We start from the raw sequence: 57671 nt of genomic DNA, 5'->3' as shown, positions 1-57671 counted from the left end.
CGCAGACTACCGGTCCTGTTCCGAAGAAATACGTGACACAACGTGCCATATCGGCCTACTGTGCCATCAGATCCACAACACGACTCTAGATGACTCAGGAGAGACCATGAAGCGTTTCGAAGGACGTCGAGTACTCATCACCGGTGCCGGGTCCGGCATCGGGCAGGCCACGGTCGCCCGCATCCTCGAGGAGGGCGGCATCGTCGCCGCCGCCGACGTGTCCGAGGCCGGGCTCGAGGTGACCCGTGAGCGGGCCAGCGCGGCCGGCACCGCAGATCGGCTGACCACCGCCGTCGTGGACATCTCGAACGAGGACTCGGTCCGGGAGAACATCGGTGGCGCGATCAATGGTCTCGGTGGACTCGACGTGCTGGTCAACGCGGCCGGCATCCTCCGGTCGTCGCACACCGACAAGACCACCCTGGAATTCTGGAACACCGTGGTCGGGGTCAACCTGACCGGCACGTTCCTGGTCACCCGCGAGGCGCTGCCCGCGCTGCTCGAGGCGGGCAAGGGCGTCGTGGTGAACTTCAGCTCCACGTCGGCGCACTTCGCGCACCCCTACATGGCCGCGTACGCCGCCACCAAGGGCGGCATCCGCTCGTTCACCCACGCGATCGCGCTCGAGTACGCCAAGCAGGGCCTGCGCGCCGTCGCCGTCGAGCCGGGCAGCATCGCCTCCGGCATGACCAGCGCCCCGGGGTTCCCGGAGGACGTCGACCCGAGCCTGATCGGCAAGCTGTACCCGTGGATCGGCGAGGGCTTCGCACCGCCGGAGGACGTGGCCGGTGTGATCGCGATGCTCGCCTCCGACGACGGCAAGTTCGTCACCGGCACCGAGATCCGGATCGACGGCGGCACCCACATGTGAGTGCGCTTGCCGCGCACTAGGTGTCGTCCGGGACGGCCGCGGCGTGGCGGGAGTCGTACAGTGATGCTCGGTTCCGCCGAAGACGCTGTCGGCCCGTCACGAAAGGGGCGTCCATGACGCTTCAGCACCCCGCCTACGCCCAGCTGCGCCAGGTCACGCCGATTGCCGCGGTCATGCTCGAGAACAACCCGAGCATGTACTCGCTCGACGGCACCAACACCTGGATCCTGCGCAGCCCGGGCGGCGACGAGTGCATCGTGGTCGATCCGGGCGACGACGACCCCGAGCACCTCGCGCGGGTCGCGGGCATCGGCACCGTGGTTCTGACGTTGGTCTCGCACCGACACCACGACCACACCGGCGGCCTCGATCGGTTCTACGAACTGACCGGGGCTCCGGTGCGGGCCGTGCGCGAGGAGTTTCGTCGCGGCGGTGGTGGCGGCCTCGAGCACGGGGACCTGATCGAGGCTGCCGGACTCACGCTCCGTGTGCTCCGCACCCCCGGGCACACCGCCGACTCGGTGTCCTTCGTGATCGAGGGGGAGGGGTCGGTCCTCACCGCCGACACCATCCTCGGTCGCGGGACCACGGTCCTCGACGCCTCCGACGGGAATCTGCGCGACTACCTGGAGTCGATGCGGCTCCTCATCGAACTCGGCCCCGGCCGGACCGTCCTGCCCGGGCACGGACCCGAACTGCCCGACCTCGAAGCAGTCGCGAAGTACTACCTCGCTCACCGCGAGGAGCGGCTCGCGCAGGTGCGGGGCGCTCTCGACGCCCTGGGCGCCGACGCCGACGTCCGTGCGGTGGTCGAACACGTCTACACCGACGTCGACGAGACCCTGTGGCCGGCGGCCGAGCAGTCGGTGCGGGTGCAGTTGGAGTACCTGCGCGGCTGAGTCTCGCCGGGGCTCAGCCCGATGCCCTCTCGAAGAATGCCGCCGGATCGAGCGCGCTGACGGGTGTCCAGCGCGTGGTCGGCATCGCTCCGTCCGAATCATGCAGTGCCGCAGTGGTGTAGCCCTGGATCTCCAGGGCGAGTTGGGGATTCTCGTCGACTCGGCGCGCGATTTCGTAGAGGACGGCGAGCAGGTGCAGGCACGGCGCGGAGCGCGCCGAACACGAGCAGTCGGTGTCCGCGAGAACGGGCGCCAGTGCGATCCCGGCCGAGACGATGGCCTGGTGGACATCGTCGGTCAGCACGGTGGTGTCCGGGGCGATCGCCGCGATACCGGTGATCGATGCTCGGGTCAGCGGTGCGACCTCCAGTTGGGTCACCGATGCCTGCCCCCCGCGGTGGATGGCGGCGCGCACGATACGTCCCTCGATCGTGGCCTTCACGAGGTTGTTGCGTGCGAGGCTGCGTGCACGAGGCAACAGCAGGCGTGCAGGTCCGCTCTGGCGCAGCGGCTGGGCCAGGCGCACCCAGTCCATGCCCCACGCGGTGTATCCGAATTCGTTGTCCACCATCAGTTCTCCCTCTTGCGGCGAAGGATCTCGATCAGCTGGTCGTCGTCGAGCCCCGCGAGAGCGGCGATACCCGCCGTGTCACTGAGATCGGTGAGTGCAGCCTTGCGATCGTGCATGCCCGCGATGTGTTCCTCCACGGTGGTGGTCGAGGTGAGCGTGGTGACGGTGACCGTGCGGGTCTGGCCGATCCGGTGTGCCCGGTCGGAGGCCTGTGCCTCGACCGCGGGATTCCACCAACGGTCGAAGTGGATGACGTCGGCGGCGCGGGTGAGTGTCAGGCCGGTGCCGGCGGCACGCAGGCTCAGGATCACTACCGGCGGTCCGTCGTCGGACTGGAACCGGGACACGATCTCGGCGCGTTCGGCCTGGGGCAGCCCGCCGTGCAGGAACGGCGCGGTAACGCCGAACCGATCGACGAGATGGCGCACCAGTAGTTCACCGGTTCGGCGGTACTGGGTGAAGACCAGTGTCGGGCTGCCGGTTTCCAGGTTGGTAGCCAGGATGTCGGTGCACAGGTCGAGCTTCCCGGACCGGCCGGCCAGGACACCCAGCTCGCCGGTGACCAGCCCGGGATGGTTGCAGACCTGCTTCAGCGAGGTCAGTACCGCCAGTACGCGGCCGTGGCGTTCGATGCCGGAGCCGAACCCGTCGTCGATGGCTTCCGCGAGCAAGAGGTCGTAGATCTCCTCCTGTTCGGCGGTGAGATCGCAGAGCACGTCGTTGTGGATCTTCGGTGGTAGCGTCGCGGCTACTTGGATTTTCTTGCGCGCCAGCACGATCGGCTCGATGGTATCGCGCAACCGTGTCGCGGCGGCGACCGAGCCCTCCTGGATCGGTTGGATGAACCGCCGCCGGAACTGTGCCCGGTGCCCGAGCAGCCGCGGCGCTACCAGGCGCACCAGTGCCCACAGCTCGTCGAGGTGGTTCTCCACCGGTGTGCCGGTCAGCGCGATCTTCGCCGCACTGTCCAGCGCCCGCGCGGCCTTCGAGATCTGGGTGCGCGGATTCTTCAGCGCCTGTGCCTCGTCGAAGACCACCGTGCGCCAGGGCTGTCCGGCAAGCAGTTCGCCGTGGATGCGCAAGGTCGGGTATCCCACGATGACGACGGTTCCCGGTCCGGTGGGGACCTCTCCGCCGCGCCACACCGTCGCGTTCAGTCCTGGCGCGAATCGCCCGATCTCGTGTGCCCAGTTCCCGGCGAGCGACGTCGGGCAGACCACGAGCTGCGGCTCGGCCTCCGCGCGACCGAGGAGGAAGCCGATGGTCTGCACGGTCTTGCCGAGTCCCATCTCGTCGGCGAGCACCGCGCCGCCGTGAGCGTCGACGGTCTCCCGTAGCCAACCGATGCCGCGTGCCTGATAGGGCCGGAGTTGCGCGTGCAGCGTCGAACGTAGTTCCGCCGTCACGGCCTCGGATTCGTGCAGGACGCGAACGGCGTGTTCCGCCGACACGATCGCGGTGCCCGAAGCGTTGGGCACCGCGTGGGCCGCGACGGGTAGGGACGGTTTCTCGGCGGCCGGCGCGGTGCGCGGGGCGCGGTCGGTGGCGCGCACCGCGCCCTGCCACAGCGCCACCGACTCTCCCGCCGGTTCGAGCGTCAGTGCGGCGAGGGTCGTGGTGTCCACGAGCCTGGTGTCCACGTCGGCAACCTCGATCGCTCCGCCCACGCCGACCGGGAGCGCGAGCGCGATGGTTTCGCGGTCACCCCGGACGCCCGGGGCCGGACCGGTGCCGCGGCCCGTCCACGTCCAGAGCGCGAACATGTGCCGATCCGGTAGGTAGGTGGCGTGTGTGCTGGGCAGAGTAGACCCCCGAAAGTGGCGTATGGTGTACGGAGTATCCTTGACAACGTACACCGTACTGGATTTGTTCCGAAGGGGCTCCGTGGCCGAGGAGATCAGCGCCGAGCAGGCGAAACAGGTGGTGAACCTGTTGTGGCGGCACGAGCTTCCGCCGCAGCCCGCCAGGCGTGGCCCGAAGCAGACGGTCAGTGTCGATGCGGTGGTCGCCGCGGCGATCGCGCTCGCCGACCGGGAGGGCTACGCCAGCGTCTCCATCCGCTCGGTCGCCACCGAGCTGGACCTGCGGCCGATGAGCCTGTACACCTACGTCCCCAGCAAGGATGCGCTCACGATCCTCATGGTCGATGCGGTCGCCGACGAGGACACCACCCCGATCTCCGGGGAGCTCTCACCGCGCGAGCGGATGGCGGCCATCGCCCGCCAGGTCCGCGCCGAGCTGATCGCGCACCCCTGGCTCCTGGAGGTGCCGCCCTGGCGGCTCGTTCTCGGTCCGGGGCGCATGCGCCGCTACGAACTGCAGCTCGCCGCGATCGAGGGGATCGGCCTGTCGGACGTCGCGATGGACCAGGTGATCGCGGTGCTGTCGGAGTTCGCCACCGGGAACGCCCGAGTGGCGGTCGCAGCGATCGCCGCCACGTGGCAACTGAGCGACGCCGAGTGGTGGGAGGTGCACGGCCCGTTGTTCGCTGCGGCCATGCCGCCGAGTCTGTTCCCGCTGTCGTCGCGGGTGGGCTCGACAGTTGGTGAGCTGTACCAGGCGCCCGCAGATCCGGACGGTGCGTTCGAGTACGGGCTTGCCAAGCTACTGGACGGGATCGAGCGCGAGGTCTCTGCAGACTGAACGGGCGCTGCGCGGGACGTATGCCCGTGAGGGCATGGGGTGAAGCTGTTTTAGTATTTGTTCGGCATGGATCGGGGCTCGACCATTGATCCATGACTTCAACCCTCGACGGCTGGATCCGTAACTTCGTCGACGGCGCATTCGTCGATCCCGACCCGCAGCGCGGCTTCGACCAGGTCGACCCCGCGACCGGACGGGTCCTCGCCCAGGTGCACGAGGCCGATCAGGTGCTGGTCGACCGTGCCGTGACCGCCGCCCGTCGCGCGCTCGACAACGGGTGGGCCGACACCCCGGTCCGGGAGCGCACGGCACTGCTGCGCCGGGCCGCGGACCGCATCGAGGAGCGATTCGAGGAGTTCGTGGCCGCCGAGATGGCCGATACCGGCAAGCCGATCACGCAGGCCCGCGAGCTGGACGTCGCCCGCGCGCTCACCAACTTCCGGACCTTCGCCGACGTCGCGGCCGCCGCCGGTCAGGAATCGTTCATGACCGACCTCGCGGGTGGCAGGCAGGCGCTCAACTACGCGGTGCGCAAGCCGCTCGGTGTGGTGGCGGTGATCGTGCCGTGGAATCTGCCGCTGCTGCTGCTCACCTGGAAGGTGGCGCCCGCGCTCGCGTGCGGCAACGCGGTGGTGGTCAAGCCGAGCGAGGAGACGCCCGCGACGGCGACGCTGCTGGCCGACGTGCTCGCCGAGGTGGGGCTTCCGGCCGGCGTGTACAACGTGGTGCACGGCTTCGGCGGTAATTCGGCCGGCGAGTACCTCACCACCCACCCCGGCATCGACGGTGTCACCTTCACCGGCTCGTCCGCGACCGGCTCGCACGTCATGAAAACCGTTGCGCCGCGAGTGCGTCCGGTCTCGTTCGAACTCGGTGGCAAGAACGCCGCGATCGTGTTCGACGACGTCGACCTGGACGAGGCGCTCACCGGACTGACCAAGTCGGTGTTCACTAACACCGGTCAAGTGTGCCTGTGCACCGAACGGGTATACGTGCAGCGATCGATCTTCGACGACATCGCGTCCGGGCTGGTCGAACGGGCGCAGGCCCTGCGGCTCGGTGACCCGAACGATGCGAGCACCACCACCGGGCCACTGATCTCGCAGGCACACCGCGACAAGGTCATGAGCTTCTTCAAGATGGCCGAACAGTCCGGAGCGAAGGTGCTCACCGGCGGCGGAATCCCGGACCTGGGTGCGAAGTTCGCGTTCGGATCGTGGGTGGAACCCACGCTGTGGACCGGGCTGACCAACGAGGACCCCGTGCTCCGCGAGGAGATCTTCGGGCCGGTCGCCGCGCTGGTGCCCTTCGACACCGAGGATGAGGCGGTCGCGCTGGCCAACGACACCAAGTACGGTCTGGCCGCATCGGTGTGGACCAACGACCTGCGTCGCGGTCATCGTGTCGCGCAGAAGATGAACGTCGGAATCTCCTGGGTGAACACGTGGTTCACCCGGGAACTGCGATCGCCGTTCGGCGGTGTCGGACTGTCCGGTATCGGTCGGGAGGGCGGCGAGTCGTCGCTGCACTTCTACACCGAGCCGACGAACGTGTGCGTGGCGCTGTGACTTCCGAGAGAAGAGGATCGATGGTAGCGAAGACATTGGACAGCAACGAGATCGACGCTCTTGCCGGGCGACTGGACGAGGCGCAGACCGGGGTGCACGACACCCTCAGTCTCGCCGACGACATCGAAGTGGACGTCGACGACGCGTACCGCATCCAGGAGGCGCTGGTCGGACGTCGTCTGGACCGCGGGGAGACGCTGGTGGGAGTCAAGCTCGGTTTCACGAGCAAGGCGAAGATGGCCCAGATGGGTGTCTCCGACGTGATCGTCGGCCGACTGACCGGCGCGATGTGCGTCGAGGACGGGGGAGATGTGGACCTGCGCAGGTTCATCCACCCCAAGATCGAGCCCGAGATCGCGTACCGCCTCGCGCGCGACGTGGACCTCGACGATCCGACGGTCGACATCGAATCCTGCGTCGACGCTGTCGCCCCCGCGATGGAGATCATCGACTCCCGGTACCGGGACTTCCGCTTCACCTACACCGACGTCGTCGCGGACAACACGTCCGCGGCCGCGTACGTGATCGGGCCGTGGCAGCCCCTGCGGGGCGTCGGCGACCTCGCGGTGCGACTCGAGGCGGGCGGTCGGTCCGTCGACGGCTCGACCGCGGCGATCCTCGACGATCCCGTCAACGCACTGCACGCACTGCTCGACATGAGCCGGCGCCGGCGCATCCCGCTCCGCGCCGGGGACGTCGTCCTCGCGGGCGCGGCGACCGCGGCGATCCCGCTCACCGCGGGTGTCGCACGGTGCGACATCGACGGTCTGGGCAGTGTGACGGTGAAGGGAATCGCATGAGCGACAACGCAGCCAAGGTGATCGAACGCCTCGCCACCCCGCGCGGACGCTTCCCACACGTGAAGATCGCCGGTGACTTCGTGTACGTCTCGGGCACCAGTTCGCGGCGGCCGGACAACACGTTCGTCGGCGTCGAGGTGGACGAGATGGGCACCACCACGCTCGACATCCGGGCGCAGACTCGCGCGGTGATCGAGAACATCGCGGCAATCCTGGCCGAGGTCGGCGCCGAGCTGAGCGACCTCGTCCAGGTCACCTCGTTCCTGGTGTCGATGAACGACTTCGGCGGATACAACGAGGTGTACGCCGAGATGTTCGACGAGACCGGGCCCACCCGCACCACCGTTGCGGTGCACCAGCTTCCGCACCCGCACCTACTGATCGAAATCCAGGGCGTGGCGTACCTGCCCGCCGACCGACGCAAGAACACCACAGTCACTGCAGACTCGGAGGACCCCTCGTGACCAGTATCCCGCCCGTCATCGACTTCCAGAAGTGGATCGCCGAGAACCGCCACCTGCTCGCGCCGCCGGTGAACAACCAGACGATGGCGCTCGGCGACGACTTCATCGTCCAGGTCGTCGGCGGACCCAACCAGCGCACCGACTACCACCTCGACCCGTACGAGGAGTGGTTCTACCAGCTCGAGGGCGACATCCACGTCGATGTCATGACCGAGGACGGCCCCCAGCGGGTCCACATCCGTGAGGGCGAGACGTGGTTGCTCCCCGGCAATCTGCCGCACTCGCCGCAGCGTCCGACGGCGGGATCGATCGGTTTGGTCATCGAACGGGTCCGTCGCGAGGGCACGCTCGAGAAGTTCCAGTGGTACTGCCTCGACTGCAACCACCTCATTCACGAGATCGAACTGCAGGTGCGCGACATCGTCGCCGACCTGCCGCCGGTGTTCGTGCAGTTCTACGAGGACGAGCAGGCGCGCACGTGCGAAAACTGCGGCGCCCTGCACCCCGGAAAGGGCTGACGTGAGCGGCATCATCGACATCCACACCCACTACGTCCCCAAGGGCTGGCCCGATCTCACCGCGGACGCCGGCCCGGAGGCGCCGTGGCTGCGGGTCGAGAGCGAGTCCGAGGCCGTCATCATGATGGGCTCCAAGGAGTTCCGTCGCATCCAGGCCGACGCGTGGGATGCGGAGACCCGGCTGCGGGACATGGACGCCGACGGTGTTCGGACCCAGGTGGTCTCGCCGACGCCGGCATTCTTCAACTACGGCCGTACCGGCGAGCAGGCCGCCCGCATCTCACGGATCTTCAACGACCTCGCGCTCGAGATCGTCGCACCCGCCCCGGATCGGCTGATCCCGTTCTGTCAGGTGCCGTTGCAGGACGCGGACGCCGCCTGCCGTGAGGTGGAGCGGTGCGTCGCCAACGGGCATCGTGGTGTGGAGATCGGCAATCATGTCGGCGACCGCGACCTCGACAGCGAGGGAGTCGTGACGTTCCTGCAGCACTGCGCGTCGCTGGACGTCCCGGTGTTCGTCCACCCGTGGGACATGGACTCGTCGCCGCGGCTGAATCGATGGATGGCGCAGTGGCTCACCGCAATGCCGGCGGAGACCCACCTGTCGATCCTCGCGCTGATCCTCGGCGGCGTCTTCGATCGCATCGACGACCGTCTGAGGATCGGATTCGCGCACGGCGGAGGATCCTTCGCGTTCTGGCTGGGGCGGATGGAGAACGCGTGGCATCGGCGCAACGACATCATCGGTACCTCCGAGATGCCACCGTCGCACTACCTCGGCCGGTTCTACGTGGACTCGGTGGTGTTCGACGACCGAGCCCTGCGCCTGCTGGTCGACACCGTCGGCGTGGACCGCGTCATGGTCGGTAGCGACTACCCGTACCCGTTGGGGGAGCGGCCGGTGGGGGAGGTTGTGCGCAAGAGCGAGTTCCTGTCTGAACAGGAGCGACGGCTGGTCTTGCACGGAAACGCTCGAAGGTTCCTGAATTTGGAATGATTTCGAATCTGCCTTGTCCGGCACCATCTTCTTGGGGCGTCGTGGAGTTTCGCTGTTCGGGTCTGATCTGAAGGAGTCCGGTCGCGGTTGGATGCCTAGGGTGACGCTGGCACTGTGACTGACTAAGTCCGATGCAATCGGCAGCAGGGTGACCGTTGCGTCGTCCACCGGAAACGAACCGGGAAGGCGGCAACATGCCCGATCCGAAAGGGTCGCCTATCGGTAAGGAGTGTCGTTGGCTTCACCAGGTTCCTGGACATCGCGAAACCGCGCTCGGCGAAGAACTTCTCTAGCATGCGACGCAGACACTGTGCCTTTCCCAGGGAATATCCAAGGGTAGTCACCCAGGTAAGTCAACTGAGGGTTGGGCTGGCCCTATGGCGAACGCGTGCCGCGAAGTAGATCGATTCGTAGTATCGCTTGTCGAGCATGAATCGCCGGTCCGATTACGCGGTCACCCTCCCACGATGAGATCGAGGCGTCCCGCCTGAAGCTCCCCGGGTGGAGCGGCGGGAGGGCCCTCGGCGACCAAGATGTTCTCGAGATTGTCTCTCGATCTTGACGGCCGAGAAAGCCGGGGGAAATGCACGCTGCGAACCCGCGCAGTGCGTCCGAACGTGATGCCGCGCTGGCGTCTGCAAGCTCGGCCATAGATCGCCCCGCGTAAGCTGCAGAGAACGGCACGGCGAGCTCCGTTGGTGCGTCCCTGAAATAGGCCCAGTGGGGTTGTTCCGCGCGGACTCCGCGCGAGATGCGACACGCCGAGGATGCGGGCGAGCGCATAGACGCTGCGAATGGCAATGGGCGGGATCACTTTCAGGTCCTTCGCTACTCCGCAACGTTGCCTTTCTTGCGGAGCGCGTTGGCCGACAAGGTGCAGGTGAGGCAACTCGAGCCGGCGATCCAGAAGTCGGCTTCTTTTACCGCGCCGAGAGCATCAATATGTATTGAGGGAGTGAAGAATTCGTCCTGATTGCGAGTTCCATGCGTTCTCCTCCAATGCAGGCTATCGTCGGATGGCGAGGGTCGATCGACGGCGTGAGAACGCGCCAAAGGGGCGACGCAACTGACTGCGACCGCCATAGAGTTCGAGCCAGTTCCGCGATGACGGACGGACTGACGAGTCAGAGGCAATGTTCGTGGTCGCACTTGTCGTTCCTGTCAGGTTCTGCAGCAGTGTCGAGCGTTCATCGCGGAGAATCCCGAACAATGTGAAACCTGGGTTGGATTGACCGAATGTGACCGCAGAGGGGGCCACGACTGAACCCTCCCGCGGATGCCGGCGTGGACCGAGTCTGCTGTGTGAAGTTACGGCATACCTCCCCAAACCAAGAACAGTTGAGACGACACAATCTCCCTTTGCTCTTGTTCGGTGCTTCTGGGCCGAGGTATCGGTACAGGGTGGTGCGGCTGGCACCGAGGATTTGCGCGATCGCGACCTGCCTCGAGGCCTTCACGCATTCTGCGCCTGTTCGATTCGGCTGACATCATCTTTCGATGGCGGCCGCGGAGAGGCCTACCGTGGCCTTGCAAAACGAAAGAGGGCTCGAAATCGGCGAGCGCCTCCCAGCGGTGGTGGTGGTGTCGATCGATCAGTCACCGAACGGAACCCAACACCCCGTTCCATGAGCGCGGTGATCGCCAGCAGCAATTAGGTCATCGAGTTCCGGTCGCGTGATCCGCGTGAGTTTCGGAACGCGGCGGCGCCGGGATCGATCAGAGATGGTAGACAGGCGGACGCCTCCCGAACGACGTGCCAGATGCTGGGGGTGGTCGCCCGGGAGGGCCGCGTCATCCGCCCTATAGATACCACTCATCCCTCTCGGATTGCCCGAGGTCGATTCTTCCCACGTCATCGAACAACTTCAGCAAGATCATCTGAGTCGATCGAATCGCTACGGCGAGTCATCCCAAGACGACGACTGTTTCGGTGAGCATCCCCATCAGTAGGACGACGAGGGTGATGATGAGAGTGTCCATTCCCCCGCGTCCGCATTCGTTCTCGACGTCCGCGTGCGCCCGCCGATACCGAGAGCGGCTGAGTGCCATCATCGAACCGGCTAGGCCGAGTGCCAGGATGATCCCCATCACCGCCTGCCATCCGATGACTCTGTACGTCAGCCGCGCCACGATTGTGGCCGAAGCGAGAACCGCGAGTGCCGTGCGTTGCCATGCGAGTGCAGTCCGCTCGTTCTGGAGACCCGCGTCGTCCCCATTTCGTGGTGCACGGTCGGCGGTGCAGTCGTTGATCACAGTGTCGCCACGACGACGATGGTCAGGACCACGATGACTGTCGGTAGGACGAGAAACATGCGGGAGGTTGGCAGTGGATTCTTCTGGCGCATCGCTAGTTCAGCTGCGGCCCAACGTAACCAGGCCGCGGTGGCGCAGACCATCCCGAGCCCTACCAAGATGGATGCGAAGACCCGTTGGATGACGTCCGCCATCGAAAGCTCGATTGCGTGCAGGGCGACTCCACCGGCCACAAGCGCTACAGCTGTTCGGATCCACGCGAGGAAGGTGCGCTCGTTGGCGAACGAGAATCGATAGTCTGGCTCTTCTCCGACGGCAAAGACTTGTCGTGGCCAGCGCTTGTCACTCACTTTCGTTGGATCGCTGTGGCTTTGATGATTCGTCAACGTCGAAGAGTTGCCTGTGGTGAGGTTGCTGCGTCGGTCCGGGTGAGACTGACCACCGTGAGGTCGTCGCCGACCACGACTGGACCGTCGTAGTCGCGCTTCGCACCGAGTCTGAACTCGTCGTTGGTGATGCTCCCGTCTCCTGGGTAAAGGTGGTTGAGGACCAGAGCTCCAGCGCCGCACATGCGCGCGACCTCTCCGACGCCGGGGACGTATGTTCCGTCTGGCAGGTGACGGCCGCGAAGCGTCGTGTGTGCACTCGTGAACTGTCGAGTCATCGTGTCGTGGATCGGAGTGCCCTTGAACTTGTCGATACCTGCCTCGAGGTCCATCACCTCGTTGACGAGCACATCTGATCCCGTCGCCAGTTCGATGAGATTGTCACACGGCGAGGTGTCGCCACTGAACACTACGGAACCGTGTCGAGTCTCGAAGCGGAAGGCGAACGCAGGATAGACCGGAGGGTGATCAACGAGTATTGCGGTGACTGTGACCTTCTCGTCCTCGTACACCGGGAGTGGGTCCATTTGAGGGCACCAGTTCTCGACATTCGACTCCAGTGGAGTGGGAATGTCGTGTGGAACAAGCATCGGGCTCCCCACCTGACCGGTCAGGTCGAGCGGAGTCCCACCCTTTCGCCTGGTGGACCGAAGCCGCTCGTTGAGGTCGTAAGCGTTGGCTTTGATCGACAATTCTGTGATGTCGCAGATGCCGGGCGTCGACAGCTCTGGTGTCACGATCGGTGCAGGAAGTGCCGGAAGACCCGGCGCGTCCGACCCCGCCGGCCCGTTGTCGGCGGCCCGTCCGGGGCCGTAGACATGGACAGTCTGTCGCTCGTGGTCCCAATTGGTCCAGTTGAGGGAGAAGAAGTTGAAGTAGTCGGCGACGTGATCGGAATGAAGATGGGTAATGAACATTGCCCGCACCTTCTTGAAATCCAGTGCTGCTTCGGAGAACCGGATCGGGAGCCCACTTCCCGCGTCCACGATGTAGATGTCGCCATCGACGATCAGCGCGCTGGAGGTGGCGGCGCGCTTGCCGGGGATCGGGCCCCCTTGGGTGCCGAGTAGGACCACGTAGGTGCCTTCGTCACTCACCGGCATGTGGTTCGGTGAAGTCTCTGGCGCAACGAGGGAGCCGCTGGCGAATCGGGATGCAGCGAGCTCTGAGGTGCTGGTCATGATGACATCTCTCCTTGTTGAAATCGAACCGGTTCACGGATTCGGGGCTTTGGTCGGATGGTGCGGGTGCTGAGCGCCGGCACGGTCTCGGTGTCAGCCTTGATTGTGCGTTGCTGGCGAAAGTTAGAGTTTGATACCCGCATCCGCTTCCACCCCATTCCGGGCTGTTTTCTCCGGCCGAGTCACTCGTCTCGACAGAAGCAGCCAGCAGCCGGTAGTCACCAGAATCGGGAGGGCGAGCAGAAGAACGATGTCCTGTGCAGGCCAGGCGAATCCGAGGAGCACGCCGGCAATCGCAGGGCCGACGATCGATCCGATCCGCCCGAGCGCCGCAGACCAACCCACTCCCGTAGTGCGGGCCGCCTCTTCGTAGATCGCGACCGCTGTGGCCGTTTGTCCGATCGAGCAAGCCGTGATGCCCAGACCGGCAACCATGATGAGCAACATCAGGCCGGTGGTGCCCATCGGAACCGTGGCGACCGCGATGACGGCGAGCGCGGCGACCATAGACATCCCCACGAGCGAACGGACGGTGCCAACTTTCGCCGAGATCGCCATGAGAACCAGCCCACCGGCTACGCCGCCGAGGCTGAAGAAGGCGAGACCAAGCCCTGCCGTGGAACGGGAAAGTCCGTAGTCGCCGAAAAGCGTCGGAAGCCATGACTTGAGTGTGTAGCTCACAACGAAGGTCAAGAAGGTCGCGGCCCAGAGGATCAATGTCGAGTTGCGGATTTCGGTGCCAAGGATCTGCGCCGTGGTGGATTCCTTCTTGTCGGTGCCCGCGCCGACATCGCTCGTCGCCGGTACGAGATAGCCGAGCAGGCAAGCCAGAACCAGCGGGACTGCGCCCGTAACCCAGAGCACGCCGTGAGTACCGACGGCGGCGATGAGTGACGAGCCGGCGAAGCCTGCGACCGTCGCCCCGGTGATCAATCCCATCGTGACGAACACGGTGATCGTCTGTTTGCGTGCCGCGGGACCATTCTGAGTGCCGACAATCACCGCCACGGGCAGCACGATCCCGAGACCGAGGCCGGTCAACGCGCGAGTGCCTGCCAGGACGGGCATCGACTCCCAGTGCAACGTTGCCGCGCTTGCGAGTGTGGCGACGCCGAACAACGCGACTCCGGAGACTAGGAGTCGCTTGTGCCCGAAGTGTTTGGCCAGTACTCCGCAACACAGATATCCGACCACTACGCCGACGTTGGTCAGTACCAGGGGGTAGGTGAACGTGGCGGCTTTGACGCCCCACTCGTCGGCGAGATGGGGGACGAGCAGCGCAAGGATGGCGGTATCGAAACCGTCTGTGAGTACTGCTAGGAACACGAGTCCAATCGCGATCGTGCGTGCTGCAGGCGGGTCCGAGGACATGAGATTATACCTCCGTAAGACGACGAACGGACGTCGTGTGCTGAACATCTCTGAGAATGGTGGTTTTTCCCATAGGAAGCGAATGCGCTTCTTGCTTACGTGCATAGCGGAACAGGCATATCGCCTGGTAGGGCGCTTGTGGGTGCCCGGTGTTGGTTGTCTGTCAGCCCGGACGGAGGGTTTCTCCAGCCGACTGACGGATCTGCTGGAGCCATCGAGCGCAGCTGCGAGGTAGTGTGCGTACTCACGCATGGTCGATGTCCAATGGTCCCTGCTGCGCGTCCGGCATCGGCGGATCCACCTTCATGGACTTGTTCGCAGCCCGCGCGAAACGGTGAAAACTGTTGCACTGCAGGTGTATTGGGTGTCTTTTGAGTTAGTCGACCTAAAAGCCGCGTCGTGTCCGACAACGTCGGCGTCCATTCATCCCGAGATCGAGTGCCGCCTCACGTGCGACGTGGACCTCGACGTTCCGATGGCTCGACCGCGGCGATCCCGCTGATCGCGCACCGAGCGCGATACGGTTCCCTGGGCTGTAGGAAGCCTGAGTCCAGACCTGGATGCTCGGTCGCCAACTTGACCTTGTGCGTCACCGATCTGGATGCAAGAGTGTCGAAACCTGAGCGCCATCAGAATCGGTGGTTTCGGTCGCCGTTCGTGCGGAAGACCGCCCTTTGTTTCTCGATCGTCATGAGGATGTTGCCTTGACGTCCACCTGCTTCGATATTTGGACTACAGCATTCGCATCTGGGTCGCGCGGTATTGACGATTACTTGCGGATACCGACGATTTTCGTCGATGGCCGTGTAGATGATCACCGCTGCAGGATTGTCTTTTGACTCACGCGAATCCCGTGAGCGACACCAATAGTTCTATCAGCTTCGGTCCGGCGCGATCTCGGCCGCGAACTCGGCGAGAAAATCCACCAGCGCGGACGCGGACGGACTGAGGGTGCGGCCCGCCGAGAGGGTGATGCCGACGCTGTGTCCGATCGGATCCAGCGTGATCGGCAACGTGGTGAGTCGGGCGTCGTCCCGGGGGATCAGGCTGGGGAGCACCGCGACCATGTCAGTCTCGAGCAGCAACTGGCGTACCGTGAGGAACGACGTGGCCTCCACCCGGTTCTCGGGCAGGGCGAGACTGTTGCGGGCGAAGAACTCCTCGAGTTCGCGGCGCAGTGCCGTCTCGACACCGGGCAGGATCCACGGGTACTCCGTGAGATCGCCCAGCTGGATTCCGCTGCGGTCGGCGAGTGGGTGCCCGCGCCGTGTCACGAGTTCCACCGATTCTGCGTACAGCGTGCGCCGCACCGCCATGTCGTCGGTGGGGGAAGTGAGCCTGCCGACGATGAGATCGATTCGCCCGGACTGCAGTTCGGTGAGCAGCATCTCGGGCGTGCCCTCGCGGACCACGACGGTCAACAGTGGTCGCTCGGCCTTGAGTCGGGCGATGGCGCCTGGCAGAAGAACGTTCGAGCCGGCGAGATGTGTTCCCACGACGACGGTTCCGCGGTCCGCGTCGGCGAGTTCGACGACGTGCCGCCCGGCCTGGGTGAGCTGCGCGATAACCGCTCGGGCGTGCGCGGTGAACGCCTCGCCGAAGATCGTCGGAGTGATTCCACGCGGCCCCCTGTCGTACAGTGACACACCGAGAATCGACTCCAGGTCGTGGAGGCTGCGCGTCGCGACCGGCTGGGTGACGTGCAGTGCCGCGGCCGCCGCGACCACGCTGCCCTGGCTGGTAAGTGCGTCGACGAGGAGCAGGTGGCGGAGCTTGAGGCGCCCGTCCAGCAGTTTGGGCATGTCCATGGGGGAATCCTAGCGACGACCGTGACCCACGTATACCGTCAGCAGCTCGCCGATTGCGGTGGGCAACTGTATTGCGGTGAAGCAGATTTCGTGTGCCGCGGGCTCGGGTGTCAGGGCGTGGGGTCGAGACCGGCGAACAGACCGAGCAGTGCGGAACTCAGCGCCGAGTCCGGTTCGGCGAGATCGAGGAAGACGTCGTAGTGGTTGCGGTCGGGGACGACCAGCAGTTCGCTCTCGGACCGGCGGGTCCACGCTCTGTGGAACATCCGGCTCTGGGCGAGGAACCCGACGCCGTCGTGCTCGGCCACCGCGATCACCGCGCGCGGCCCCACCCGGTCGGTCTGCAGCATCGGACTCAGCGCACTCGCGCGCAGGTCATCGAGGCTCAGCCACTCGTTCGCGAACGAGTTCACGAGCGGCCGGATGTCGAACAGCCCGCTGATCGGCATCGCCGCACGGACCACGTCGTCGGGTAGCCCGAGATCGGCCTGCCAACCGGACACCATCGTGGTGGCGGTCAGATGGCCGCCCGCGGAGCTGCCGCCGACCACGATGCGGGTCGGGTCCAGCCCGTGCTCGGCGCCGTGGTGGTACACCCACGCGACCGCCGCCCGCACCTGCCGGACGATCTCCTCGAGCGGTGTCTCGGGGGCGAGGCCGTAGTCGACCGCGACGGTGGCGACGCCGGCGGCGTCGAGCGTGCGCGCCATGAACGCGGTGTGATGCCGCGACAGCGCCCGCCAGTACCCACCGTGGATTGCCACGAACACCGGCCGCAGTCCGGTCCCGGTTCCCCAGACGTCGAGGCGTTCGCAGCTGTCGGAGTCGTAGTGGAGATCCGGGAACCCGTCGAGACCGTTCACCGCCTCGCGCGAGCGCTGCCGGTACTCCTCGATCGTGGCGTCGAACAGTTCGGCGGAGACGGTGTTGCGGACGTTGTAGTGCGCGTCGATCTGCGGGTCGGTCATCCGCCCATCCTCTGGCGCGAAACGAATGCCTGTCGAATGCGAAATCCGGGCAGAGGTATGACCGTGAGGCTATGGCTGCCCGGGACTGCAGAAACGACGACGCCGCCCGGCCCCGGACGGGGCGGGCGGCGTCGATTCGGTGCTGTCGCTACTGCGATCAGCGGGCGCGACGCGCCAGACGCTCCGAGTCGGAGATCAGGACACTCTTGCCCTCGAGGCGCAGCCAGCCGCGGTGTGCGAAATCGGCCAGGGCCTTGTTCACGGTCTCGCGGGAGGCGCCGACGAGCTGTGCGATCTCTTCCTGCGTCAGGTCGTGCGTGACGCGGAGCGAGCCGGCCTCCTGGGTGCCGAAGCGCTGCGCGAGTTGCAGCAGCGCCTTCGCGACACGACCCGGGACGTCGGTGAAGATCAGGTCCGCGAGGTTGTTGTTGGTCCGGCGCAGGCGACGCGCGAGGACGCGCAGCAGCTGCTCCGCGATCTCGGGGCGCTGGTCGATCCACGACTTGAGAGCGTCGCGGTCCATGCTCACGGCGCGGACCTCGGTGACCGTGGTCGCGGTCGAGGTGCGCGGGCCCGGGTCGAAGATCGACAGCTCGCCGAACATGTCCGACGGGCCCATGATCGTCAGCAGGTTCTCGCGGCCGTCCGGCGAACGGCGTCCGAGCTTCACCTTGCCGGAGACGATGATGTACAGGCGATCGCCGGGCTCACCCTCGTTGAAGATGACGTGCCCGCGCGGGAAATCGACGGGCTGAAGCTGCTTGACCAGCGCAGCCACCGCCGAGGGCTCGACTCCTTGGAAGATGCCGGCTCTGGCCAGGACCTCGTCCACGTGCGCTCCTTTGGAAAAACTGTTCATCAATGCAAATTGCTGCACGTCGACTGGAGTCTCATGCAACGAGTACGAGTACAAAGTCTACTTGGCATCGCTGTGGGACGAGTCACGGACACCACGTAGAGTTCTACAACTTTGCGAAAATCCCTCCCCGGACTGTTCGTGGAAGGCTCTCGAGTAAGGATCGGAACCGGACGGCCGGCGTGCGGATCAGCTGGCGCGGCGGGTGCTCTCGGGGTTTTCCACGCCACCCGTGTTGTCGGGGCCGTCGGCGATCTCGGTCTGGCCGCCCCTCTTCCGGCGACGGTGGAACCGAGCCAGCGCGTGCGGGAATCCCTCGTTCGCGAGGGTCGCCACCTCGTCCTGGCTGGCCTGGTCGAGGAACTCCTCGACCTCCTGCTCGCGCACGGTGAGGCGCCGGAGTCGGAACTCGACGCGCTCCATCGCCAGCGCGAACAACATGAGCAGCACCGGGAACAGCACCACAGCCAGACCTTGCATACCGGGAAGTAAACACTGCGAAGGTCTCAGAATCGACACAGTCCGGAATCCGATCGAATGCCGGGGTACGTAGAGTTGTCGAGGTGCATGCGACCTCAGCTGACGGCCCGGATCAGGGCGTGGATGCCGCCGCGACAGGTGAGTCCCGGCTCGCGCTCGTCCGCCGGGCGCGGCGGATGAATCGCCGCCTGAAAGTGGCGTTTCCGCACGTCTACTGCGAACTCGACTTCACCACGCCGCTCGAGCTCACGGTCGCGACGATCCTGTCGGCCCAGTGCACGGATGTGCGGGTCAACCAGGTCACTCCCGCGTTGTTTGCGCGCTACCCGGACGCCCGCGCCTACGCGGAAGCCGACCGGACCGAGCTCGAGGAGTACATCCGGTCGACCGGCTTCTATCGCAACAAAGCGAACTCGGTCATCGGTCTCGGGCAGGCTCTGCTCGAGCGCTACGACGGTGAGGTTCCGAACAAGTTGAAGGACCTCGTGACGCTGCCCGGCATCGGCCGCAAGACCGCAAACGTCGTCCTCGGGAACGCGTTCGGCGTGCCCGGAATCACAGTCGATACGCACTTCGGGCGGCTCGTCCGGCGATGGAAGTGGACCGAGGAGACCGACCCGGTCAAGGTCGAGCACGCGGTGGGGGCCCTCATCGAACGCAAGGAGTGGACCGACCTGTCCCATCGGGTGATCTTCCACGGGCGCCGGGTCTGTCACTCGCGCAAGCCCGCGTGCGGTGTGTGCGTGCTCGCGAAGGACTGCCCGTCCTTCGGCGCCGGCCCCACGGACCCGGTCGCGGCGGCCGCGCTCGTGAAGGGGCCGGAAACCGAGCACCTACTCGAACTGGCAGGTATGTGAGCGGTATGCGGATCTCGAATTCGGCGCGGTGGAGTCTGGCCGCGCTCGTGGTGGTGGCGGCGCTCGTCGTGGCGATCTGGCCGCGCGGCGGCAGCGACGAACAGGAGATCGGGGACTACCCCGGTGCGGGCCGCTCGACCTCGCAGCAGGAGCGACGGGCGTCGGACACGCCCGAGGCCCTGGCGCCCCTGCGGGCCGAGGCCGCACTCGCGCCGTGCCCCGTGGCCACCGGCCCCGCACCCGACGGTTCCGTGCTGACGGGCATCACGCTCGAGTGCCTCGGCGACGGCAGCCGAGTCGACCTCGGTGCCGCGCTCGCGGGCAAGCCCGTCCTGCTGAACATCTGGGCCTACTGGTGCGGGCCGTGCCGGGAGGAACTGCCGTATCTCCAGCAATATGCGGACCGTGCGGGTGACGCGGTTACCGTTCTGACGGTGCACACCGATTCCAACGAGGCCAACGCGCTCGCCCGGCTCGCCGAGTACGACGTGCATCTGCCCGGCGTCCAGGACGGTGCGGTGCGGGTGCAGGCGGCCGTCGGGTCGCCCGCCGTGCTGCCGGTGTCCGTGCTGATCCGCCCGGACGGCACGGTCGCGAAGATCCTGCCGCAGCCGTTCCGGAGCGTCGACGAGATCGCCGACGTCGTCCAGCAGCATCTCGGCGTCGCCGCATGAGCCTGTATCCGCCGTCCGGCGAGGCACCCGAGTGGCTCCGCGCCGTGACGAGCACCCTCCCCGCCGACCCCAATCGCGTCAATCCGGTGTTGAACCGGCGCTCCCCGAAGGGCGCGCGCGTCCGGCCTGCGGCGGTGCTGGTGCTGTTCGGCGGCTCGCACGACTCGGATCCGCTCGCGGTCGGCGGGCTGCCCGCCGACGCCGACGTCCTGCTCACCCAGCGCGCATCGACGATGCGGCAGCACAGCGGGCAGGTCGCGTTCCCCGGGGGTGCCGCGGATCCGGAGGACGACGGTCCCGTCGACACCGCGCTCCGGGAGGCGGAGGAAGAGACCGGCCTCGTGCGCAGCGGGGTCCAACCGCTCGCGACGCTGCCGGAGATCTTCATCCCACCGTCCGGCTTCGACGTCACCCCCGTGCTCGCGTACTGGCGCGACCCCAGCCCGGTCGGCGTCGTGGACCCCGCCGAGGCAGAGCGGGTCGTACGGGTCCCGGTGCGCGAGCTGATCGACCCGGACAACCGGTTCCAGGTCCGGCACCGCGCCGGCTACCAGGGCCCCGCGTTCGAGGTGGACGGCATGCTCGTGTGGGGATTCACCGCGGGCGTGCTCGCCGGGCTCCTGGCCGTGTCCGGCTGGGAGCTCGACTGGGACCACCGCGACGTCCGAGACCTCGATGCCACGCTCACCCAGGTGGACAGCGGACTGGAGAACACCGATCCCGGACACCTTCGTCCGGGTCGAGGAATGGGGGAGCGTTGAGCGGGTCGGGATGGATCGATCTGGCCGTGATCCTGGTGGCGCTGCTCGCTGCGTCGTCGGGGTGGCGGCAGGGCGCGGTCGCGTCGGCGCTCGCGTTCCTCGGCGTCGTGCTCGGGGCCGTGGCCGGCATCCTCATCGCCCCGCACGTCCTGGTCCATGTGGACGAGGGCCGGATGCGGGTCCTGGCGGGCATCGCGCTGATCGTCGCGCTCGTCGTGATCGGTGAGGTCGCCGGTATGGTCCTGGGGCGGGCGGCCCGGAGCGGCATGCACAGCCCGGTGGCCCGGTCGGTGGACAGTGTCGTCGGCGCCGGCCTGCAGTTGACCGCGGTGCTGGTCGCGGCCTGGCTGCTCGCGATCCCGCTCACCAGCTCGAACCAGTCCAACGTGGCCGGCGCGGTTCGCGGATCCAAGGTGCTCACCGCTGTCGACGACGTCGCCCCGGACTGGCTGCGCCAGGTGCCCAGCGAGTTCTCGGCCCTGCTCGACACCTCCGGGCTGCCCGACGTGATCGGCCCGTTCGGCCGCACCCCCATCACGAACGTCGAACCGCCCGACGCGAGCGTGCTCGCGAGCCCGGTGGCGCAGCGGCTGCAGTCGAGTGTCCTCCGGATTCGTGGTGTCGCGCCGAGCTGCCAGAAGGCGCTCGAAGGCTCCGGATTCGTCGTCGGACCCGATCGTGTCATGACCAACGCGCACGTCGTCGCCGGGACGTCGGCGGTCACCGTCGACACCGCCGACGGGCCGCTCGACGCCCGCGTCGTGGTGTTCGATCCGGCCGTGGACGTCGCGGTCCTCGACGTGCCCGGGCTGCGCGCCGCACCACTCACCTTCGCCCCCGAGCAGGCCCGGACCGGTGACAGCGCCATCGTCCTCGGCTATCCGGGAGGTGGGCCGTACACCGCCAGCGCTGCACGTATCCGCGAGGTCCTGGACCTGCGCGGCCCCGATATCTACCGGTCCGGCACCGTCGAACGCGAGGTCTACACCGTGCGCGGGTCGATCCGTCAGGGCAACTCGGGTGGCCCGCTGGTCGACCAGCAGGGGCAGGTGCTGGGGGTGGTGTTCGGTGCCGCCGTCGACGACAGCGACACCGGGTTCGTGCTCACCGCAGACGAGGTCTCCCGTCAGCTCGAACTGGCCGACCGGTCGACGGACGCGGTCGCGACCGGAGTGTGCATCGTCTGAGCGACGGGCGACGGGCGGCGTGCGCCGTCCGCGCTCAGCGGGTCGCGAGCGCGAACCGCGTCAGTTCCGCGGTGACCTCGTCGGGGGATTCCTGGTGCGCGAAGTGGCCGGCGCCCGCGATCCGGTGCAACTGCTGTCCAGGTGCGTGCGCTGTGGAGCGCTCGACGGTCCTGGCGAGGACGTAACGGTCGAGCGCGCCGTGGAGTTGCAGGACCGGAATCTGCACCTGCTTGTCCATCGCCGCCATGAAGCGGTGGCCGTCCGGGCGGAACTGGCTGCGGAACGCCCACCGCTGGTACTCCAGTGCCGAGTGCGCGACCCCGGGAATCTGGATCGCGGACCGGAGCCGTCGGGCGACGTCGGTGAACTCGTCGGACTGCGGCCACGCCGGACCGGACCGGGCACGCAGGAGACGCTCGATCTCGGCGCCGTCGTCACGGACCAGTCGTCGCTCCGGACGCCACGGCACCTGGTAGTCGAGGAACGTCGGCAGCAACGCCGACCGCTGTCGCCGGTCCTTCAGGACGGACTGCTTGAGCGCGATCGGGTGAGGCGAGCTGATCAGCCCGATCGACCGTACGAGTCGCGGGTGCAGTAGAGCGGTCGCCCAGCAGACCAGGCCGCCGTCGGCGTGGCCGATGAGGGTGGCATCGGTGTGGCCCATGGCCCGGATCAGTCCCGCGATGTCCCCGGCGAGCGTCCAGCCGTCGTAGCCGCGGGGCGGAGTGTCGGTGTCGCCGTAGCCGCGCAGGTCGACCGCGACCGTGCGGAATCCGGTGTCGGCGAGCGCGGGCAGCTGGTGGCGCCACGTCCACCAGAAGTCGGCGAATCCGTGCAGGAGGACGACGAGCGGGGCGTCGGCGCGGGCGGGACCGGTCTCCGCGGTGTGGAGTCGGATGCCGTTCGCGTGGATGTCGCGATGCGTCCACGGTCCGTCGAAACGGACCGTGGACGGGTCGGGCTGTGTCACTGAGTCGACCACCGCCGGATCAGCCGGCGGCGCCCGTTCCGGTACCCAGCGGGGACGCACCGTCCGGGCGCTGGCCCGGCAGCACCGTGGCGGCCTGCTTGAGGGAGTCGATCGTCTTGTTCGGTGCGCGCAGCTTGCGGACCCGCATGTAGCCGAGGAGCGCGAGGATGCCGGTGACGACCAGCATCAGCACGAAGACGATGAGGAACGACGCCCAGCGATCGAGCCACACGCTGAGCAGCTCTGCGAGGAAGAAGAAGAAGAAGAATGCGCTGAACACCAGCACGGCCAGCGCGAGGATGAAGAACAGGCTGCCCTGCAGCCCCTTCTTGACCTCGCTGGTGACCTCGGACTTCGCGAGCTCGACCTCGGCGCGGAACAGCGTCGACACCTGGGCGGTCGCGTCGCGCACCAGGGTGCCGATCGACGCGGTCTCCGGGTTGTGGAGGTCGGTGAGGGGAATCGAGGAAACCGTGGTCGGGACCCCGTCGCCGGTGAACCGACTGCCGTCTCCCGTGACTCCGTTGCCGTTGGTGACGCTCACTTCTCGACCCCTCCAGGTTGTTCTGACGCGCTGGTAGCTGCGACCCGCGAGCGGTCACTCACGAGCCCTCGGCAGCGGCGCGGGCCTGATGGACCCGTCCGCGTCGCAACAGTAGCGCCGATCCGATCAGTGACGCAGCCAACGACGTGACGAGCACCGCGGCCTTCGCGATGTCCGCTTCGCTGCCGTCGCCGATACCCGCGAGTGCAAGATCGGCCACCAGAAGGCTAACCGTGAACCCGATCGCGCCGAGCACCGACAGGGCGAACATGTCGCGCAGGCCCAGCTGTCGGGGCTTGGTGGCGATGCCCAGACGGATCGCGAGCCACGAGATACCGAAGATTCCGACGGTCTTGCCGACGAGGAGGCCGAGGATGATCGCCAGGCCGATGCGGTCGGTGAACAGCTGGCCGAGGACCTCGCCGTTGATCGGGACGCCGGACGCGAACAGTGCGAACAGCGGCACACAGATCGCTGCGGAGTACGGCTGCAGCCGGTGTTCGAGCCGGGTCGCGGGGGCGTACTGCTCGCCCGGATCGGTCCGGACCCGGGTGAGCAGGCCCAGTGCGACGCCGGCGAGTGTCGCGTGGATGCCCGCCTCGTGGACGCTGTACCAGGTCAGTAGGGCTAGTGGGACGTACAGGAAGGGTGTCGTGACACGGCGCTTCTGGGCGTACCAGTAGGCGACGAGGCACCCGATAGCCGTCAGGATCCACAGGACCGCGACGGAACTGGTGAACAGCACCGCGATCAGGAGGATCGCCAGCAGATCGTCGACCACCGCGAGGCTGAGTAGGAACACGCGCGCGCTCGCCGGGATCCGCGAACCGGTCAGCGCGAGCACGCCGAGCGCGAACGCGATGTCGGTCGCGACCGGGATCGCCCAGCCGCGGTCCATGCCGGGTGCACCGGCGCCGACGACGGCCGCGATGATCGCCGGCACCAGAACACCGCCGCACGCGGCGATGATCGGAAGCAGAGCCTTCTTCCGGTCGGCCAGTTCGCCGACCACGAGTTCGCGTTTGAGCTCCAGCCCGGCGACGAAGAAGAAGATCGCGAGCAGGCCGTCCTGCGCCCAGGTGCCGAGACTGAGGTTCAGGTGGAGGGCGGCGGGGCCGATCTGCCAGTCCCGCAGTGACGTGTACGCGTCGGAGAAGGGAGAGTTTGCCCACAACACGGCCAGCGCGGCCGCGATCAACAGGATGGACCCGCCCACCGTCTCGGTGCGGAGGTAGCGGGCGAGTTCGGAGCGTGCGGCAGAAATCAAGGAAAGCCTCTCACCAGGGATTACGTCGGGTATGACAAAGCTGTCGCCGACCAGACTTCCCGGCACTCCTCCTAGATCTTAACGCGCTCTTTGCAACCGTTCAGTCGGTAATCATCGGTTGCGACGCTGCCCGCGCGGCGTGTTCAATTCCTAAGGTTTGGGATGGATTTCCATTCAGTGGAACTTTGGGAACCAGCTCATGGGCGGGGGAGTCATCGAGATGTCTGTGCAGGAGATTGTCACGTGAGCAAGGAAGTCGAGTCCGCCGAGCGCGGACAGGACGGGTTACCGGCGGTCGGCGCCCCGACGGATTCGTCGACGGTGGGTGGCGTCCCGCGCAGCCGCATCGTCGTCGCCAGCATGGTCGGCACCTCGATCGAGTTCTACGACTTCTACATCTATGCGACGGCCGCGGTGTCGGTCTTCCCGCACCTGTTCTTCCCGAAGGGCAACGACACCACGGCCCTGCTGGCATCGTTCGCGACGTTCGGTCTCGCCTTCGTCGCGCGTCCGCTCGGTTCGATCGTGTTCGGTCACTTCGGCGACCGCATCGGCCGGAAGGCCACGCTCGTCGGATCGCTGCTCACGATGGGCATCGCGACGTTCCTCATCGGACTGCTGCCCACCTATCACGCGGTCGGGCTGTGGGCGCCGGCGCTGTTGGCGCTGATGCGTTTCTGCCAGGGTCTCGGTCTCGGTGGTGAATGGTCCGGCGCCGCGCTGCTCGCGACGGAGACCGCGAAGAGCGGCAAGCGGGCGTGGGCGGCGATGTGGCCGCAGTTGGGCGCACCGATCGGCTTCTTCTTCGCGAACGGTCTGTTCCTGCTGATCACGCTGGCTCTCGGATACACCAGCAGCTCCGACCCCGACCTCGACAGCGCGTTCCTCACGTGGGGCTGGCGGATCCCGTTCCTGTTGAGCGCACTGATGGTGATGATCGGTCTGTACGTGCGCCTCAAGCTCGAGGAGACCCCGGTGTTCGCGCGGGCCGTCGCCAACGGCGAGAAGGTCAAGACGCCGCTCAAGGAGGTCTTCAAGACCAGCTGGCGGCAGCTGATCATCGGCACGTTCGTGATGCTCGCGACCTACACGCTCTTCTACATCATGACGACGTGGGTGCTGAGCTACGGCACCGGCAAGACCACCGCAAACGGTGGCTACGGCGCCGGCTTCCAGTACCGGGACTTCCTGGTGCTGCAGTTGGTGGCGGTGCTGTTCTTCGCGGCCACCATCCCGGTCGCCGGTTGGCTCGCCGACCGCTTCGGACGCCGCATCACGCTGCTCGTGATCACCGCCGCGATGATGGCCTTCGGTCTGACGTTCGGACTCCTCCTGGGAGTCGACGACATGAGCGACACCCGGATGCTGGTGTTCCTGATCATCGGCATGGTGCTGATGGGTCTGACCTTCGGCCCGATGAGTGCGGTTCTGCCCGAGTTGTTCCCCACCAACGTCCGGTACACGGGTTCGGGCATCGCGTACAACACCGCGAGCATCCTCGGCGCCGCGGTGGCCCCGTTCATCGCGACCTGGCTGGCGACCAGCTACGGCGTCGGCTGGGTGGGTGTCTATCTGTTGATCGCGTCGGCGCTCACGTTCGCCGCGTTGCTCGTGATGCGGGAGACCAAGGACGAGTCGCTCGACAACGTCTGATCCCTGCGCGGGACGCGAAGGAGGGTGTGACCGATCCGGTCACACCCTCCTTGTCGTCGAGGTCCGAGCCGTCGGGTTCTTCCGAGACTCGCCGAGGCAGATCAACAGCCCTGCTGCACGAAGAGCGGGTAGGGCTCGCCGGTGAGCATCCCCGCGTAGCGGACGCGGGGACGCTCGGCGCTCTCCGCCGGTGCACCCGCGATCCAGGCGTAGGTCCACGGTCCTTCGTCGAGCGCGACGATCGCGATCGTGTCCGGCGTGAAATCGGTGCAGGTCCGGCTGGGGGACACCTCGATGATGCTCCAGGAGACGATCGAACCGGTGCCCGCCGACGGCACCCGGCTGATCTCCGTGCCGCGGCACGACGAACACGTCGACGCGTCCGGGGCGAGCAGGGCGCCGCAGCAGTCGCAACTGCCGATCGTGAAGCGCTCCATGGTGGTGGTGCGGGGAGGCTGGGTCTGCATCGGGATACCTCGACTTCGTGAAGCTTGGGATGTCCGACTCCCACAGTTCCAACTCCGGCGCAAGCCCACGACGGTAGATCTACCGGGGGGCATACCTGTTTCCCGATCGGGCAGGTGCCGGACCCGGGTCAGACGGCGTCGCCTTCGACCTGTTTTCCCTGTTCGACGACCCAGGCGGCGATCTGGGTGCGCGAATTGAACCCCAGTTTCGCGAGGACGTGCTCGACGTGGCCCTGGACGGTGCGCTGCGAGATCACCAACTGATCGGCGATGGCCTTGTTGGTCAGGCCCTGCGCCACGAGGTCGGCAACCTCCTGCTCCCGTGGCGTCAGGTCGGTGGCGGCACGCTCGGTGGGGCCCTGCCTGGGGATTTCTCCCTCGGTCGCGAAGACGACGATCTCGTCTCGTGTGAGCCCTGCCCCCTGACGGATGGCCGCGTCGAACGAGCGGTCGCCCAGTGCACGCCGACAGAGGTCGCGGGCTTCGTCGTGGTTGTACCGCAGCGCCGGGATGACGACACCGGGATTCCCGGCCGCGGACCACAGGGTGTCGGCGGCGCCGAGCAGGGTCGCGCCGCGCTGGAAGTCGCGCGTCGCGGTGGCCGTCCAGGCCAGTGCCTCCACACAGACCGCCGTCCCGAGCAGGTCGTCGACGTCGCCACTCAACTTCGCCGCCTGCTCGAACAGTGGACGCGCCTCCTCCGGGGCGTCGTGCCATACCGCGAGCCCCTGCATGCTCAGGGCGTAGGACCGATAGATCGACTCTCCGTGGGTGGTGGTGATGTCGAGTACCTCGCCGGAGTAGCGGGCGGCCTCTTCGCCCTCGCGGAGCACAGCGGTCGCCGTTGCAAGGCCGAGGACGGTGGTGACGTGCCGGAGAAGATTCCGCCCGGCGCGGACGGTGTCGAGAATGCTGCGGAGCAACCGGATCGCTTCGGCCTGCTCGCCTGCGTAGATCCGCAGGTGTCCGGCGGCATGGACGACGTCGAGGTCGGTCTCGTCCCTCCCGACCCGGGCGGCGACGTCGTAGGCCTCGGCGACGAGAGCTTCCCCCGCCGCGATGTCGCCCTGGTTCGCGGCGAGGATCGATGCCGAGGCCAGTGCCTTCACACGTTCGGGCGTCGGATCTCCGGCCTGCACCGTCAGTGCCCGGCCGAGCCAGAGGCGCCCTTCGTTGAGCAGGCCGCGGGAGATCCAGAAGATGTAGAGCACGTTCGCGATGCGGAGGCCGTTCTCGGCCTCGCCGGGTTCGGTCATGCAGAATTCGAGCGCGTCGCGCAGGTTGGACCGTTCACGCTCGAGCCGAGCGACCCAGGCGGGCTGGTTCGGGCTGATCCACTCGTCCTCGCACCGGCGGGTCAATGCCTGATACCAGTCCCGGTGCCGACGGCGCAGGGCGTCGTACTCACCGGATGCGTGCAGGTGCTCGAGCCCGTAATCCCGCAGCGTCTCGAGTAGGCGGTATCGCACGATCCCGTCGTATTCCTCGCGGATCAGGATGGACTTGTCGATGAGGGAGGCGACCAGGTCGAGCAGGTCGTGCTCGGTGAGGTCGCCGGCCGCGATCGCCTCGGCCGCATCGAGTTCGAATCCGTGCGGGAAGATCGACAACCGCCGCCACAGCCCCTGTTCGGTGGGGGTGCACAGGTCATGGCTCCAGTCGATGCTCATGCGCAGGGTCTGCTGACGGTCGGGACCGGATCGGCTGCCCCCGGTGAGCAGGCGGAACCGATCGGTCAGGCGCTCGAGGACCTGCCCGACCGACATGGCTCGCAGCCGGGCCGCCGCGAGTTCGATGGGCAGAGGAAGCCCGTCCAGCTCGGCGCAGATCGCGAGGATCGTCTCGCGGTTGTCCTCGGTGAGCTCGAACCCGGGAACCGCGGCCGCGGCCCGTTCCACGAACAGATTCACCGCCTCGTACTGCGCCAACGCCCGTATCGGCGTCGATCGGTCCGGGACGGGGAAGCTCATCGGGGGGACGCGGAACACGATTTCCCCGCCGATGGCGAGCGGCTCGCGGCTCGTCGCCAGGATGCGCAGCTCGGGACAGGTCCGCAGCAGGGTCTCGGCCAGTTTCGCGACGGCATCGATGAGGTGCTCGCAGTTGTCGAGGACGAGCAGCTTGTTCCGGGAGGCCAGGTAGTCGGTGAGGATCTGCGTGGTCGGGACCGCCGCCTGCTCCCGCAGGCCGAGGGTCGCCGCCACGGCCTCGGCCGCCAGCTGTGGGTCGCGTCGCTCGCCGAACTCGACCAGCCACACTCCGTCGGTGAACGCGCGCCTGGAGTCGGCGGCCACCCGCAGCGCGAGTCGGGTCTTGCCCACTCCGCCGATGCCGGTGAACGTCACCAGACGAGAGGCAGAGAGGAGCCGTCTCGCCTCGGTCACCTCGTGGCGACGTCCGACGAAACTGGTCAGGTCGAGGGGCAGGTTTCCGACCCTGCCCCGCGTCGTCGCGGGTGCCATCGTGACCCTCGTCTCCGGGAACCTGCGCTCTCGGTCCCTGCCGGTCACGGTACGCCTGTGTGCCATATCGAGGGTGTGACCTGGCGATATGGCACACAGGCAAGATCCTCACACCCGGGTGACGTCGACCCTCCCGTCGATGACCCGCGTTCGCAGCGTCAGCGGATCCGTGCCCGTCGGGCGATGCGAGAGGACTGCGGTCGCGACCGGGTCTGCCAGTGCGTTGCGGACGGTGCGCCGCAGCCCACGCGCCCCGTACGCCGGATCGAAGCCGCGTTCCCGCAGCAGCGCGACGACGTCCGCTCCGACGTCGATGCGGATCGCGCGTCGTGCGAGCCGGGCGGCGACGAGCTCGACCTCGAGCCGCGTCACCTGCTCGGCGGTCCGGTCGTCGAACTCGTCGAGGATGATCGTCTCGTCGAGCCGGTTGAAGAACTCCGGGTCGAAGAATCGCTCGAGTGCGCGCTGGACGAGGTCCCGTCCGCGTGCCGACTCGGGGCGGGTTCGTAACCTCTCCGCGAGCCGACGCGTTCGGTTCCGCCGGTTCGCGGCGGCGACGTCGGCTGAACCCAGGTTCGATGTCAGGAACACGTAGCTGTTGCGGAAGGAGATCGTCTGCTGGCCGTTGGCGAGCCGCAGCTCGCCGTGGTCGAGGATCTGCAGCAGAGCCCGCAGCACGGTCGCATCCGCCTTCTCGACCTCGTCGAACAGCACGATTCCCGGTGTGTACGGATCACCCTCGACCGCACCTCGGTCGAACAGCGTGAACGACTCCTTACTGCCGGCATATCCGGGCGGCGCCCCCGAGAACGAGGCCGCGTAGTGCTCCTGTGCCAGCGCGTTCATGTCGATGCGGCACATGTCGTCCGGCCCGGACCGCAGCTCCGCCGCGACCCGGCGGACCAACTCTGTCTTGCCGACGCCGGTAGGGCCGACCAGCAGGATGTTGGCGAGCGGGCGGGTGGGGTCGTTGGCTCCCACCTGTGCCAGCGACACCGCACGGACGACCGCGTCGACTGCGGGACGCTGGCCGACGATCCGCGCGTTCAGTCGCTCGGCCAGCGTCCTCGGGTCGAAGGCACCGGGCGGTGCCGGCGTGGAGGGTTCCTCGACGACCGTCTCCCGCGTGCGGTTCTGGTCGTGGAACATGTCGGTGAGGTAGGGCATGGGGGCTCCTGGTCTTGTCTACGCCTCGGAGGTCTGTTCGACGGGGAGTGAGCCGACACGGCAATCGGCCACGCCCACGGTGTCTCTCGTGATCGCCTCGACGCGTTCCTGCGCCTTCTGGGCGTCGGTGACCCACAGCTTGTAGAACTCGAAGGGGCAGTCCGCCACGCCCTTGTCGCCGTCGCCGGCGGCGTGCACGCCCGAGTACCCGCGGTGGAGCAGTTTGAACAGGTGGTTCTGCGATTGGTCGTTCTCGCGGGCATCGCGGATCGCCGACACCGACAGCTGCGCGTACTGGATGCCGTACTCCTCCTCGCCGGTCTCGCCGAGGGTGCGGCCGTCGAAGCCGATGATGGCCGAGTGTCCGAAATACGAATAGACACCGTCGAATCCGGCGGCATTCGCGACCGCGACGTAGCAGTTGTTCGCCCACGCCATCGCCTTGGACATCAGCACCTGCTGGTCCTTCGCGGGGTACATGTAACCCTGGCAGCGGACGATCAGTTCGGCACCCTTCATCGCGCAGTCGCGCCAGATCTCCGGGTAGTTGCCGTCGTCGCAGATGATCAGGGAGATCTTCAGGCCCTTCGGGCCCTCGGTGACGTGGGTGGTGTCGCCGGGATACCAGCCCTCGATCGGGCACCAGGGCAGGATCTTCCGGTACTTCTGGACGATCTCGCCCCTGTTGTTCACGAGGATCAGGGTGTTGTACGGCGGCTTGTTCGGGTGTTCCTCGTGCTGCTCGCCCGTGATCGAGAAGACGCCCCACGTGTCGGCCTCGCGGCACGCGGCGGAGAAGATCGCGGTCTCCTCGCCGGGAATCGTTGCGGCCGTGTCGTACATCTCCTGCTCGTCGTACATGATGCCCTGCGTCGAGTACTCCGGGAACACCACCAGGTCGAGGCCGGGTAGGCCCGACTTCATGCCGATCATCATGTCGGCGATGCGGCGTGCATTCTCGAGGACGCCGGCCTTGTCGTGCAGGCGCGGCATCTTGTAGTTCACCACCGCCACGCCGACGGTGTCGTTGCTGGAAGAGATGTCTCCGTGTCGCATGTCGTACTCCTTCTGAGGGGGTGTTGCCGGATTGGGATCAGATGTGGACGGAACTCATTTGCGGGGCCGAAGGTTTCGCAGTCCACGCGGTCTTGCGGCGGCCTGCCGTCGTCCGACAGCCGAGTGCGGCGGCCAGTGCGACGAGCGCCGTCAGTGCAACCGCCCAGACGAGTGCGAGGGCAGGAGAGGTGCGGAAGTTGCCGGTGAGTGCCAGGAACGCCGGGAGTGTGCACGTGGGCTGGCTGAGCAGGATCGCCGTCCAGCCCGTGAATCGGGTGAGCCGTTCCATCCCGAGGGCGAGGACCAGGAAGAACAGGGTCCACAGCCACGCCCAGGCGAGCCAGATGACACCGAACACCGGATCGTCGACGATGGTGAACGACAGTGCCGCGTAGACGAGTGCTGCACCGGCCACGAACGCGGAGAACCACCCGATCCCCTGTGGTTCGAGGCCGGCGAGGTTCGAGATGCCCACGTACAGGTACGTGAAGCCGAACAGGTACAGGCCGGAAGCGGCGAGGATCGTCGCCGAATCGCCTTGGGCCAGAACCAGCATGACGGTCGGAATGATGCACTGCAGGGCCCCGACGAACAGGTTCGACACGGCCGCCGACCTGGCGGGTACGACGTCGAGCAGCATCAGTCCGTTGACGAACAGGACCGCTCCTACGTACAGCAAACCGACACTGCCCATCGGACACCTCGCATTGCTTTCAAATGGAATGATTTCAAATGAAAGTAAATGGCGCGCGCCACAGTGTCAAGGGGCGGAGGGAAGTGTCCGGATCAGAGAGTGGTGACGATCTCGAAGTCCAGGCCGTTTGCCATCGCTAGATGAATTCGTTGCCGTGCCACACGGTTTCGGAACTCCACCGTGCCGCGCGGGCCGTCGTACGCGACACCGTCCACCGCGCGGTCCAGGTCGCCGGTGTGCGTGGTTCCGGCGCGGTGGATGAGGCTCGACAGCGTGTGGACGCCCTCGTAGCAGGATTCCGCCGCGTTGTTGAGGGCGGGTGCGCTCGTCCCGTGCAACGCGACGTAGCGGCCCAGGAGGTCCATCGAGTTGGCGTCGATCATCGAACGGAAGTACCCGGCCGCGGCGAACAGGCCCTTCGTTGCCCGCGGTCCGCTCGCGAGCAGCATGTTCTCCTCCATCAGTGGGCTGAACCGGAGGATGCGGTCGTCGAGTCCGCGCCGCGCGAAGGCGCGGTTGAAGTCCACCGCATCCTGTCCGACCAGCAGCATCAGGACGCCGTCGCAGTCCGACGCCGCGACCGCGTCGACCATGCGTTTCATGTTGCCGCGGCCGAGGTCCACGAACGACTCGCCGACGATCCGCAGGTCGAGTTCGCGAGCGTACGCCCGCACCGCGCCGAGCGAGCCGTGCGGCCACACGTAGTCGTCGCCGACCACGAACCACTTCCGCACACCGGTGTTGTCGCGCAACCACTTCAGCGCGGGTGCGATCTGCTGGCGTGGCGTCTCACCGCAACAGAAGATGCCCGAACGGTTCTCTCCGCCCTCGTACAGCGACGTGTACGAGTAGGGGACCCGGCCTGCGACGACGGGCGCCAGCGCATGCCGAACCGACGAGATGTGCCATCCGCTGACGGCATCGATTCCGCCGGTGTCGATCAGACGCCCGACCTCGGCGGCGATCGATCGGGGGTCGGCACCGCCGTCGACCACCTGGATGCGCACCTCGCGGCCGAGCACTCCGCCGGCCGCGTTGAGGTCGTGGGCGGCCAGTTCGCTGATGGCCTCACACGACGGGCCGAACAGTCCGGCCGGGCCCTGGAGTGGCACGACCATCGCGACGCGCCACTCGGCGGCCCGCGAGCGGGCCGGTGCGGCACCGGCGCTCACGTCGAGGGCTCCGCGTCTTCGCAGGTGGGTAACTGCGCATGAGCTATCATTTCATTTGAAAGTATTGCCCGTGGAGTGTGAACTGCGCAACAGCTCGGGGGTCGTCAGTGCCGAAGAATGATGCCGCGGTCGCGTCGGCCGACGCGACCTTGACGACCGTGCTCGTGCGTGCCGCGCGGATTGCGGGGCAGGCCGTCGATCGGGCGCTGGCCGCCGACAAGCTCTCGGTCGACCACTTCCTGGTGCTCGAGGCTCTAGCGGAGTCGGCTGGTTCGACGATGGCCGAACTGCACGAGCGCACCCGGACCCCGGCGCCCACCCTGACGCGTGTCGTCGACCGGCTGGTCTCCGTCGCGGCCGTGTACCGCGAGGTCGACACGGATGATCGCCGCAAGGTGCGGGTGCATCTGAGTGCGCGGGGGAAGACGCTGCATGCGCGCGTGGCCGCGGAGGTTCGTGACGCCGAGCGTCACATGCTCGGAGACGTCCCCGGGCCGACCGGCGAAGAGCTGCGAAGGGCTCTGGCCGCGCTCGCCTAGACCGAGCCCGACGTCCCCTCCGGCCCCGACGGGCCGGAGAGGACGTCGGTCGAGCGCGGGACTACTTGCCGCGAATCGCGTCGAAGACCTTGGGGTCCACGAGGGTGGAGGTGTCGCCGAGGTCGCGTCCTTCGGCGACGTCGCGCAGGAGGCGGCGCATGATCTTGCCGGAGCGGGTCTTGGGCAGTTCGGGGACGACGGTGATCTGGCGGGGTTTGGCGATCGGGGAGATCTCGGTGGAGACCTGTGCGCGCAGTTCCGCGATCAGCGCCTCACCGGTGTTTTCGGCGCCTTCGCGGAGGATGACGAACGCGACGATGCCCTGGCCGGTGGTCTCGTCGGCGGCGCCGACGACGGCGGCCTCGGCGATCGCGTGGTGTCCGACGAGCGCGGACTCCACCTCGGAGGTGGAGATGCGGTGCCCGGAGACGTTCATGACGTCGTCGACGCGGCCGAGGACCCACAGGGCGCCGTCCTCGTCGTACTTGGCGCCGTCGCCGGCGAAGTACCAGCCCTCTACGGCGTAGCGGGACCAGTAGGTGTCGCGGTAGCGGTCCATGTCGCCCCAGATACCGCGGAGCATCGCCGGCCACGGCTCGTCGAGGACGAGGTAGCCGCTGCCGCCGGCGCCGAGTTCGTGGGCGTCGTCGTCGACGATCTTCGCGGAGATACCGGGCAGGGGTGCCATCGCGGAACCGGGCTTGGTGGCGGTGATACCCGGCAGCGGGGAGATCATGATCGCGCCGGTCTCGGTCTGCCACCAGGTGTCGACGATCGGGGCGGTCCCGCCGCCGATGACGTCACGGAACCAGCGCCACGCTTCGGGGTTGATCGGCTCCCCGACCGAGCCGAGCAGGCGGATCGAAGACAGGTCGTGGGCGTCGGGGATTTCCCGGCCCCACTTCATGAACGTGCGCACCAGCGTCGGGGCCGTGTAATAGATGCTGACGCCGTACTTTTCGATGATCTGGAAGTGCCGGTGCTCGTCGGGGGAGTTGGGGGTGCCCTCGTAGACGACCTGGGTGACGCCGTTGCTCAGCGGCCCGTACACGATGTAGGAGTGTCCGGTGACCCAGCCGATGTCGGCGGTGCACCAGTACACGTCGCGGCCGGCCTTGTGGTCGAACACGTTGTGGTGGGTGTACGACGCCTGCGTCAGGTAGCCGCCGGAGGTGTGGATGATGCCCTTGGGCTTACCGGTGGTGCCGGAGGTGTAGAGGATGAACAGCGGGTGCTCGGCGTCGAAGGCCCGTGCCTCGTGCGTGTCCGACGCCTTCTCGACGGTGTCGTGCCACCACAGGTCCCGGCCGGCGGTGATGTCGACGTCGATGCCGGTTCGCTTGACCACCAACACGTTGCGCACCGACTCCGCGCCGTCGACGGCCTCGTCGACGGCCGGCTTGAGCGGGGCCGCCTGGCCGCGGCGCCACTGCCCGTCGACGGTGACCACCAGCTTGGCGGCGGCGTCGTCGATGCGCGAGCGCAGCGCGGTCGCCGAGAAGCCGGCGAACACCACCGAGTGGGTCAGGCCGAGGCGGGCGCACGCGAGCATCGTCACGATCGCCTCGGGGATCATCGGCATGTAGATCGCGACCCGATCACCGGCGACGAGGCCGAGTTCGGTGAAAGCGTTTGCCGCGCGGCTCACCTCGGCGAGCAGGTCGTTGTAGGTGATGTCGCGGGAATCGCCCGGCTCACCCTCGAAGTGGATCGCGACACGGTCACCGTTGCCGGCCAGCACGTGCCGGTCGACGCAGTTGTAGGCGACGTTCAACTCGCCGCCGACGAACCACTTCGCAACGGGAGCGTCCGACCAGTCCAGGACCTCGGTCCACTCGGTCGCCCAGTCCAGCCGCCGGGCCTGGGCGTCCCAGAAGGCGAGCCGGTCGCGGTCCGCCTCGGCCTGCAACTCGGGGCCCGCATTCGCGGCGGCCGTGAACTCCGCGCTGGGCGGGTACACCTCGGGGGCGTCGGTAGCACTGCTCGTCATCTCGGCTTGCCTTCTTTCCGATCGAAATCGACGGTTGTCGCACGTGTGAGGGTAGTCACACGTGACCGGCGTCGCAGAGTCGCCTCCCGCGGAGCGGTCGCTGCGTGCGACTACCGGTCGATTCTCCGCGACGGATGGTCCGCGCGCAGGGTTCGGCCCCGTCGGCGACGTCGGTACGACGTTGCGATCGGGCGTCGAAACGGTGCCGATCCGATCGGGCGCCACCGGACCCCGGTGGCGGCGATCGAGGGCTGTCTATCGTCACAACCACCAACCGAGCGAGTCGGGAGGTGGGCTGTGGCTGTTCGGCGACGGATCGGTCGCGCTGTGGTGTCGGCGCTCGTGGCGGCGCTGGCCGCGTCGATGCTCGCGGCGTGCACCGGTGGGGCGGGGTCGGGCACGGGCATCGTCTACGCCTGGAGCGGCGAACCGCAGAATCCGCTGATCCCGACGGACACCGGTGAGAACACCGGCGGCCGCGTGCTCGACGCCCTGTTCGCGGGCCTGGTCTCGTACACCGCGGACGGCGGGGTCGAGAACGAGGTGGCGCAATCGATCGAGACACTCGACGGCCGGAACTACACCGTGACGCTCGAGGACGGCTGGACCTTCACCGACGGCACCCCGGTCACGGCGCACTCGTTCGTCGACGCGTGGAACTACGGCGCGTTGTCCACCAATGCGCAGTTGCAGTCGTCGTTCTTCGATCCGATCCAGGGCTACGACGAGGTCGCCGGGGCGACCCCGACGGCGTCGACGATGTCCGGGCTGGAGGTACAGGACGACCACACGTTCACGATCAGGCTGAAGCAGTCGGAGGCGGCGTTCCCGACGCGGCTCGGGTTCGCGGCGTATTACCCGCTGCCGCAGTCCGCGTACGCCGACATGGCCGCGTTCGGGCAGCACCCGATCGGCAACGGCCCGTACCGGCTCGCGGCCGACGATGCGTGGCAGCACAATGTGCGCATCGATCTGCTGGCGAACCCGGGCTATCGCGGCAGTCGGGCCCCGCGGAACGAGGGCGTGACCTTCGTGCTGTACAGCAACCTCGACACCGCGTACACCGACCTGCTGTCGAACAATCTGGACGTGCTGGACGGGGTTCCGGCGAGTGCCCTCGACACGTTCGAGGAGGAGTTGCCGGGACGCACCGTCAACCAGCCGTCCGCGACCATCGAGACCTTCACTGTCCCGGAACGACTGCCGCACTTCGGCGGTGAGGAGGGCAGGCTTCGGCGGCAGGCCATATCGCAGGCGATCGACCGGCAGCAGATCACCGACCGGCTGTTCGCGAGCACCCGGACGCCGGCACGGGATTTCACCAGCCCCGCAGTGCCCGGCTGGACGCCCGAACTGGTGGGAGTCGGCAACCTCGACTTCGCGCCCGACCGCGCGCGGGCGCTGTGGGCGCAGGCCGACACCCTCGCGCCGTGGAGCGGATCGTTCGCGATCGCCTACAACTCCGATGGCGGACACCAGGACTGGGTGGACGCGGTCTGTAACAGCATTCGCAACACGCTCGGAATCGATGCCCGGGGAGCGCCGTATCCGACGTTCGCGCAGTTGCGGACCGAAGTCACCGAACGGACCATTCGGACTGCGTTCCGCTCGGGCTGGCAGGCCGACTATCCGCAGCAGTACGGCTTCCTGGCGCAGAACTACCAGACGGGCGGCAGTTCCAACGACGGCGAGTACTCCGACCCGGAGTTCGACGCCCTGCTGCGCGCGTCGGCCGGCGCCACGGATCCGGTCGAGTCGCAGCGGTTGGTCGATCGGGCCCAGGAGATCCTGCTGCGGGACCTGCCGGCCGTGCCGAACTGGAACCGCAACGCGTCGGGTGGTTGGTCGGAGTACGTGACCGACGTCAGGTTCGGGTGGGACGGGGTGCCGCTCTACTATCTGGTCGAGAAGAAGTGACCCATGCTGCGATACACCGGCCGCCGTGTCCTGCAGATGATCCCGGTGTTCCTCGGGGCAACGTTCCTGATCTACGCGCTGGTGTTCCTGCTGCCGGGGGATCCGGTTGCGGCCCTGGCCGGAGATCGGGCGCTCACGCCGGCGGTCACCGAGCAACTGCGCGCGCGATACCACCTGGACCAACCGTTCCTGGTGCAGTACCTGGAGTACCTGAAGGGCATCCTCACGCTGGACTTCGGGACGTCGTACTCCGGGCGACCGGTCAGTGAAGTTCTGGCACAGGCGTTTCCGATCACTCTGAAGCTCGCGGTGATGGCGGTGGCGATCGAAACCGTGCTCGGGGTGGGAGCCGGTCTGGTCGCGGGCCTGCGTCAGGGCGGCCTGTTCGACGGCACTGTGCTGATCCTGAGTCTGGTGCTGATCGCGGTCCCCGTGTTCGTGATCGGTTTCCTCGCCCAGTTCTTCATCGGGATCCGTTGGGGCCTGGCGCCGCCCACGGTGGGCGCCGACACCAGCGTCGCGAGACTGCTGTTGCCCGCGTGCGTGCTCGCGTCGGTGTCCTTCGCGTACGTCCTGCGGCTCACGCGCACGTCGGTCGCGGTGACCCTCACGGCCGACTACGTGCGAACCGCGACCGCGAAGGGGCTGTCCCGGCCCCGGGTGGTGTGGGTCCACGTGCTGCGCAACTCGTTGATCCCGGTCGTCACGTTCCTGGGTGTGGACCTCGCGGCACTGATCGGTGGTGCCGTCGTCACGGAGGGCATCTTCAACATCAACGGAGTCGGCGGGACGATCTACCAGGCCGTCACCCGCGGTGAGGCGCCGACAGTAGTGTCGTTCGTCAGCGTGCTGGTGGTCGTGTATCTGGTGGCGAACCTGCTCGTCGATCTGCTGTACGCGGTGCTCGATCCCCGGATCCGCTATGGCTGATCCGTCCGGGGGAGGCGGTATGTGGGCCTCGGCGTGGCAGCGACTGCGCCGACGGCCGATGTTCCTCGCCGCATGCGTGATCCTGCTCGTGGTGGCCGCGGTCGCGCTGTTCCCCTCGGTGTTCACCGACGTCGATCCGCGCTACTGCATCATCACCGACAGCCTCGCACCGCCGCGCTCCGGGCACTGGTTCGGGTTCGATCGTCAGGGCTGCGACGTGTATTCGCGGACGGTGTACGGGGCGCGGCCGTCGGTCACGGTCGGCGTGTGCGTCACGGCCGCCGTTACGGTGACCGGCGTGCTGTTCGGGGCGTTGGCCGGCTACTACGGCGGCTGGGCCGACTCGCTGCTGTCGCGAGTGGCCGACATATTCTTCGGGATCCCGCTGATCCTCGCGGCGATCGTGCTGATGCAGCTGTTCGCCGACCGCACCATTTGGACAGTGGTCGCGGTACTTGCCCTGTTCGGGTGGCCGCAGATGGCGAGAATTGCTCGTGGAGCGGTTATTTCGGCGAAATCGCACGACTACGTACTCGCGGCGCGGGCGGTGGGGATGTCGCGGCCGGCGATCCTCGTCCGGCACGTGCTGCCCAATGCGCTCGCCCCGATCATCGTCGTGGCGACGATGTCGCTGGGCACGTTCATCGTTGCGGAGGCGACGCTGTCGTTCCTCGGGATCGGGTTGCCACCCAGCACCGTGTCGTGGGGCGGCGACATCAGTACCGCGCAGGTGACGTTGCGGCGGGGCTCGCCGATCCTGTTCTATCCTGCGGGTGCGCTGGCCGTCACCGTACTGGGGTTCGTGCTGCTGGGGGATGCGCTGCGCGACGCGCTGGACCCGACCACTGCGAGGCGGCGATGACGGATCCGGTGCTCGCGGTCGAGGATCTCGCGGTGACCTTCGGGTCGGGTGCCGACGCGGTGCACGCGGTGCGGGGCGTCGACCTGACGGTGCATCCGGGCCAGACGGTGGCCGTCGTCGGCGAATCCGGTTCCGGCAAATCGACACTCGCGCACTCGATCATCGACCTGCTACCCGGTTCCGGGCGGGTGACCGGAGGCCGGATCCTGTTCGACGGCCGGGATCTGGCCCGGGCCTCGAAACGCGATTTCGTGCGGGTCCGGGGGACCGGGATCGGATTCGTGCCGCAGGATCCGGCCACCAACCTCGATCCGGTGTGGACCATCGGATTCCAGGTGCGGGAGACGTTGGCCGCCAACGGCGTCGAGACCGGTCGAGCGGCGCGCCGCAGGGCCTCCGAGCTGCTCGGCGAGGCGGGACTCGACGACGCCGAGACACGTTCCGGACAGTACCCCCACGAGTTCTCGGGCGGGATGCGTCAACGCGTGCTGATCGCGATCGGCCTCGCGGCGCGTCCGCGCCTCCTGATCGCGGACGAGCCGACGTCGGCGCTGGACGTCACGGTGCAACAGCGAGTCCTCGACCACCTCGCGGAGCTGACGGGTGAACTCGGCACGGCGGTGCTGCTCATCACACACGACCTGGGCGTCGCCGCCGAGCGGGCCGAGCACGTGGTCGTGATGCAGGCGGGTCGGGTCGTCGAATCCGGTCCGGCCGAACGGATTCTGCAGGATCCGGAGCACCCGTACACACGCCGACTGGTCGCCGCGGCCCCGTCCCTGTCGGCCGGTTCGGTTCGGCCTCGCCCACCGACGCCGAGCGCGACTCCCCTGCTCGTCGTCGACGGCCTCCGCAAGGAGTTCCGGCGTCGCGGGACACGACTCGGCCGACGCGCGGACGATGCTGTCGTCACCGCCGTCGACGACGTCTCGTTCACCGTCGAGCGGGGCACCACCACCGCGATCGTCGGCGAGTCCGGATCCGGTAAGTCGACCGTGGCGCGCATGGTCCTCGGACTCCTGACGCCGGACGCCGGCTCGGTGGTGTTCGACGGCACGGACATCGCCGCACCGGGACGCCGGGAGAAGGACTTTCGGCGCCGGGTCCAGCCGGTGTTCCAGGATCCGTACGGCAGCCTCGATCCCACCTACTCGGTGTCGCGCATCGTCGAGGAGCCGCTGCGGGTCCACCGGATCGGTGATCGCGGCGACCGTGCCGACCGGGTGCGTGAACTCCTCGACCGGGTCGCGCTGCCGGCGGAGACGATGCGCCGCTTCCCCGCCGAGTTGTCCGGTGGTCAACGGCAGCGGGTAGCGATCGCGCGGGCTCTCGCCCTCGGGCCCGAGCTGGTGGTGTGCGACGAGGCGGTGTCGGCGCTCGACGTCGTGGTCCAGGATCAGATCCTACGGCTGCTCGACGAGCTGCAGCACGACCTGGGGCTCACGTACGTGTTCATCAGTCACGACCTCGCGGTGGTGCGCCGCATCGCCGACCGGGTGGTGGTGATGCACGACGGCCGGGTGGCGGAGTCCGCGCCGACCGAGGAGGTCTTCGAGCACCCCGGGCACGAGTACACCCGGCGCCTGCTCGACGCGATCCCGAGCGGCCGACGGCCCCGACCGGGCGGCGGGAGGCCGGGAGGGCCGGCAAGGTAGCGGGGTAGCGTCTGCAACCGTGAGTGATGCCGTGACTGATCCCCTGCAGCCGCTGTTGGACCTGCCCGGTGTGCGCGAGGCAGCGGACCGCGCGCGCGACGCGCTCGGCGAGGTGCATCGGCACAAGACGAACCGTCGAGGGTGGCCGCAGACCGCCACCGAGGCGTCCGTCCGCGCCGCCCGAGCGTCCGCGTCGATCGACGGCGGGTCGACCGAGCTGCCCGTCCCCGGGACGGTCGGCGACCCCGTGCTGTCCGGCGCGCTGCGTGTCGCGCAGGCGTTGGACGGGGATTCGCTGACGGTCATCCTTCCGACCTGGCAGCGCGCCCCGCTGCAGGCCCTGGCCCGCCTCCATCTGCTCGCCGCGGCGGACCTCGTCGACGATCCGGAAGTGCTGGGCCGCCCGCGTAACGATCCGGGCGTGGGGGAGCGGCTGGACATGCTGGCCCAGCTGGTCACTGGTGGCACACGGGTTCCGGCTCCGGTGCTCGCGGCCGTCGTGCACGGCGAGTTGGCCGCGCTCCGTCCGTTCGGTGTCGCCGACGGCATCGTCGCCCGTGCCGCCTCGCGACTGGTGGCCACCTCCTCCGGCCTCGATCCCCACAACCTGGGGGTGCCGGAGGTGAGTTGGATGCGGCGGGCCCCGGCGTACCGGGACGGCATCTCCGGATTCGCGTCGGGCACGCCCGAGGGCGTGGGCAGTTGGGTGATCCTGTGCTGTGGCGCGCTCGAGGCCGGGGCGCGGGAGGCCATGTCGATCGCAGAGGCCGCCGCCGGTTGAGCGGTGTTCGGGTGTGGGATCGTGCCCGCACATACGAAGCGGGTGGTGCCACCGACGATGATCGGTGCCGCCACCCGCTAGCACGGGCTGCCGGGTTACCAAGCGTGCAAATGTGGGTTGTGTGTCAACGGCCTCGGCGTAGGCTCGGGCGGTGCCGGGTCGTCCCCGCAACCAGTGCGGAGTCCTCGCCGTCAGTCATCCGAGTCACGCAGGCCCACAACGCTTCTGCCCTTATAGTGGCTTGCTGCTTCGCGTGGGTGCCTGGTGTCCGTGCTGGGAAGTCCGTTCGGGGAATCGATCCTTCTCTTCCGGATCGGTCCTGGCCTACCGGCCTTCCGTAACTCCTTTGTACCCCGTGCTCCGACCCACTTCAAGTGGCAATTTTCCTTTGTGGCAGATGCGCGTTCATCGCTTCCGTCGGCGCATGCCGTATGTGAACACGCCCGCGACGGCGGCGCTCGACAGCACCGCCGCGGCCGCTGCGACGGTGGTGCGCGACGGCGACTGGAGCCGGGCCCGCAGCGAAACCGGATTGGAGAAAGACAATACGGGCCAACCGCTTTCGGTGGCTGCTTTTCGCAGAGCCCGGTCCGGATTGACCGCAGTCGGGTGGCCGACGGCCTGCAGCATCGGCAGGTCCGTCACCGAATCGGAGTACGCGTAGCACCGGGACAGGTCGTATCCGTACCGGTCGGCGAGCTCGCGCATCGCCTCGACCTTGCCGTCGCCGTAGCAGTAGAACTCGAGTTCGCCGGTGTACCGGCCGTCTTCGACAACCATGCGGGTCGCCGTGCTGTGCGTGGCGCCGAGGGCCTCGGCGATCGGGGTCACCACCTCCTCGCCCGACGCCGACACGATCACGATGTCGTGGCCGCGGACCTTGTGGTCGGCGATGAGATCGGCCGCCTCGGCGTAGATCAGCGGATCGACGATGTCGTGCAATGTCTCGGCGACGATGCCGCGGATTTGCTCGACGTCCCAGCCGGCCGTCATGTTCGTCAGATGCGTACGCATCCGCTCCATCTGGTCGTGGTCGGCTCCGGAGAGCAGGAAGAGGAACTGGGCGTAGCTGCTCTGCAATACCGAGCGGCGGGTGATGAGTCCCTGTGCGAAGAACGGCTTGCTGAAGGCCAGCGCGCTCGATTTCGCGATGACGGTCTTGTCCAGGTCGAAGAACGCGGCCACACGGTCGCGTTCGGTGAGTTCGCTCGGATAGGCGGTCACCCGACCGACAATAGGCGAGGTGCCCGAGACCGTGTTCGACGACACGGGATGTCGAAGGTGGGGCGGGTGGACGGTGGGTTTGACCGGGCGTTCCGGGCGGGCCTGCGAATCGATGAAGTTGCAAACAAACCTGGATCTGGGTGTATTATTGCTCCTACCTGGACGCGATCCAGGCGTGTTCAGCCCGACCCCCCGGGGCTGAACTCTGACGACCCCCGCCTCCTCCCCCCCTGGCGGGGGTCGTCCCCTAACTTCCCCCTTCCCGGTTCGAATGCGCAGCGCTGACGCCCGCGCGCCCACCCGTTCGCGGTCCCGGATCCTGTGGTTCACCAGGTATTCCGTCCGGCGCTGTTCAGGGGATTCATCCCGCGCTCCATCGGGATTCTCACGTTCTCCACGTGCGGTCGATGACGGCAATCAGTTGGCGGGTGCGGCGATTCGGCCACATCCACGCTTCGCGAATAATGCGTACGTTCGTACCAGAATCGATCCACAGCCCCCGATTCTGTGCACATTCTCCGAAACCGGCTTTTCTGTCGGATCTGCGATCCGCAGGCTGGGTGTCATGGACATCGATTCCCGCCCACCGTCTGCGTCGGGGCGGCCCGGAGTGCTCGCGTTGGTGAGTGCACGCGGCGTCTTGCAGACCCTGCGCGCGGTCGCGGCCGCCACCGACCAAACGTTTGAACCCGTGTCGGGTCTGCCCGGACGACGGGTGTGGGAGCAGGCCGCCCTGGTGGTGGTGGACACGACCGCGGCACGGGAGTGCGCGGCGCGGCTCCCGCGCCGCGACCGGGTGCTGCTCGTCTGCGACGGTCCACCCGCGCTGCCCGACTGGCAGGTGGCCACGGCCGTCGGAGCCGAGAGTGTGCTGGGCCTTCCCGACGACGAGGCCGCACTCGTGACGGCGTTCGGCGATCGTGGTGCCGGACGGCAGGGCGACGGCACCGTCGTCGCGGTGATCGGTGGTTGTGGCGGCGCCGGCGCCTCGACGCTTGCGGCGGCCGTCGCCGTCGAATCGGGCGGAGCGACGGCGACGATCCTGCTCGATGCGGACCCGATGGGCGGGGGAGTGGATCTGCTGCTGGGGCTCGAGAACGTGCCGGGGCCGCGATGGTCGGGTCTGACGGTCGAGGGCGGACAGGTTTCGGCCGACGCGCTGCACGCGGCACTGCCGTCGCCCCGTCCCGGGGTCGGTGTGCTCGCGTGTGATCGTGGCCGCGTCCATGTTGCGGGACCCACACCGGCCGCGGTGACGGCAGTCGCGGAGGCGGGCCGTCGGGCCGGTGATCTGGTGGTGTGTGACATTCCACGACAGGCGTCGGAGACGAGCGACAGCCTGCTGGACATCGCCGACATGGTCGTGGCCGTGGTACCGGCCACGGTGCGGGCGGGTCTGGCAGCCGAACGGGTTCTCGCCCGGGTCGCGGAACGAAATCCCCATCAGGGCATCGTCGTTCGCGGCCCTGCGCCGGGAGGGCTGCGTGGCGCGGATCTCGCCGAGACGATCGGGGTGCCACTGCTCGCGGCGATGCGCCCGGAGCCGCACCTCGACGCGATGCTCGAACGGGGCGGACTCGATCTCGGCTCGCGGTCCCCACTGGGCGCGGCGGCACGGGCGGTACTCGACCTGCTCGGTGCGCGGCCACGGCGGCGGTCCGCGTGAATGCGGTGACTGCGGCGAGGACGCTCGAGTCCACCGATCTGCTCGAACGGGTGCGCGACCGCCTCGCGCTCACGGAGGGGGAGCTCACCCCGGCGACGGTGGCAGCGGCCATCCGCGCCGAATCCGGTGGGGTGCTCGGGGACACCGACCTCCTGGCCGCGCTGCGGATGCTGCAGACGGAACTCACCGGTGCGGGCCCGCTCGAGGCACTGCTCGCGGTGCCCGGTGTCGCGGACGTCCTGGTGACGGCGCCCGACGAGGTGTGGATGGACCGCGGTACCGGACTCGAGCGGACGGCGGTGACATTCCCCGACGAGGCCGCGGTGCGGCGACTCGCGCAGCGGCTGGCTCTTTCTGCTGGGCGCCGCCTGGACGACGCACAGCCGTGGGTCGACGGCCGCCTTCCGTCGATCGGTCACGGCGACTTCGGGGTTCGTCTCCACGCCGTGCTCGCGCCGGTCGCGCAGGGTGGTACCTGCGTGTCGCTGCGGGTGCTCAGGCCGGCGACGCAAGGGCTCGACGAACTCACCGCCGGTGGTGCGGTGGATCCCGAGGCGCGTGCGCTGCTCGACGCGATCGTGCGGACGCGGCTCGCCTTTCTCGTCACCGGCGGAACCGGTGCCGGCAAGACCACCATGCTCGCGGCCATGCTGGGTCAGGTCGGTGCGGCAGAGCGGATCGTGTGTGTCGAGGACGCCGCCGAACTGGCACCGGCTCACCCGCACGTGGTCCGGTTGGTCGCGCGCGCACCGAACGTAGAGGGCGTCGGCGAGGTGACGGTGCGGGACTTGGTCCGGCAGTCCCTGCGCATGCGGCCGGATCGCATCGTGGTCGGTGAGGTGCGCGGCGCCGAGGTCGTCGACCTGCTCACGGCACTCAACACCGGACACGACGGCGGCGCCGGGACGGTGCACGCCAACTCTCCCGGAGAGGTCCCGGCGCGGCTCGAGGCCCTCGCGGCGCTCGGGGGGCTGGATCGTCAGGCACTGCACAGCCAGTTGGCCGCGGCGGTCCAGGTGGTACTGCATGTCCGACGGGGCGCATCGGGAGCGCGCAGACTCGTGGAAATCGGAGTCCTGGAACGAGATTCGTCGGGCGCCGTGGGTGTCGTTCCGGCGTGGACGCGAGAGAGCGGCGCGGGACCCGGAAGCCGGACGCTGCGCGAGTTGCTCGACGCCAGGGGCGCGCAGTGATCCCGGCGCTGCTGTGCCTGGCGGCCGCGATCCTGGCGGTCCCGGGTGGCCGCACGCGTCGGCGGTTGCGATCGATGTCGTCGGTCGTACCGCAGCCGTCGACTCCCCAGTGGATGCCACGACCGAAGCTCTCGCCGTTCGACCTCGCGCTCGCCGGGTGTGTTCCGCTGGCCGTGCTCGGCACGCCGACCGCCGCGGTCGCTGCCGCGGTCGCGGTGGCCACCGCGCGCGGACGTCGCCGACGGCGCTCCGCATCGGCGCACCGCGAGCGGGAACGGCGCGGCGTACTGGCGGGCCTGGACGTGGTGATCGGTGAGCTACGGGTCGGGGCGCACCCCGCCGCGGCGTGCGAGTCTGCCGCGCAGGAATGCGCCGGTACGGCGGCAGAAGCGTTCCGCAGCGCGGCGGCTCGCGCCCGACTCGGCGGATCCGCGGCCAGCGGACTGGTCGCGCACGGCGGTGTCGTGGCCGACGACCTGCGGCGAATCGCGGACGCGTGGGCGGTCGCCGAGGCCCACGGCCTCGCGCTGGCAGACCTCCTGCATGCCGCGCGTACGGACCTGTTGGGGCGCAGTCGGTTCCGAACCCGAGCCGAAGCCGGCCTGGCTGGTGCGAGGGCCACCGCCGCGGTTCTGGCCGGGCTGCCGGTTCTCGGAATCGGGCTCGGTCAACTCATGGGCGCATCCCCGGTTCGGGTCCTCCTCGGCGGGGGCCTCGGTGGAGCGCTGCTCGTGATCGGCACGGTGCTGGTCGTGGCGGGGCTGCTGTGGACGGACCGCATCGTCGGCCGGGTGGTCGGCTGATGTGGCTGTCATTCGTCCTGGCCGCGGTGGCGGTCCTCGTCGTGCCGGGATCGGGACGAGCGCGCCGGCGCTTGCGGGCGTCCGGAGTGCCCGACGCCGGAGCATCCAACGTCGGTGCAGCCGCTGTCGACGGAGTCACCGCGGGCGCCGCCGACGCTCCGGCGGACCCGATGGCGGTCGCGGGCACGTTCGACCTGTTGGCTGCGTGCCTCAAGGCGGGCCTTCCGGTGGCAACGGCGGCCGCGGCCACCGCCCGATCGGCCCCCGGTCCACTCGCAGACTCGCTGCGGCGTACTGCGGACCTGTTGGCGCTGGGCGCCGACCCGGCGACAGCGTGGGACGTCGTGGCCGCGGAGCCGGCGACGGAGGCGCTCGCCCGGATGGCGCGGCGGTCCGCGCGGTCGGGTGCCGCACTGTCGTCGGCGATCGGGGAACTGGCCGCGCAGCAGCGCAGCGATGCCGAGGACGCTGCGGTGGCCGCAGCGGAGCGGGCCGGCGTCCTCATCAGCGGTCCGTTGGGACTGTGCTTCCTACCCGCGTTCATCTGCCTGGGAATCGTCCCGGTGGTGATCGGGTTGGCCGGACGGGTGCTCCAGGGTGGGCTCCTGTGACCGGGGGAGGGGCCTCCGACGCGGAACGGCCGCGCCGGAATCGAATGAAGGGGAAGTATGATGTGGGGGAAGAAGTTTCAGGGACTCCAGGCACGACTCGTCCTCGCGGCGACCGCGGACGACGGCATGTCGACGGCGGAGTACGCGATCGGCACCATTGCCGCTGCAGCATTCGGTGCCATTCTCTACACCGTCGTGACCGGAGATTCGATCGTCTCGGCGCTCACCGGCATCATCGACAAAGCCTTGGCCACGTCGGTGTGACGGCGGCCAGGTCCGTCCTGCGGCGGGAGGACGGTGCGGTCACGGTGGAGGCGGCGATCGCGATCGCGTCCATCGTGACCGTGGTGGTGCTCTGCGTCGGTGCGATCGTCGCGGTGTCGGCGCAGGTGCGATGCATCGACGCGGCCCGGGAGGCGGCGAGGTTGGCCGCCCGCGACGATCGCGCCAACGCGGTTGCCGCGGCCGGGCGGGTCGCACCACCGGGCGCGGAGATCACGCTCCACGACGATGGGGATTTCGTCGTGGCCACCGTGCGGGCGCGTGCAACGCTGCTGCCGCTGGTCGAGTTGTCTGCCGAGGCGGTCGCCGTCCGCGAGCCGGAGGCAGCGGACGGGTGACGGGTCTGCGGCGGGACGAATCCGGCGGTGCGACGGTGTTCGCGTGCTTCGCGCTGGCGGCGCTCGTCGCCGTCACCGCCGGACTCGTGCACGTCGGCGGGGCGGTCGCCGCCCGGCATCGGGCGCAGTCCGCCGCGGATCTCGCGGCGCTCGCGGCGGCGTCCGCGCTCTCCGGTGGCGACGAATCATCCTGTGTCGCGGCAACATCCGTTGCGGATCGGATGGGAGCCGAGGTGACGCAGTGCACGGTGGTCGGCTGGGACGTGGTGGTCGGGGCGGAGGTGCGTGTGGGGTCGGTGTCGTTCGTCGTCGGCCCCGCTCGCGCCGTCGCGCGGGCCGGGCCGGCCGAGTGAGCGCGTCAGGTCGCCGTGTGGTCCGGGTCCACCGCAGCCAGCACCGCGGTGAGCACCCGGATGGCACCGTCCTTGTCGAGCGGGTGGTTGCCGTTGCCGCACTTGGGGGAGTGCACACACGAGGGGCAGCCGGCGGCGCACTCGCACGAGTCGATCGCGTCCCGGGTCGCGCTCAGCCAACGGACCAGCTCGGCGTGGCCGCGGTCGGCGAACCCGGCCCCTCCGGGGTGACCGTCGTATACGAACACCGTCGGCAGACCGGTGTCCGGGTGCAGCGCCGTCGAGACGCCGCCGATGTCGCCCCGGTCGCACGTCGCGACCAGCGGAAGGAGCCCGATCGCGGCGTGCTCGGCGGCGTGCAGCGCGCCGGGGACGCGATCGGCGCCGAGCCCTGCCTCCCCCAGCAGTTCCGGCGTGATCGTGTACATCACGGCCCGGGTCTGCAGGGTCTGCGCGGGCATGTCGAGCTCCACCGAGTCCAGCACCTCGCCGGACGACAGCCGGCGCAGGTAGCCGACCACCTGATGCGTCACCTCGACCTGCACCAGCGCGACGCCCACCTCGCCGTACCGCTTGTGCTCAGCGACGTCGCCGATCGCGATGTCGGTGATCTCGCGCGCCGACGTGGTCCACTCCGGTTCCTCGGAGTGCACCAACGCGATCCCCTCGTCGAGATCCAGATGGTCCACGACGAACGACTCGCCCTGATGGATGTGGACGGCGCCCGGATGGGCGGTCGCCGGTGCACGACCGGTGTCGACGGTGCCCAACATGCGCCCGGATTCGCCGTCGACGATCGCGACCTGGCCGCCGATGCCGCCGCGGATGTCGAGGTTGCTGTGCGGATCGGACTCGGCGGTGACGAACCAGCCGTGCGCCCGACGCCGGATCAGTCCCTGTGCCGCCAACTCGGTGAGCACGTCCGTGGCACCGAAGTCGGCGACCTCGGCGTCGGACAACGGCAGCTCGAGCGCCGCGCACAGCAGTTGCGGACCCAGGACGTACGGATTGGTCGGGTCGGTCACGGTCGCCTCGACCGGACGATCCAGCAGCGCCGAGGGGTGGTGCACCAGATAGGTGTCGAGTGGGTCGTCGCGCGCGACGAGGACCACGAGCGACCCCTCGCCGCGCCTGCCGGATCGCCCGGCCTGCTGCCAGAACGAGGCAACGGTGCCAGGGAAGCCTGCGACCACGACGGCGTCGAGCCCGGCGATGTCCACCCCGAGCTCGAGGGCATTCGTCGTGGCGACACCGAGCAGTCGGCCGTCGGCCAGTGCGGCCTCGAGCTCGCGGCGATCCTCGGCGAGGTATCCGGCGCGGTAGGCGGCCACACGCTCGGCCAGGTCCGGGTCGACCTCGGCCAGCGCGCGACGGGTCCCCATGGCGGTGAGTTCCGCGCCGCGACGAGACCGGACGAAGGTCAGCGTCCGGGCGCCCTCGACGAGCAGGTCCGCCATGATGCGGGACGCCTCCGATCCCGCGGCTCGTCGGACCGGTGCGCCGTTCTCTCCGGTGACCGAGGCGAGCAGCGGCGGCTCCCACAGCGCGATGGTGCGGGGCCCGTGCGGCGAGCCGTCCTCGGTGACCTCGGCGCAGGGGGCGCCGATCAGTCGGGACGCGGCCGAGCCGGGATCGGCGGTGGTCGCGCTGGCGAGGATGAAGACCGGGTTCGCGCCGTACCGTGCCGCGATTCGACGCAGCCGGCGCAGCACCAGCGCGACGTTGGATCCGAACACGCCGCGATAGGAATGGCACTCGTCGACCACGACGAACTGCAGGTTGCGGAACAGATGCGACCAGCGTTGGTGTGAACGCAGGATCCCGATGTGCAGCATGTCCGGGTTCGTGAAGATCCACCGGGAGTTCGCCCGCGCCCACTGGCGGACCTCTATGGGGGTGTCGCCGTCGAAGCCGCTCGGATGGATCGGCCCGAGCTCGGGTTCGGACTCGGTGAGCGCGATCGCGGCGCGCAACTGATCGGCACCGAGCGCCTTGGTAGGGGAGAGATACAGCGCGGTGCCTCGGGAGTCGCCCGCGAGGGCGGTGAGTATCGGGAGTTGATACCCAAGTGATTTACCGGACGCGGTACCCGTCGCGACGACGACGTGGTCGCCTCCCGCCGCGATCGATGCCGCCTCGGCTTGGTGGCTCCATGGTTGTGGAATGCCGGCCGACCGCAACGCGCGTACTGCCGCGTCGCCGGCCCACTCCGGCCATTCGGCGAATCGGGAAACCCGCGGCGGTAGTTCTGCGGTGAACGTGAGGGGTTGTTCTCCTGTCGGTGTACCGGCCAGTACACGATCGAGAAGGGTCCGCCCGAACGAGTTGTCGCCGTTTTCTCCCGTGTCGCGGGAGTGTGGCGAGGGGTTCACGGGGCCTCTTCCGGAATTGTCGTCGGTTCGCGTCCTGGACAGGTTGCGCGCGCTGGACCTGCGGTTTTGATCCTATCCGCGGCCGGGTTCAGGCGTCGGGCAGGGGTGTACCCGACGGTAGTTCGTGTGGCACTTGGTGCAAGATCATCTATTTGCAGTATTTGTTCGTCTTTCGACTGTTGCGGGCGCGTCGGACGTGGTTGACTATGACCTGGTCGCAGCTTCTGTGTTCGTTTAAACGCCCGCAGGATCGATGTTGCGAGCGCGGTGCTTATGCGTTCCTGAGGGGGAATCGAGAAAGTACAGCGGTCGGAACCGGCCCGGTGGACCGGAAGTGCTGTCCATCGAATCCGGTGTAAGAAAGAGAAGGAAAAGCATGGCACAGGGCACTGTGAAGTGGTTCAACGCGGAAAAGGGCTTCGGCTTCATCGCTCCCGAGGACGGCTCCGCTGACGTCTTCGTCCACTACTCGGAGATCCAGGGCAGCGGCTTCCGCACCCTCGAGGAGAACCAGCGCGTCGAGTTCGAGGTCGGCCAGGGCACCAAGGGCCCGCAGGCCACCGGCGTTCGCGCCATCTGATCCGTTCACCAACTGAACGATTGATTCAAGGCCGGTCCTACTGACCGTTGCCTGACTCGTCCCCTGCCACCGGCAACGGTGGCAGGGGACGAGTTCGTTGTAGGGGAGACATCTTTCCCGTGTGGCGGATGCGCGATCCGGGCGAACGACGCGGGATCTTGGCCTACTGTCCACCTTGTGGCTCAGCTGTCCTTCTTCTCCGCCGAGTCGGTGCCGCCCGCGGTCGCCGATCTCGGTGGTCTGCTCGCGGCACAGGGACAGGTGGTCTCCTCGAGGGAGGGGACGCGAGTGTCCGTCGTCGTCGACAGCGGGTGGCGGGCGGAGGCGATCGCCCAGTTGATGCGGGACGCCGGCCTGGACGCCGAGGTCAGTACGTCCGAGGAAGGGCGCCCTCTGGTGCGCACGGCCCCCGTTCCGCAACTCGCGGGACTGGCGGCGCAGTGGACGCGCGGAGCCGTCAAGGCTGTGCCGGACGGTTGGGTCCCTGGATCCCGTGAGCAGCGGGCGTGGGTGCTGGCGTCGGGACGGGTCGAGGCGGACGGCCAGCGCTACGTGCTCGGCCTGGACCCGCACGCCCCCGACACGCACGTGGTGCTCGCTCAATCGCTGATGCGGGCCGGGGTGGCGCCGACGATCGTCGGAATTCGAGGAGCGTCCCCGGGATTGCGTATTTCGGGCAGAAGACGGCTCATGCATCTCGCGGAGAACATCGGTGAGCCACCTGATGATGTCGATGCCCGGCGTAACTGGCCGCACATTTGAGCGAACGGAGCGGGACGGATATGCGCGTTCATCTTCCTGGTGTGACACCCTGTAACTGACCGGACCCGGTATAACGGGGGCGGAGACGAGATTCGCATCAGGTGCGCAGCGGCACTGATCGAGCATGAAAGGTGCGGACAGCTGGTGGCATCACGGGAGAAGAGCACGGCGGACGGAGCGTCCGCCACGCGCCGCCTCGTCATCGTCGAGTCACCGACGAAGGCCAAGAAGATCGCGCCCTACCTCGGCAAGAATTACGTCGTGGAGGCCTCGGTCGGGCACATCCGCGACCTGCCGCGTGGTGCCGCCGACGTACCCGCGAAGTACAAGGGTGAGCCGTGGGCCCGGCTCGGTGTCAACGTCGACCACGACTTCGAGCCGCTGTATGTGGTCAGTCCTGAGAAGAAGTCGAAGGTCACCGAGCTCAAGAGTCTGCTCAAGGACGCCGACGAGCTCTACCTCGCCACCGACCCCGACCGCGAGGGCGAGGCCATCGCCTGGCATCTGCTCGAGACGCTCAAGCCCAAGATCCCGGTCCGTCGGATGGTGTTCCACGAGATCACCGAGCCCGCGATTCGTGCGGCCGCCGAGGACACCCGCGATCTCGACAACGATCTGGTCGATGCGCAGGAGACCCGCCGCATCCTCGACCGTTTGTACGGCTACGAGGTCAGTCCGGTGTTGTGGAAGAAGGTCATGCCGCGGCTCTCTGCAGGCCGCGTCCAGTCCGTCGCGACCCGCGTCATCGTGCAGCGCGAACGCGAGCGGATGGCCTTCCGATCGGCGTCGTACTGGGACATCTCGGCCACGCTCGACGCCGGTGCCGACGCCAGTCCCCGCAACTTCGGTGCGCGTCTGGTCTCGGTCGACGGCTCCCGTGTCGCGGCCGCCCGCGACTTCGGTCCCGACGGCCACCTCAAGTCCACCGGCGTCACCGTCATCGACGAGGCGTACGCCCGACGGCTCGCGGAGGCACTCGAGGGCGTCGACCTGGTCGTCTCGTCTGCCGAGGACAAGCCGTACACACGCAAGCCGTACGCGCCGTTCATGACGTCGACGCTGCAGCAGGAGGCCGCGCGCAAGCTGCGCTTCTCGTCGGAACGGACCATGCGCGTCGCGCAGCGTCTGTACGAGAACGGCTACATCACCTACATGCGAACCGACTCGACCACGCTGTCGCAGTCGGCGATCGCCGCGGCCCGGGCCCAGGCCACCGAGCTGTACGGCGCCGAGTACGTGCACGCCACCCCGCGCCAGTACACCCGCAAGGTCAAGAACGCGCAGGAGGCACACGAGGCGATCCGCCCCGCCGGTGACGTCTTCCAGACCCCCGGTCAGCTGCACTCGCGTCTCGAGAACGACGAGTACCGGCTCTACGAGCTGATCTGGCAACGCACGGTCGCGTCGCAGATGGCCGACGCGCGCGGCACCACGCTGACGCTGCGCATCACCGGCACCGCCGGCACCGGCGAGGAGTGCACGTTCTCGTCGTCGGGTCGCACCATCACGTTCCCCGGATTCCTCAAGGCGTACGTCGAGAGCGTCGACGAGGAGGCCGGCGGCCAGTCCGACGACGCCGAGTCGCGTCTGCCGGCGCTGACCCAGGGCCAGGGCGTGACCGCCACCAAGCTCGATCCGGATGGCCACACCACCAACCCGCCGGCCCGATACACCGAGGCGAGTCTCATCAAGGCTCTCGAAGAACTCGGTATCGGCCGTCCATCGACGTACTCGTCGATCATCAAGACCATCCTGGACCGCGGCTATGTCTACAAGCGCGGCAGCGCCCTCGTTCCGTCGTGGGTCGCGTTCGCGGTGATCGGGCTGCTCGAGTCGCACTTCGGTCGGCTCGTGGACTTCGACTTCACGGCCGCGATGGAGGACGACCTCGACGAGATCGCCGGCGGCCGCGAACAGCGCGGTAACTGGCTGTCGGGCTTCTACTTCGGTGACACGTCGGCGGCCGACGACTCGATCGCGCGGGCCGGTGGCCTGAAGAAGATGGTCGGCGAGAACCTCGAGGACATCGACGCCCGCGAGATCAACTCGATTCGACTGTTCGACGACGCCGAGGGCCGCGAGGTCCATGTGCGGGTCGGCAGGTTCGGCCCCTACCTCGAGCGCATGGTGCAGAATCCGGACGATCCGGACGGCGACCCGATCTCGCAACGGGCGAACCTGCCCGACGACCTGCCGCCGGACGAGCTCACGCCCGAGTACGCGGAGAAGCTGTTCTCGACCCCGCAGGAGGGGCGCAAGCTGGGCGTCGACCCGCTCACCGGGCACGAGATCGTCGCGAAGGAGGGCCGCTTCGGCCCGTACGTGACCGAGATCCTGCCGGAGCCGGCGCCCGAACCGGAACCGGACATCGTCCCGGTCGAGACGGCCGCCGACGGCACCACCAAGACGAAGGCCGTGAAGAAGGCGCCGGCGAAGAAGGCCGCGAAGAAGGCCGCCGGCCCCAAGCCGCGCACCGGTTCGCTGCTCAAGTCGATGGATCTGGAGACCGTCACGCTCGAGGACGCGCTGCGGCTGCTGTCGCTGCCGCGCGTCGTCGGTGTCGATCCCGAATCGAAGGAAGAGATCACCGCGCAGAACGGCCGATATGGTCCGTACCTGAAGAAGGGCACCGATTCTCGTTCGCTGGAGAACGAAGAGCAGATGTTCACGGTGACCCTCGAGGATGCGCTCAAGATCTACGCCGAGCCCAAGCGGCGTGGGCGCCAGGCGTCGGCGGCGGCCGCGCTGCGTGAGCTCGGCAACGACTCCGCGACCGGCAAGCCGATGGTGATCAAGGACGGCCGCTTCGGTCCGTACGTCACCGATGGCGAGACCAACGCGAGCTTGCGCAAGGGCGACGAGGTCGAGTCGATCACCGACGAGCGCGCGTCCGAGCTGTTGGCCGACCGTCGTGCCCGCGGTCCGGTGAAGAAGAAGGCAGCGGCGAAGAAGGCGCCGGCGAAGAAGGCTGCCGCGAAGAAGACGGCGGCCAAGAAGGCGCCGGCGAAGAAGGCGGCGGCGAAGAAGACCACGGCCGAGAAGCCGTGACCCGATTCGTCGGCACGGATCGATAGGCTCGGCGCGTGGCGGGTGTATTCGATCGACTGGTCGGGCAGGAACATGTCGAGGCCGAGCTGACGGCTGCCGCCATTGCTGCCCGCGGGAGCGAGTCCGGGTCCCGGATGACGCACTCGTGGCTGTTCACCGGCCCGCCGGGGTCCGGCCGTTCGGTCGCGGCGCTGTGTTTCGCGGCGGCGCTGCAGTGCACCTCCGACGGGGCACCCGGATGCGGTCACTGCCAGGCCTGCACCACGACGATGGCAGGCACCCATGGTGACGTTCGGCGGGTGGTGCCCGAGGGTCTGAGCATCAGCGTCAGCGAGATGCGCGGCATCGTGCAGACGGCATCGCGCCGGCCCAGCACCGGGCGGTGGCAGGTCGTCGTGATCGAGGACGCCGACCGGCTCACCGAGGGCGCCGCCAATGCGCTGCTCAAGGTCGTCGAGGAGCCGCCGGACCGCACCGTGTTCCTGTTGTGTGCGCCGTCGGTCGACCCGCAGGACATCTCGGTCACCCTCCGATCGCGGTGCCGGCACGTGCCGCTGGTGACGCCGTCGGTCGACGCGATCGCTCAGGTTCTGCGCGAACGCGATCAGCTGGACCCCGAGACCGCGGACTGGGCGGCTTCCATCTGCGGTGGCCACGTCGGGCGTGCCCGACGCCTCGCGAGTGACGAGGACGCGCGGTCCCGCCGCAAGCGGGCCCTCTCGCTGGCGAAAGCCGCGATGCGACCGGGCACCGCATATGCCGCCGCCGAAGAACTGGTCCAGGCGGCCGACCTCGAAGCCAAGGAGTTGACGGCCGAGCGGGACGAGCGGGAGACCGAGGAACTCCGGACGGCGCTGGGAGCAGGCGGCACCGGCAAGGGTGCGGCCGGGGCGCTGCGCGGTTCGGCCGGTGTACTCAAGGACTTGGAACGACGCCAGAAGTCGCGGGCCACTCGGACCGGCCGCGATTCGCTCGACCGCGCACTGATGGATCTCGCTGGTCTGTACCGCGACGGACTCGCCTACTCGTTCGGGTCGCGCGCGACGCCGAACCATCCGGACATGTCCGAGCAGGCTGCGGACCTCGCATCCCGTACGTCGCGGGAGGGATTGCTGCGCTGTATCGAGGCGATCCTCGACTGTCGGGAGGCATTGGACATGAACGTCAAACCCAAGTTCGCGGTCGACGCGCTCGTGGCGCGCCTGGGCGCGGAGTTCGGCTAGAGACCCCGATTTGCTTTCGGGGCGGGGGTACACGCTAGACTCGCACGCGCCGAGAGGCACGCTGCCTTAGCTCAGTCGGTAGAGCATTTCACTCGTAATGAAAAGGTCGCGAGTTCGATTCTCGCAGGCAGCTCCGAAAGGGCCCCTCACCTGGGAAACCAGGTGAGGGGCCCTTTTTCATCGGTAGGGCCGGCCGGCCCGCGGGGATCGGTGCCGGTTGGCTGACCAGGCCGTTCATTGGGTCACCGTTGGATCCGTGGTCGGTGGACACTGGAGTACAGAGGGCATGCAGGGGAGTGCCCACCCCGGCAGAAGGGTTCGAAGTGCTGATGGAGATCTTCTGGTTGATCCTGATGATCGGCGCACTCGTGATGCTCATCCCGGTGGCGAGACAGGTGTTCCGTCGAAACGATGACGACTGACCTGTCCGAACCGCTCGACAAGGATGGTCCAGACCGCCATGCTCGGAAGGTGAGCGAATCACTGAAGGTCCGCGTCCGGGAGAAGCTGTTGCGGCAGCTGGCGGAGAATGGCGGACATCCGGTCGAGGAGTTCGAGGGAGACGATCCGCGACTGGTCGCGATCGACGGTGATCTGGCTGCGCTCGACGAAGTCGCGGATGACGACCCACTCGTTGAAGAGCTGGCCGCCAAGTACTGGGTTCCGTAGCCGGCATCGATGCGATTCCCTGGCTTTGCGAGCTGTTCGGGGCCTCTGACCAGGCGGTTTGGCATTCGGTGAAAGGTTCGCGTAACTTATTCCAGGTCAGAGCGACACGGACACCGACCCGGACCTGAGGGACTGGGAAAACGAGGTTGTACGGAGAGCGCCTGGCGAATCTGCTTGGATCGGTTCTGGTGCTCGGATTTGCGTCCGGGTCTGGTTCTGGTTAGGCTGGAACGGTTGCCCCGGAACGAGGAGCCTTTGGGTTTCTGGTGATGGTGTGTGCGTGTTCTTTGAGAACTCAACAGTGTGTC

At 67.9% G+C, this 57671-nt stretch carries 54 protein-coding genes and 1 tRNA gene; 33 read left to right on the top strand and 22 right to left on the bottom strand.

Annotation, left to right across the window (positions count from 1 at the left end; all coding sequences use genetic code 11):
* Positions 1-106 precede the first annotated feature (106 nt).
* A complete protein-coding gene (locus AC1RIF_RS16445; protein WP_492602432.1) occupies positions 107-871 on the top strand; it encodes an SDR family NAD(P)-dependent oxidoreductase in 765 nt (254 codons plus the stop codon).
* A 113-nt stretch (positions 872-984) separates the two neighbouring features.
* Complete coding sequence (locus AC1RIF_RS16440; RefSeq protein WP_492602431.1) at positions 985-1770, top strand: MBL fold metallo-hydrolase; 786 nt, start codon at positions 985-987, stop codon at positions 1768-1770.
* 13 nt (positions 1771-1783) lie between these two features.
* On the opposite strand, the gene AC1RIF_RS16435 is transcribed toward AC1RIF_RS16440, so the two are convergent.
* Together AC1RIF_RS16435 and AC1RIF_RS16430 are read right to left on the bottom strand one after the other, a co-directional pair.
* Positions 1784-2341, bottom strand: a complete 558-nt coding sequence (locus tag AC1RIF_RS16435; RefSeq protein ID WP_492602430.1) for an SWIM zinc finger family protein — start codon at positions 2339-2341, stop codon at positions 1784-1786.
* Positions 2341-4104: a DEAD/DEAH box helicase gene (locus tag AC1RIF_RS16430; RefSeq protein ID WP_492602429.1), complete on the bottom strand. Its 1764-nt coding sequence runs from the start codon at positions 4102-4104 to the stop codon at positions 2341-2343. Before AC1RIF_RS16430 ends, AC1RIF_RS16435 begins: the two co-directional genes overlap by 1 nt.
* 121 nt (positions 4105-4225) lie before the next feature.
* On the opposite strand from AC1RIF_RS16430, the gene AC1RIF_RS16425 reads away from it, so the two are divergent.
* The 6 genes from AC1RIF_RS16425 to AC1RIF_RS16400 all read left to right on the top strand — a co-directional run bounded on the left by AC1RIF_RS16425 (position 4226) and on the right by AC1RIF_RS16400 (position 9331).
* Positions 4226-4984: a TetR/AcrR family transcriptional regulator C-terminal domain-containing protein gene (locus tag AC1RIF_RS16425; protein WP_492602428.1), complete on the top strand. Its 759-nt coding sequence runs from the start codon at positions 4226-4228 to the stop codon at positions 4982-4984.
* Between the two features lie 92 nt (positions 4985-5076).
* Positions 5077-6552, top strand: a complete 1476-nt coding sequence (locus AC1RIF_RS16420) for a 2-hydroxymuconic semialdehyde dehydrogenase (protein WP_492602427.1) — start codon at positions 5077-5079, stop codon at positions 6550-6552.
* A gap of 20 nt (positions 6553-6572) precedes the next feature.
* Entirely contained in the window at positions 6573-7352 is a 780-nt protein-coding gene (locus AC1RIF_RS16415; protein ID WP_492602426.1) for a 2-keto-4-pentenoate hydratase, read from the top strand.
* Entirely contained in the window at positions 7349-7816 is a 468-nt protein-coding gene (locus AC1RIF_RS16410; protein WP_492602425.1) for a RidA family protein, read from the top strand. Before AC1RIF_RS16415 ends, AC1RIF_RS16410 begins: the two co-directional genes overlap by 4 nt.
* The gene (locus AC1RIF_RS16405; protein WP_492602424.1) at positions 7813-8334 is read left to right on the top strand and encodes a 3-hydroxyanthranilate 3,4-dioxygenase; all 522 of its coding nucleotides are present in this window, start codon (positions 7813-7815) and stop codon (positions 8332-8334) included. The genes AC1RIF_RS16410 and AC1RIF_RS16405 overlap by 4 nt, the downstream gene beginning before the upstream one ends.
* Before the next feature lies 1 nt (position 8335).
* Positions 8336-9331 carry an amidohydrolase family protein gene (locus AC1RIF_RS16400; protein ID WP_492602423.1) on the top strand — a complete coding sequence of 332 codons (996 nt, stop codon included), beginning with the start codon at positions 8336-8338 and terminating at the stop codon, positions 9329-9331.
* Between the two features lie 1905 nt (positions 9332-11236).
* Here the strand turns inward: AC1RIF_RS16400 and AC1RIF_RS16395 are convergent.
* The 8 genes from AC1RIF_RS16395 to AC1RIF_RS16360 form a co-directional block, all read right to left on the bottom strand.
* Complete coding sequence (locus AC1RIF_RS16395; RefSeq protein ID WP_492602422.1) at positions 11237-11584, bottom strand: DUF202 domain-containing protein; 348 nt, start codon at positions 11582-11584, stop codon at positions 11237-11239.
* The gene (locus tag AC1RIF_RS16390; protein ID WP_492602421.1) at positions 11581-11934 is read right to left on the bottom strand and encodes a YidH family protein; all 354 of its coding nucleotides are present in this window, start codon (positions 11932-11934) and stop codon (positions 11581-11583) included. Before AC1RIF_RS16390 ends, AC1RIF_RS16395 begins: the two co-directional genes overlap by 4 nt.
* 32 nt (positions 11935-11966) lie before the next feature.
* Positions 11967-13151, bottom strand: a complete 1185-nt coding sequence (locus AC1RIF_RS16385; RefSeq protein ID WP_492602420.1) for an MBL fold metallo-hydrolase — start codon at positions 13149-13151, stop codon at positions 11967-11969.
* A 123-nt stretch (positions 13152-13274) separates the two neighbouring features.
* The gene (locus AC1RIF_RS16380; protein WP_492602419.1) at positions 13275-14522 is read right to left on the bottom strand and encodes an MFS transporter; all 1248 of its coding nucleotides are present in this window, start codon (positions 14520-14522) and stop codon (positions 13275-13277) included.
* A gap of 875 nt (positions 14523-15397) precedes the next feature.
* On the bottom strand, positions 15398-16330 hold the full coding sequence (locus AC1RIF_RS16375; RefSeq protein ID WP_492602418.1) for a LysR substrate-binding domain-containing protein: 933 nt from the start codon (positions 16328-16330) through the stop codon (positions 15398-15400).
* Positions 16331-16440: 110 nt separating this feature from the next.
* A complete protein-coding gene (locus AC1RIF_RS16370) occupies positions 16441-17298 on the bottom strand; it encodes an alpha/beta hydrolase (RefSeq protein WP_492602417.1) in 858 nt (285 codons plus the stop codon).
* A 157-nt stretch (positions 17299-17455) separates the two neighbouring features.
* Positions 17456-18130: a Crp/Fnr family transcriptional regulator gene (locus AC1RIF_RS16365; RefSeq protein ID WP_005515884.1), complete on the bottom strand. Its 675-nt coding sequence runs from the start codon at positions 18128-18130 to the stop codon at positions 17456-17458.
* A gap of 213 nt (positions 18131-18343) precedes the next feature.
* A complete protein-coding gene (locus AC1RIF_RS16360; RefSeq protein WP_492602416.1) occupies positions 18344-18634 on the bottom strand; it encodes a hypothetical protein in 291 nt (96 codons plus the stop codon).
* A gap of 83 nt (positions 18635-18717) precedes the next feature.
* On the opposite strand from AC1RIF_RS16360, the gene nth reads away from it, so the two are divergent.
* Genes nth through marP form a run of 4 tightly spaced genes read left to right on the top strand, consistent with a single transcriptional unit; the run spans position 18718 to position 22113 of the window.
* Positions 18718-19491 (top strand): endonuclease III, encoded by a 774-nt coding sequence (gene nth / locus AC1RIF_RS16355; protein ID WP_492602415.1) that lies wholly within the window; start codon positions 18718-18720, stop codon positions 19489-19491.
* A gap of 5 nt (positions 19492-19496) precedes the next feature.
* Complete coding sequence (locus tag AC1RIF_RS16350) at positions 19497-20165, top strand: TlpA family protein disulfide reductase (RefSeq protein ID WP_492602414.1); 669 nt, start codon at positions 19497-19499, stop codon at positions 20163-20165.
* On the top strand, positions 20162-20926 hold the full coding sequence (locus AC1RIF_RS16345) for an NUDIX hydrolase (protein ID WP_492602413.1): 765 nt from the start codon (positions 20162-20164) through the stop codon (positions 20924-20926). Before AC1RIF_RS16350 ends, AC1RIF_RS16345 begins: the two co-directional genes overlap by 4 nt.
* On the top strand, positions 20923-22113 hold the full coding sequence (gene marP / locus AC1RIF_RS16340; protein WP_492602412.1) for an acid resistance serine protease MarP: 1191 nt from the start codon (positions 20923-20925) through the stop codon (positions 22111-22113). The genes AC1RIF_RS16345 and marP overlap by 4 nt, the downstream gene beginning before the upstream one ends.
* Before the next feature lie 34 nt (positions 22114-22147).
* Here the strand turns inward: marP and AC1RIF_RS16335 are convergent, their stop codons facing one another.
* The 3 genes from AC1RIF_RS16335 to nhaA are packed head-to-tail and all read right to left on the bottom strand — an operon-like array spanning position 22148 to position 24894.
* A complete protein-coding gene (locus AC1RIF_RS16335) occupies positions 22148-23083 on the bottom strand; it encodes an alpha/beta fold hydrolase (protein WP_492602411.1) in 936 nt (311 codons plus the stop codon).
* A gap of 19 nt (positions 23084-23102) precedes the next feature.
* The gene (locus AC1RIF_RS16330) at positions 23103-23627 is read right to left on the bottom strand and encodes a phage holin family protein (RefSeq protein ID WP_492602410.1); all 525 of its coding nucleotides are present in this window, start codon (positions 23625-23627) and stop codon (positions 23103-23105) included.
* A 58-nt stretch (positions 23628-23685) separates the two neighbouring features.
* Positions 23686-24894 carry a Na+/H+ antiporter NhaA gene (nhaA, locus tag AC1RIF_RS16325; RefSeq protein ID WP_492602409.1) on the bottom strand — a complete coding sequence of 403 codons (1209 nt, stop codon included), beginning with the start codon at positions 24892-24894 and terminating at the stop codon, positions 23686-23688.
* Positions 24895-25215: 321 nt separating this feature from the next.
* Here nhaA and AC1RIF_RS16320 point away from each other — a divergent pair, with 321 nt between their 5' ends.
* Positions 25216-26547, top strand: coding sequence for an MFS transporter (locus AC1RIF_RS16320; protein WP_492602763.1), 1332 nt, complete (start codon positions 25216-25218; stop codon positions 26545-26547).
* 101 nt (positions 26548-26648) lie between these two features.
* Here the strand turns inward: AC1RIF_RS16320 and AC1RIF_RS16315 are convergent, their stop codons facing one another.
* The 6 genes from AC1RIF_RS16315 to AC1RIF_RS16290 form a co-directional block, all read right to left on the bottom strand.
* A complete protein-coding gene (locus AC1RIF_RS16315; protein WP_492602408.1) occupies positions 26649-27014 on the bottom strand; it encodes a Zn-ribbon domain-containing OB-fold protein in 366 nt (121 codons plus the stop codon).
* Positions 27015-27142: 128 nt separating this feature from the next.
* Positions 27143-29476: an ATP-binding protein gene (locus AC1RIF_RS16310; protein WP_492602407.1), complete on the bottom strand. Its 2334-nt coding sequence runs from the start codon at positions 29474-29476 to the stop codon at positions 27143-27145.
* Between the two features lie 108 nt (positions 29477-29584).
* Entirely contained in the window at positions 29585-30643 is a 1059-nt protein-coding gene (locus AC1RIF_RS16305; protein ID WP_492602406.1) for an AAA family ATPase, read from the bottom strand.
* An 18-nt stretch (positions 30644-30661) separates the two neighbouring features.
* Positions 30662-31699, bottom strand: a complete 1038-nt coding sequence (locus AC1RIF_RS16300; protein WP_492602405.1) for an aliphatic amidase — start codon at positions 31697-31699, stop codon at positions 30662-30664.
* 37 nt (positions 31700-31736) lie between these two features.
* A complete protein-coding gene (locus tag AC1RIF_RS16295; protein WP_492602404.1) occupies positions 31737-32393 on the bottom strand; it encodes an AmiS/UreI family transporter in 657 nt (218 codons plus the stop codon).
* Positions 32394-32485: 92 nt separating this feature from the next.
* On the bottom strand, positions 32486-33511 hold the full coding sequence (locus AC1RIF_RS16290) for a substrate-binding domain-containing protein (protein WP_492602762.1): 1026 nt from the start codon (positions 33509-33511) through the stop codon (positions 32486-32488).
* A gap of 161 nt (positions 33512-33672) precedes the next feature.
* On the opposite strand from AC1RIF_RS16290, the gene AC1RIF_RS16285 reads away from it, so the two are divergent.
* Entirely contained in the window at positions 33673-34104 is a 432-nt protein-coding gene (locus AC1RIF_RS16285; protein ID WP_492602403.1) for a MarR family winged helix-turn-helix transcriptional regulator, read from the top strand.
* Positions 34105-34165: 61 nt separating this feature from the next.
* Here the strand turns inward: AC1RIF_RS16285 and acs are convergent, their stop codons facing one another.
* Entirely contained in the window at positions 34166-36094 is a 1929-nt protein-coding gene (gene acs, locus AC1RIF_RS16280; protein ID WP_492602402.1) for an acetate--CoA ligase, read from the bottom strand.
* A gap of 363 nt (positions 36095-36457) precedes the next feature.
* Between acs and AC1RIF_RS16275 the strand changes: the two genes are divergently transcribed.
* Genes AC1RIF_RS16275 through AC1RIF_RS16255 form a run of 5 tightly spaced genes read left to right on the top strand, consistent with a single transcriptional unit; the run spans position 36458 to position 42239 of the window.
* Complete coding sequence (locus AC1RIF_RS16275) at positions 36458-38011, top strand: peptide ABC transporter substrate-binding protein (protein ID WP_492602761.1); 1554 nt, start codon at positions 36458-36460, stop codon at positions 38009-38011.
* A gap of 3 nt (positions 38012-38014) precedes the next feature.
* Positions 38015-38941: an ABC transporter permease gene (locus tag AC1RIF_RS16270; RefSeq protein ID WP_492602401.1), complete on the top strand. Its 927-nt coding sequence runs from the start codon at positions 38015-38017 to the stop codon at positions 38939-38941.
* A complete protein-coding gene (locus tag AC1RIF_RS16265) occupies positions 38934-39803 on the top strand; it encodes an ABC transporter permease (protein WP_492602400.1) in 870 nt (289 codons plus the stop codon). The genes AC1RIF_RS16270 and AC1RIF_RS16265 overlap by 8 nt, the downstream gene beginning before the upstream one ends.
* Entirely contained in the window at positions 39800-41458 is a 1659-nt protein-coding gene (locus AC1RIF_RS16260; RefSeq protein WP_492602399.1) for a dipeptide ABC transporter ATP-binding protein, read from the top strand. Before AC1RIF_RS16265 ends, AC1RIF_RS16260 begins: the two co-directional genes overlap by 4 nt.
* Before the next feature lie 31 nt (positions 41459-41489).
* Positions 41490-42239, top strand: a complete 750-nt coding sequence (locus tag AC1RIF_RS16255; protein ID WP_492602760.1) for a Fic family protein — start codon at positions 41490-41492, stop codon at positions 42237-42239.
* 405 nt (positions 42240-42644) lie between these two features.
* On the opposite strand, the gene AC1RIF_RS16250 is transcribed toward AC1RIF_RS16255, so the two are convergent.
* Positions 42645-43463, bottom strand: a complete 819-nt coding sequence (locus AC1RIF_RS16250; protein ID WP_492602398.1) for an HAD family hydrolase — start codon at positions 43461-43463, stop codon at positions 42645-42647.
* A 565-nt stretch (positions 43464-44028) separates the two neighbouring features.
* Between AC1RIF_RS16250 and ssd the strand changes: the two genes are divergently transcribed.
* Genes ssd through AC1RIF_RS16215 form a run of 7 tightly spaced genes read left to right on the top strand, consistent with a single transcriptional unit; the run spans position 44029 to position 48709 of the window.
* A complete protein-coding gene (gene ssd / locus AC1RIF_RS16245) occupies positions 44029-45129 on the top strand; it encodes a septum site-determining protein Ssd (RefSeq protein ID WP_492602397.1) in 1101 nt (366 codons plus the stop codon).
* 5 nt (positions 45130-45134) lie between these two features.
* Entirely contained in the window at positions 45135-46322 is a 1188-nt protein-coding gene (locus AC1RIF_RS16240) for a TadA family conjugal transfer-associated ATPase (RefSeq protein ID WP_492602396.1), read from the top strand.
* Positions 46319-47125 (top strand): type II secretion system F family protein, encoded by an 807-nt coding sequence (locus AC1RIF_RS16235; protein ID WP_492602395.1) that lies wholly within the window; start codon positions 46319-46321, stop codon positions 47123-47125. The genes AC1RIF_RS16240 and AC1RIF_RS16235 overlap by 4 nt, the downstream gene beginning before the upstream one ends.
* Positions 47122-47736 (top strand): type II secretion system F family protein, encoded by a 615-nt coding sequence (locus AC1RIF_RS16230; protein ID WP_492602759.1) that lies wholly within the window; start codon positions 47122-47124, stop codon positions 47734-47736. The genes AC1RIF_RS16235 and AC1RIF_RS16230 overlap by 4 nt, the downstream gene beginning before the upstream one ends.
* Positions 47737-47796: 60 nt before the next feature.
* Complete coding sequence (locus AC1RIF_RS16225) at positions 47797-48000, top strand: DUF4244 domain-containing protein (RefSeq protein ID WP_492602758.1); 204 nt, start codon at positions 47797-47799, stop codon at positions 47998-48000.
* Positions 47997-48356 carry a TadE family type IV pilus minor pilin gene (locus AC1RIF_RS16220; RefSeq protein ID WP_492602394.1) on the top strand — a complete coding sequence of 120 codons (360 nt, stop codon included), beginning with the start codon at positions 47997-47999 and terminating at the stop codon, positions 48354-48356. The genes AC1RIF_RS16225 and AC1RIF_RS16220 overlap by 4 nt, the downstream gene beginning before the upstream one ends.
* Positions 48353-48709 carry an Rv3654c family TadE-like protein gene (locus AC1RIF_RS16215; protein WP_492602393.1) on the top strand — a complete coding sequence of 119 codons (357 nt, stop codon included), beginning with the start codon at positions 48353-48355 and terminating at the stop codon, positions 48707-48709. Before AC1RIF_RS16220 ends, AC1RIF_RS16215 begins: the two co-directional genes overlap by 4 nt.
* 5 nt (positions 48710-48714) lie before the next feature.
* Here AC1RIF_RS16215 and AC1RIF_RS16210 read toward each other — a convergent pair whose 3' ends face one another.
* Entirely contained in the window at positions 48715-51081 is a 2367-nt protein-coding gene (locus tag AC1RIF_RS16210; RefSeq protein ID WP_492602392.1) for a DNA 3'-5' helicase SftH, read from the bottom strand.
* Positions 51082-51457: 376 nt separating this feature from the next.
* On the opposite strand from AC1RIF_RS16210, the gene AC1RIF_RS16205 reads away from it, so the two are divergent.
* From AC1RIF_RS16205 to AC1RIF_RS16175, 7 genes are all read left to right on the top strand, one after another.
* Complete coding sequence (locus tag AC1RIF_RS16205; protein ID WP_005515803.1) at positions 51458-51661, top strand: cold-shock protein; 204 nt, start codon at positions 51458-51460, stop codon at positions 51659-51661.
* 177 nt (positions 51662-51838) lie between these two features.
* Positions 51839-52423 (top strand): hypothetical protein, encoded by a 585-nt coding sequence (locus AC1RIF_RS16200; protein ID WP_492602391.1) that lies wholly within the window; start codon positions 51839-51841, stop codon positions 52421-52423.
* Positions 52424-52567: 144 nt separating this feature from the next.
* Entirely contained in the window at positions 52568-55471 is a 2904-nt protein-coding gene (gene topA, locus AC1RIF_RS16195) for a type I DNA topoisomerase (RefSeq protein WP_492602390.1), read from the top strand.
* 35 nt (positions 55472-55506) lie between these two features.
* Positions 55507-56694: a DNA polymerase III subunit delta' gene (locus tag AC1RIF_RS16190; protein WP_492602389.1), complete on the top strand. Its 1188-nt coding sequence runs from the start codon at positions 55507-55509 to the stop codon at positions 56692-56694.
* Positions 56695-56754: 60 nt separating this feature from the next.
* A tRNA-Thr gene (locus AC1RIF_RS16185) sits at positions 56755-56827 on the top strand.
* Between the two features lie 163 nt (positions 56828-56990).
* Positions 56991-57116 carry a hypothetical protein gene (locus AC1RIF_RS16180; protein ID WP_492602388.1) on the top strand — a complete coding sequence of 42 codons (126 nt, stop codon included), beginning with the start codon at positions 56991-56993 and terminating at the stop codon, positions 57114-57116.
* Positions 57117-57165: 49 nt separating this feature from the next.
* Positions 57166-57363, top strand: coding sequence for a hypothetical protein (locus tag AC1RIF_RS16175; protein WP_492602387.1), 198 nt, complete (start codon positions 57166-57168; stop codon positions 57361-57363).
* Positions 57364-57671: the final 308 nt, after the last annotated feature.

Source organism: Prescottella sp. GW823-FHT02E09 (assembly GCF_058797375.1).
Note: the sequence above shows the minus strand (reverse complement) of the source record. Positions and strands in the feature narration are given on the sequence as shown.

What these genes read in the sequence shown, in the direction of transcription:
- AC1RIF_RS16445 (WP_492602432.1), top strand. Translation starts at nt 107, where the DNA reads ATGAAGCGTTTCGAAGGACGTCGAGTACTCATCACCGGTGCCGGGTCC.
- AC1RIF_RS16440 (WP_492602431.1), top strand. Translation starts at nt 985, where the DNA reads ATGACGCTTCAGCACCCCGCCTACGCCCAGCTGCGCCAGGTCACGCCG.
- AC1RIF_RS16435 (WP_492602430.1), bottom strand. Translation starts at nt 2,341, where the DNA reads ATGGTGGACAACGAATTCGGATACACCGCGTGGGGCATGGACTGGGTG.
- AC1RIF_RS16430 (WP_492602429.1), bottom strand. Translation starts at nt 4,104, where the DNA reads ATGTTCGCGCTCTGGACGTGGACGGGCCGCGGCACCGGTCCGGCCCCG.
- AC1RIF_RS16420 (WP_492602427.1), top strand. Translation starts at nt 5,077, where the DNA reads ATGACTTCAACCCTCGACGGCTGGATCCGTAACTTCGTCGACGGCGCA.
- AC1RIF_RS16415 (WP_492602426.1), top strand. Translation starts at nt 6,573, where the DNA reads ATGGTAGCGAAGACATTGGACAGCAACGAGATCGACGCTCTTGCCGGG.
- AC1RIF_RS16410 (WP_492602425.1), top strand. Translation starts at nt 7,349, where the DNA reads ATGAGCGACAACGCAGCCAAGGTGATCGAACGCCTCGCCACCCCGCGC.
- AC1RIF_RS16385 (WP_492602420.1), bottom strand. Translation starts at nt 13,151, where the DNA reads ATGACCAGCACCTCAGAGCTCGCTGCATCCCGATTCGCCAGCGGCTCC.
- AC1RIF_RS16380 (WP_492602419.1), bottom strand. Translation starts at nt 14,522, where the DNA reads ATGTCCTCGGACCCGCCTGCAGCACGCACGATCGCGATTGGACTCGTG.
- AC1RIF_RS16375 (WP_492602418.1), bottom strand. Translation starts at nt 16,330, where the DNA reads ATGGACATGCCCAAACTGCTGGACGGGCGCCTCAAGCTCCGCCACCTG.
- AC1RIF_RS16370 (WP_492602417.1), bottom strand. Translation starts at nt 17,298, where the DNA reads ATGACCGACCCGCAGATCGACGCGCACTACAACGTCCGCAACACCGTC.
- AC1RIF_RS16360 (WP_492602416.1), bottom strand. Translation starts at nt 18,634, where the DNA reads ATGCAAGGTCTGGCTGTGGTGCTGTTCCCGGTGCTGCTCATGTTGTTC.
- AC1RIF_RS16350 (WP_492602414.1), top strand. Translation starts at nt 19,497, where the DNA reads ATGCGGATCTCGAATTCGGCGCGGTGGAGTCTGGCCGCGCTCGTGGTG.
- AC1RIF_RS16345 (WP_492602413.1), top strand. Translation starts at nt 20,162, where the DNA reads ATGAGCCTGTATCCGCCGTCCGGCGAGGCACCCGAGTGGCTCCGCGCC.
- AC1RIF_RS16315 (WP_492602408.1), bottom strand. Translation starts at nt 27,014, where the DNA reads ATGCAGACCCAGCCTCCCCGCACCACCACCATGGAGCGCTTCACGATC.
- AC1RIF_RS16310 (WP_492602407.1), bottom strand. Translation starts at nt 29,476, where the DNA reads ATGGCACCCGCGACGACGCGGGGCAGGGTCGGAAACCTGCCCCTCGAC.
- AC1RIF_RS16305 (WP_492602406.1), bottom strand. Translation starts at nt 30,643, where the DNA reads ATGCCCTACCTCACCGACATGTTCCACGACCAGAACCGCACGCGGGAG.
- AC1RIF_RS16300 (WP_492602405.1), bottom strand. Translation starts at nt 31,699, where the DNA reads ATGCGACACGGAGACATCTCTTCCAGCAACGACACCGTCGGCGTGGCG.
- AC1RIF_RS16295 (WP_492602404.1), bottom strand. Translation starts at nt 32,393, where the DNA reads ATGGGCAGTGTCGGTTTGCTGTACGTAGGAGCGGTCCTGTTCGTCAAC.
- AC1RIF_RS16290 (WP_492602762.1), bottom strand. Translation starts at nt 33,511, where the DNA reads ATGGTCGTGCCACTCCAGGGCCCGGCCGGACTGTTCGGCCCGTCGTGT.
- acs (WP_492602402.1), bottom strand. Translation starts at nt 36,094, where the DNA reads ATGACGAGCAGTGCTACCGACGCCCCCGAGGTGTACCCGCCCAGCGCG.
- AC1RIF_RS16275 (WP_492602761.1), top strand. Translation starts at nt 36,458, where the DNA reads ATGCTCGCGGCGTGCACCGGTGGGGCGGGGTCGGGCACGGGCATCGTC.
- AC1RIF_RS16270 (WP_492602401.1), top strand. Translation starts at nt 38,015, where the DNA reads ATGCTGCGATACACCGGCCGCCGTGTCCTGCAGATGATCCCGGTGTTC.
- AC1RIF_RS16265 (WP_492602400.1), top strand. Translation starts at nt 38,934, where the DNA reads ATGGCTGATCCGTCCGGGGGAGGCGGTATGTGGGCCTCGGCGTGGCAG.
- AC1RIF_RS16260 (WP_492602399.1), top strand. Translation starts at nt 39,800, where the DNA reads ATGACGGATCCGGTGCTCGCGGTCGAGGATCTCGCGGTGACCTTCGGG.
- ssd (WP_492602397.1), top strand. Translation starts at nt 44,029, where the DNA reads ATGGACATCGATTCCCGCCCACCGTCTGCGTCGGGGCGGCCCGGAGTG.
- AC1RIF_RS16225 (WP_492602758.1), top strand. Translation starts at nt 47,797, where the DNA reads ATGTGGGGGAAGAAGTTTCAGGGACTCCAGGCACGACTCGTCCTCGCG.
- AC1RIF_RS16205 (WP_005515803.1), top strand. Translation starts at nt 51,458, where the DNA reads ATGGCACAGGGCACTGTGAAGTGGTTCAACGCGGAAAAGGGCTTCGGC.